Annotated in this window: 52 protein-coding genes and 1 other RNA gene (1 of these 53 running past the window's edge); 34 read left to right on the forward strand and 19 right to left on the reverse strand. The window is 62.3% G+C overall.

Translation table 11 applies throughout. From position 1 onward, the window contains the following. From ccoN to MFF34_RS25845, 12 genes are all read left to right on the forward strand, one after another. The coding region (ccoN, locus tag MFF34_RS25790) for a cytochrome-c oxidase, cbb3-type subunit I (protein ID WP_238217338.1) at positions 1 to 1,296 on the forward strand (1,296 nt) is incomplete at its 5' end. Beyond that, positions 1,296 to 1,904: a cytochrome-c oxidase, cbb3-type subunit II gene (gene ccoO, locus MFF34_RS25795; protein ID WP_003254286.1), complete on the forward strand. Its 609-nt coding sequence runs from the start codon at positions 1,296 to 1,298 to the stop codon at positions 1,902 to 1,904. The genes ccoN and ccoO, both read left to right, overlap by 1 nt. A gap of 5 nt (positions 1,905 to 1,909) precedes the next feature. Beyond that, positions 1,910 to 2,107, forward strand: coding sequence for a CcoQ/FixQ family Cbb3-type cytochrome c oxidase assembly chaperone (locus tag MFF34_RS25800; protein ID WP_033699345.1), 198 nt, complete (start codon positions 1,910 to 1,912; stop codon positions 2,105 to 2,107). After that, positions 2,104 to 3,084: a cytochrome-c oxidase, cbb3-type subunit III gene (ccoP, locus tag MFF34_RS25805; RefSeq protein ID WP_027592926.1), complete on the forward strand. Its 981-nt coding sequence runs from the start codon at positions 2,104 to 2,106 to the stop codon at positions 3,082 to 3,084. The genes MFF34_RS25800 and ccoP overlap by 4 nt, the downstream gene beginning before the upstream one ends. 308 nt (positions 3,085 to 3,392) lie before the next feature. Continuing rightward, positions 3,393 to 4,808 carry a cytochrome c oxidase accessory protein CcoG gene (gene ccoG / locus MFF34_RS25810; protein ID WP_027592927.1) on the forward strand — a complete coding sequence of 472 codons (1,416 nt, stop codon included), beginning with the start codon at positions 3,393 to 3,395 and terminating at the stop codon, positions 4,806 to 4,808. A gap of 15 nt (positions 4,809 to 4,823) precedes the next feature. Then, entirely contained in the window at positions 4,824 to 5,351 is a 528-nt protein-coding gene (locus MFF34_RS25815; protein WP_238217340.1) for a FixH family protein, read from the forward strand. A gap of 100 nt (positions 5,352 to 5,451) precedes the next feature. Continuing rightward, entirely contained in the window at positions 5,452 to 7,896 is a 2,445-nt protein-coding gene (locus tag MFF34_RS25820; protein WP_238217342.1) for a heavy metal translocating P-type ATPase, read from the forward strand. Positions 7,897 to 7,909: 13 nt separating this feature from the next. Further along, on the forward strand, positions 7,910 to 8,125 hold the full coding sequence (gene ccoS, locus MFF34_RS25825) for a cbb3-type cytochrome oxidase assembly protein CcoS (protein WP_027592930.1): 216 nt from the start codon (positions 7,910 to 7,912) through the stop codon (positions 8,123 to 8,125). Then, positions 8,118 to 8,801 (forward strand): sulfite exporter TauE/SafE family protein, encoded by a 684-nt coding sequence (locus MFF34_RS25830; protein WP_186704055.1) that lies wholly within the window; start codon positions 8,118 to 8,120, stop codon positions 8,799 to 8,801. Before ccoS ends, MFF34_RS25830 begins: the two co-directional genes overlap by 8 nt. Positions 8,802 to 8,907: 106 nt before the next feature. Further along, positions 8,908 to 10,290, forward strand: coding sequence for an oxygen-independent coproporphyrinogen III oxidase (gene hemN / locus MFF34_RS25835; RefSeq protein WP_238217344.1), 1,383 nt, complete (start codon positions 8,908 to 8,910; stop codon positions 10,288 to 10,290). Positions 10,291 to 10,476: 186 nt separating this feature from the next. Continuing rightward, positions 10,477 to 11,211: a Crp/Fnr family transcriptional regulator FnrA gene (gene fnrA, locus MFF34_RS25840; protein WP_027592933.1), complete on the forward strand. Its 735-nt coding sequence runs from the start codon at positions 10,477 to 10,479 to the stop codon at positions 11,209 to 11,211. A gap of 53 nt (positions 11,212 to 11,264) precedes the next feature. Next, entirely contained in the window at positions 11,265 to 11,813 is a 549-nt protein-coding gene (locus tag MFF34_RS25845) for an adenine phosphoribosyltransferase (protein ID WP_003254303.1), read from the forward strand. Positions 11,814 to 11,985: 172 nt separating this feature from the next. Here MFF34_RS25845 and recR read toward each other — a convergent pair whose 3' ends face one another. From recR to dnaX, 3 genes are all read right to left on the reverse strand, one after another. After that, entirely contained in the window at positions 11,986 to 12,588 is a 603-nt protein-coding gene (gene recR, locus MFF34_RS25850; protein WP_027592934.1) for a recombination mediator RecR, read from the reverse strand. 88 nt (positions 12,589 to 12,676) lie between these two features. Then, the gene (locus MFF34_RS25855) at positions 12,677 to 13,012 is read right to left on the reverse strand and encodes a YbaB/EbfC family nucleoid-associated protein (protein WP_008093501.1); all 336 of its coding nucleotides are present in this window, start codon (positions 13,010 to 13,012) and stop codon (positions 12,677 to 12,679) included. A gap of 64 nt (positions 13,013 to 13,076) precedes the next feature. Further along, positions 13,077 to 15,158, reverse strand: coding sequence for a DNA polymerase III subunit gamma/tau (dnaX, locus tag MFF34_RS25860; RefSeq protein ID WP_238217346.1), 2,082 nt, complete (start codon positions 15,156 to 15,158; stop codon positions 13,077 to 13,079). A gap of 123 nt (positions 15,159 to 15,281) precedes the next feature. Here dnaX and MFF34_RS25865 point away from each other — a divergent pair, with 123 nt between their 5' ends. Then, positions 15,282 to 16,049 carry an ABC transporter substrate-binding protein gene (locus tag MFF34_RS25865; protein ID WP_238217347.1) on the forward strand — a complete coding sequence of 256 codons (768 nt, stop codon included), beginning with the start codon at positions 15,282 to 15,284 and terminating at the stop codon, positions 16,047 to 16,049. Between the two features lie 53 nt (positions 16,050 to 16,102). Here the strand turns inward: MFF34_RS25865 and MFF34_RS25870 are convergent, their stop codons facing one another. Beyond that, positions 16,103 to 17,002 (reverse strand): EamA family transporter, encoded by a 900-nt coding sequence (locus MFF34_RS25870; protein ID WP_202883857.1) that lies wholly within the window; start codon positions 17,000 to 17,002, stop codon positions 16,103 to 16,105. 156 nt (positions 17,003 to 17,158) lie between these two features. Further along, positions 17,159 to 17,431, reverse strand: coding sequence for a hypothetical protein (locus tag MFF34_RS25875; RefSeq protein ID WP_027592939.1), 273 nt, complete (start codon positions 17,429 to 17,431; stop codon positions 17,159 to 17,161). Positions 17,432 to 18,067: 636 nt separating this feature from the next. Here MFF34_RS25875 and MFF34_RS25885 point away from each other — a divergent pair. Then, complete coding sequence (locus tag MFF34_RS25885) at positions 18,068 to 18,247, forward strand: hypothetical protein (RefSeq protein ID WP_085272538.1); 180 nt, start codon at positions 18,068 to 18,070, stop codon at positions 18,245 to 18,247. 15 nt (positions 18,248 to 18,262) lie between these two features. Here MFF34_RS25885 and MFF34_RS25890 read toward each other — a convergent pair whose 3' ends face one another. After that, positions 18,263 to 18,736: a DUF2938 domain-containing protein gene (locus MFF34_RS25890; protein WP_374707426.1), complete on the reverse strand. Its 474-nt coding sequence runs from the start codon at positions 18,734 to 18,736 to the stop codon at positions 18,263 to 18,265. Between the two features lie 93 nt (positions 18,737 to 18,829). Between MFF34_RS25890 and MFF34_RS25895 the strand changes: the two genes are divergently transcribed. Next, entirely contained in the window at positions 18,830 to 19,273 is a 444-nt protein-coding gene (locus MFF34_RS25895; protein ID WP_238217351.1) for a helix-turn-helix domain-containing protein, read from the forward strand. On the opposite strand, the gene MFF34_RS25900 is transcribed toward MFF34_RS25895, so the two are convergent. From MFF34_RS25900 to MFF34_RS25930, 7 genes are all read right to left on the reverse strand, one after another. Continuing rightward, positions 19,220 to 20,410, reverse strand: a complete 1,191-nt coding sequence (locus MFF34_RS25900; RefSeq protein WP_238217404.1) for an MFS transporter — start codon at positions 20,408 to 20,410, stop codon at positions 19,220 to 19,222. The genes MFF34_RS25895 and MFF34_RS25900 overlap by 54 nt on opposite strands. A gap of 94 nt (positions 20,411 to 20,504) precedes the next feature. Beyond that, positions 20,505 to 21,059: a GNAT family N-acetyltransferase gene (locus MFF34_RS25905; protein ID WP_099454879.1), complete on the reverse strand. Its 555-nt coding sequence runs from the start codon at positions 21,057 to 21,059 to the stop codon at positions 20,505 to 20,507. Between the two features lie 155 nt (positions 21,060 to 21,214). Beyond that, positions 21,215 to 21,311: signal recognition particle sRNA small type (ffs, locus tag MFF34_RS25910), an RNA gene on the reverse strand. Positions 21,312 to 21,432: 121 nt separating this feature from the next. Beyond that, on the reverse strand, positions 21,433 to 23,763 hold the full coding sequence (gene ligA, locus MFF34_RS25915) for an NAD-dependent DNA ligase LigA (RefSeq protein ID WP_238217353.1): 2,331 nt from the start codon (positions 23,761 to 23,763) through the stop codon (positions 21,433 to 21,435). A 238-nt stretch (positions 23,764 to 24,001) separates the two neighbouring features. Further along, on the reverse strand, positions 24,002 to 24,883 hold the full coding sequence (gene zipA / locus MFF34_RS25920; protein WP_085272534.1) for a cell division protein ZipA: 882 nt from the start codon (positions 24,881 to 24,883) through the stop codon (positions 24,002 to 24,004). 204 nt (positions 24,884 to 25,087) lie between these two features. After that, positions 25,088 to 28,576, reverse strand: a complete 3,489-nt coding sequence (gene smc / locus MFF34_RS25925) for a chromosome segregation protein SMC (RefSeq protein WP_238217356.1) — start codon at positions 28,574 to 28,576, stop codon at positions 25,088 to 25,090. 2 nt (positions 28,577 to 28,578) lie between these two features. Then, the gene (locus MFF34_RS25930) at positions 28,579 to 29,238 is read right to left on the reverse strand and encodes a GntR family transcriptional regulator (RefSeq protein ID WP_027592947.1); all 660 of its coding nucleotides are present in this window, start codon (positions 29,236 to 29,238) and stop codon (positions 28,579 to 28,581) included. A gap of 267 nt (positions 29,239 to 29,505) precedes the next feature. Here MFF34_RS25930 and xdhA point away from each other — a divergent pair, with 267 nt between their 5' ends. The 4 genes from xdhA to guaD all read left to right on the forward strand — a co-directional run bounded on the left by xdhA (position 29,506) and on the right by guaD (position 35,633). Continuing rightward, the gene (gene xdhA, locus MFF34_RS25935; RefSeq protein ID WP_238217358.1) at positions 29,506 to 30,960 is read left to right on the forward strand and encodes a xanthine dehydrogenase small subunit; all 1,455 of its coding nucleotides are present in this window, start codon (positions 29,506 to 29,508) and stop codon (positions 30,958 to 30,960) included. Continuing rightward, positions 30,953 to 33,352, forward strand: a complete 2,400-nt coding sequence (gene xdhB / locus MFF34_RS25940) for a xanthine dehydrogenase molybdopterin binding subunit (protein ID WP_099428686.1) — start codon at positions 30,953 to 30,955, stop codon at positions 33,350 to 33,352. Before xdhA ends, xdhB begins: the two co-directional genes overlap by 8 nt. A gap of 120 nt (positions 33,353 to 33,472) precedes the next feature. After that, positions 33,473 to 34,318, forward strand: coding sequence for a xanthine dehydrogenase accessory protein XdhC (gene xdhC / locus MFF34_RS25945; RefSeq protein ID WP_238217360.1), 846 nt, complete (start codon positions 33,473 to 33,475; stop codon positions 34,316 to 34,318). A 10-nt stretch (positions 34,319 to 34,328) separates the two neighbouring features. After that, a complete protein-coding gene (gene guaD / locus MFF34_RS25950) occupies positions 34,329 to 35,633 on the forward strand; it encodes a guanine deaminase (RefSeq protein WP_027592951.1) in 1,305 nt (434 codons plus the stop codon). Here guaD and aqpZ read toward each other — a convergent pair. Continuing rightward, on the reverse strand, positions 35,630 to 36,328 hold the full coding sequence (gene aqpZ, locus MFF34_RS25955) for an aquaporin Z (RefSeq protein WP_238217362.1): 699 nt from the start codon (positions 36,326 to 36,328) through the stop codon (positions 35,630 to 35,632). The genes guaD and aqpZ overlap by 4 nt on opposite strands. Before the next feature lie 149 nt (positions 36,329 to 36,477). Further along, complete coding sequence (locus MFF34_RS25960) at positions 36,478 to 37,233, reverse strand: GntR family transcriptional regulator (protein ID WP_027592953.1); 756 nt, start codon at positions 37,231 to 37,233, stop codon at positions 36,478 to 36,480. 281 nt (positions 37,234 to 37,514) lie between these two features. On the opposite strand from MFF34_RS25960, the gene MFF34_RS25965 reads away from it, so the two are divergent. Continuing rightward, entirely contained in the window at positions 37,515 to 38,864 is a 1,350-nt protein-coding gene (locus MFF34_RS25965) for an NCS2 family permease (RefSeq protein WP_099428685.1), read from the forward strand. Between the two features lie 238 nt (positions 38,865 to 39,102). On the opposite strand, the gene uraH is transcribed toward MFF34_RS25965, so the two are convergent. Further along, the gene (uraH, locus tag MFF34_RS25970; RefSeq protein ID WP_027592955.1) at positions 39,103 to 39,456 is read right to left on the reverse strand and encodes a hydroxyisourate hydrolase; all 354 of its coding nucleotides are present in this window, start codon (positions 39,454 to 39,456) and stop codon (positions 39,103 to 39,105) included. Between the two features lie 375 nt (positions 39,457 to 39,831). On the opposite strand from uraH, the gene puuE reads away from it, so the two are divergent. From puuE to MFF34_RS26005, 7 genes are all read left to right on the forward strand, one after another. After that, on the forward strand, positions 39,832 to 40,758 hold the full coding sequence (puuE, locus tag MFF34_RS25975; protein ID WP_027592956.1) for an allantoinase PuuE: 927 nt from the start codon (positions 39,832 to 39,834) through the stop codon (positions 40,756 to 40,758). Next, complete coding sequence (gene uraD / locus MFF34_RS25980) at positions 40,758 to 41,273, forward strand: 2-oxo-4-hydroxy-4-carboxy-5-ureidoimidazoline decarboxylase (RefSeq protein ID WP_238217364.1); 516 nt, start codon at positions 40,758 to 40,760, stop codon at positions 41,271 to 41,273. The genes puuE and uraD overlap by 1 nt, the downstream gene beginning before the upstream one ends. A 49-nt stretch (positions 41,274 to 41,322) precedes the next feature. After that, the gene (locus MFF34_RS25985; protein ID WP_027592958.1) at positions 41,323 to 41,826 is read left to right on the forward strand and encodes an ureidoglycolate lyase; all 504 of its coding nucleotides are present in this window, start codon (positions 41,323 to 41,325) and stop codon (positions 41,824 to 41,826) included. 43 nt (positions 41,827 to 41,869) lie between these two features. Further along, entirely contained in the window at positions 41,870 to 43,186 is a 1,317-nt protein-coding gene (locus MFF34_RS25990; RefSeq protein WP_099428683.1) for a urate hydroxylase PuuD, read from the forward strand. A 163-nt stretch (positions 43,187 to 43,349) separates the two neighbouring features. Continuing rightward, a complete protein-coding gene (locus MFF34_RS25995; protein WP_027592960.1) occupies positions 43,350 to 44,705 on the forward strand; it encodes a nucleobase:cation symporter-2 family protein in 1,356 nt (451 codons plus the stop codon). Positions 44,706 to 44,848: 143 nt separating this feature from the next. After that, the gene (locus MFF34_RS26000; RefSeq protein ID WP_085272528.1) at positions 44,849 to 45,634 is read left to right on the forward strand and encodes an outer membrane protein OmpK; all 786 of its coding nucleotides are present in this window, start codon (positions 44,849 to 44,851) and stop codon (positions 45,632 to 45,634) included. Between the two features lie 353 nt (positions 45,635 to 45,987). After that, entirely contained in the window at positions 45,988 to 46,770 is a 783-nt protein-coding gene (locus MFF34_RS26005; RefSeq protein WP_027592962.1) for an outer membrane protein OmpK, read from the forward strand. Positions 46,771 to 46,835: 65 nt separating this feature from the next. On the opposite strand, the gene MFF34_RS26010 is transcribed toward MFF34_RS26005, so the two are convergent. Further along, entirely contained in the window at positions 46,836 to 47,150 is a 315-nt protein-coding gene (locus MFF34_RS26010) for a hypothetical protein (RefSeq protein ID WP_238217366.1), read from the reverse strand. A gap of 151 nt (positions 47,151 to 47,301) precedes the next feature. Here MFF34_RS26010 and MFF34_RS26015 point away from each other — a divergent pair, with 151 nt between their 5' ends. Then, positions 47,302 to 49,245: an LTA synthase family protein gene (locus tag MFF34_RS26015; RefSeq protein WP_238217368.1), complete on the forward strand. Its 1,944-nt coding sequence runs from the start codon at positions 47,302 to 47,304 to the stop codon at positions 49,243 to 49,245. Here the strand turns inward: MFF34_RS26015 and MFF34_RS26020 are convergent. Continuing rightward, complete coding sequence (locus MFF34_RS26020; RefSeq protein ID WP_238217370.1) at positions 49,235 to 50,143, reverse strand: DUF808 domain-containing protein; 909 nt, start codon at positions 50,141 to 50,143, stop codon at positions 49,235 to 49,237. The genes MFF34_RS26015 and MFF34_RS26020 overlap by 11 nt on opposite strands. 130 nt (positions 50,144 to 50,273) lie before the next feature. On the opposite strand from MFF34_RS26020, the gene MFF34_RS26025 reads away from it, so the two are divergent. Further along, positions 50,274 to 50,885: a TetR/AcrR family transcriptional regulator gene (locus tag MFF34_RS26025; RefSeq protein ID WP_099428678.1), complete on the forward strand. Its 612-nt coding sequence runs from the start codon at positions 50,274 to 50,276 to the stop codon at positions 50,883 to 50,885. A 135-nt stretch (positions 50,886 to 51,020) separates the two neighbouring features. Here MFF34_RS26025 and MFF34_RS26030 read toward each other — a convergent pair whose 3' ends face one another. Next, positions 51,021 to 51,461 (reverse strand): heme-binding protein, encoded by a 441-nt coding sequence (locus tag MFF34_RS26030; protein ID WP_027592967.1) that lies wholly within the window; start codon positions 51,459 to 51,461, stop codon positions 51,021 to 51,023. Positions 51,462 to 51,718: 257 nt separating this feature from the next. Between MFF34_RS26030 and gcl the strand changes: the two genes are divergently transcribed. From gcl to pyk, 5 genes are all read left to right on the forward strand, one after another. Further along, positions 51,719 to 53,494, forward strand: coding sequence for a glyoxylate carboligase (gene gcl / locus MFF34_RS26035; RefSeq protein ID WP_238217372.1), 1,776 nt, complete (start codon positions 51,719 to 51,721; stop codon positions 53,492 to 53,494). Between the two features lie 54 nt (positions 53,495 to 53,548). Beyond that, entirely contained in the window at positions 53,549 to 54,331 is a 783-nt protein-coding gene (gene hyi / locus MFF34_RS26040; protein WP_238217374.1) for a hydroxypyruvate isomerase, read from the forward strand. 166 nt (positions 54,332 to 54,497) lie between these two features. Next, entirely contained in the window at positions 54,498 to 55,391 is an 894-nt protein-coding gene (locus tag MFF34_RS26045) for a 2-hydroxy-3-oxopropionate reductase (protein WP_099428674.1), read from the forward strand. 137 nt (positions 55,392 to 55,528) lie between these two features. Then, positions 55,529 to 56,803, forward strand: a complete 1,275-nt coding sequence (locus MFF34_RS26050; RefSeq protein WP_099428673.1) for a glycerate kinase — start codon at positions 55,529 to 55,531, stop codon at positions 56,801 to 56,803. Beyond that, on the forward strand, positions 56,800 to 57,671 hold the 5' portion of the coding sequence (gene pyk / locus MFF34_RS26055) for a pyruvate kinase (protein WP_238217376.1). The gene runs 544 nt beyond the window's last position; the window shows 872 of its 1,416 coding nt (coding positions 1–872); its start codon is at positions 56,800 to 56,802; its stop codon lies off the right edge, out of view. The genes MFF34_RS26050 and pyk overlap by 4 nt, the downstream gene beginning before the upstream one ends.

Raw genomic sequence — 57,671 nt, forward strand, 5'->3', positions numbered from 1 at the left:
CCCTGGACCAGCTTCGGCCGCCTGCGCCCGTTGCACACCAACCTGGTGATCTTCGCCTTCGGCGGCTGTGCGTTGTTCGGCACCAGCTACTACGTGGTGCAGCGCACCTGCCAGACCCGGCTGATCTCCGATAGCATGGCGGCCTTCACCTTCTGGGGTTGGCAAGCGGTGATCGTCGGCGCACTGATCACCCTGCCGATGGGCTACACCACCACCAAGGAATACGCCGAGCTGGAATGGCCGCTGGCGATCCTGCTGGCCATTGTCTGGGTGACCTACGGGCTGGTGTTCTTCGGCACCATCGTCAAGCGCAAGACCAAGCACATCTACGTCGGCAACTGGTTCTACGGCGCATTCATCGTGGTCACCGCGATGCTGCACATCGTCAACCACATCTCGCTGCCGGTCAGCCTGTTCAAGTCGTACTCGGCCTACTCCGGCGCCACTGACGCCATGATCCAGTGGTGGTACGGCCACAACGCCGTGGGTTTCTTCCTCACCACCGGCTTCCTGGGGATGATGTACTACTTCGTGCCCAAGCAGGCCGAGCGGCCGATCTACTCGTATCGCCTGTCGATCGTGCACTTCTGGGCGCTGATCACCCTGTACATCTGGGCCGGCCCGCACCACCTGCACTACACCGCCCTGCCCGACTGGGCACAGTCGCTGGGCATGGTGATGTCGATCATCCTGCTGGCGCCAAGCTGGGGTGGCATGATCAACGGCATGATGACCCTGTCCGGTGCCTGGCATAAATTGCGCACCGACCCGATCCTGCGCTTCCTCGTGGTATCGCTGGCGTTCTACGGCATGTCCACCTTCGAAGGCCCGATGATGGCCATCAAGACCGTGAACTCGCTGTCGCACTACACCGACTGGACCATCGGCCATGTCCACGCTGGCGCCCTTGGTTGGGTAGCGATGATCTCGATCGGCGCGGTTTATCACATGATTCCCAAGCTGTATGGCCGGGCGCAGATGCACAGCGTCGGCTTGATCAACGCGCACTTCTGGCTGGCGACCATCGGCACCGTGCTGTACATCGCCTCAATGTGGGTCAACGGCATCACCCAGGGCCTGATGTGGCGCGCCATCAACGATGACGGCACGCTCACCTACTCCTTCGTCGAAGCCTTGCAGGCCAGCCACCCGGGCTACATCGTCCGCGCGCTGGGCGGTGCATTCTTTGCCTCGGGCATGTTGCTGATGGCTTACAACGTGTTCCGCACCGTACGCGCGGCCAACCCGGTTGAAGCAGATGAAGCCGCCAAGATCGTCGTCGTGGGAGCGCACTGATGAAGCATGAAGCCGTCGAGAAGAACATAGGCCTGCTGGCCTTCTTCATGGTCATCGCCGTCAGCGTCGGTGGCCTGACCCAGATCGTCCCGCTGTTTTTCCAGGATGTCACCAACAAACCCGTTGAAGGCATGAAGCCGCGCACCGCACTGGAGCTTGAAGGCCGCGACATCTACATCCGCGAAGGCTGCGTGGGCTGCCACTCGCAGATGATCCGCCCGTTCCGCGCCGAGACCGAGCGCTACGGCCATTACTCGGTCGCCGGTGAAAGCGTGTGGGACCACCCCTTCCTGTGGGGCTCCAAGCGCACCGGCCCGGACCTGGCCCGCGTGGGCGGCCGCTACTCCGATGACTGGCACCGTGCGCACCTGTACAACCCGCGCAACGTGGTGCCCGAATCGAAGATGCCGTCCTACCCATGGCTGGTCGAGAACAAACTCGACGGCAAGGACACCGCGAAGAAGATGGAAGTCCTGCGGACCCTCGGCACGCCGTACACCGACGCCGACATTGCCGGCGCGCGGGACGCGGTCAAGGGCAAGACCGAGATGGACGCCATCGTCGCGTACCTGCAGGGTCTTGGCACCATCATCAAAAGCAAACGGTGACGCTGATGGATATCGGGATGATTCGCGGCCTGGGCACCGTCGTGGTGATGGTGGCCTTCGTAGGCCTGGCGCTGTGGGTGTTCAACCCACGGCGCAAGCAGGAGTTCGACGAGGCGACCCGGTTGCCCTTCGCGGATGATCCCGAAGCCACCCGGCACGTCGAGCAAGCGCAAGCAAAAGCTTCTGGGAGCAAAAAACAATGACAACCTTCTGGAGTCTGTACGTCACCGTCCTGACCCTGGGCACCATCTTCTCACTGACCTGGCTGCTGCTGTCGACCCGCAAGGGCCAGCGCGAAGAGGTCACCGACGAGACTGTCGGGCATGCCTTCGATGGCATCGAGGAATATGACAACCCGCTGCCCAAATGGTGGTTCTGGCTGTTCGTCGGCACCATCATCTTCGCCCTCGGCTACCTGGTGCTGTACCCAGGCCTGGGTAACTGGAAAGGTATGCTGCCGGGCTATTCGTACCTGGACACCGACAAGCAGACCGAGTTCGCCAACGGCCAGCCGGGCTGGACCGGCGTGCACGAGTGGGAAAAGGAAATGGCCAAGGCCGATGCCCGCTTCGGGCCGATCTTCGCCAAGTTCGCGGCGATGCCCATCGAGGAAGTCGCCAAAGACCCGCAGGCCCTGAAAATGGGCGCACGGCTGTTCGCTTCCAACTGCTCGGTGTGCCACGGCTCCGACGCCAAGGGCGCCTACGGTTTCCCCAACCTGACCGACAACGACTGGCGTTGGGGCGGTGAGCCGGAAACCATCAAGACCACCATCATGGGCGGTCGCCACGGCGTGATGCCGGCCTGGTCCGAGGTGATCGGCGAGCAAGGCGTTGCCGATGTGGCAGCCTTTGTGGTCAGCAAGCTCGATGGCCGCACCCTGCCGGAAGGCGCCAAGGCCGATGCCGAAAACGGGCAGAAGATCTTCGCCGCCAACTGCGTGGCCTGCCACGGGCCAGAGGGCAAGGGTACGCCGGCCATGGGTGCACCAAACCTGACCCATCCACAGGCGTTCATCTACGGCTCGAGCTTTGCCCAGCTTCAGCAGACCATTCGCTACGGCCGCCAGGGGCAGATGCCGGCGCAGGAGCAGCTGCAGGGCAATGACAAGGTGCACCTGCTGGCAGCTTATGTGTACAGCCTGTCGCATCAGGAGCAGGAGCCTCAAAAGGCTGAGTAAGCAGGTCCGGCCTCTTCGCGAGTAAACCCGCTCCCACAGGTATCTCGCCGAGCCTGAGGGCAGCGGGGTCCCTGTGGGAGCGGGTTTACCCGCGAAGAGTCCAGTGAATGCAACACAAGATGACCTGGATCAATTGACACCCGCCATATCACGATTCATACCACGAACCCAACGCGACTAAAGGTCGCAGTGCAACCCCTGGGTGCCATCACAGGCGTATCATGGGTCGCAGAGCGCTAGCAGATTGCGCGAGACTGCGGCCGGCATGCACTGGCCGCGGCATTTCTCCACTGCCGTGGGACTTGATGATGAGCAAGCAAATTCCGGTACATGACGTCACCCCGCCTGCCAACAAAGGGAAGGATTCCGTCGACCTCTACGCCTCCCGCGAGAAAATCTACACCCGCGCCTTCACAGGCGTGTTCCGCCGCCTGCGCATGGTCGGCGGTGCAGTGCTGTTCCTGCTCTACTTCGGCACCGTGTGGCTGAACTGGGGCGGTCACCAGGCCGTTTGGTGGAACCTGCCCGAGCGCAAGTTCTACATCTTCGGCGCCACCATCTGGCCCCAGGACTTCATCCTCCTGTCAGGCATTCTCATCGTCGCCGCGTTCGGCCTGTTCTTCGTCACCGTGTATGCCGGCCGGGTGTGGTGCGGCTATACCTGCCCGCAAAGCGTGTGGACGTGGATTTTCATGTGGTGCGAAAAAGTCACCGAGGGTGACCGCAACCAGCGCATGAAGCTCGACCGCGCCCCCATGAGCGGCAACAAGTTCCTGCGCAAATTCGCCAAGCACAGCCTGTGGCTGCTGATCGGTTTCGTCACCGGCATGACCTTTGTCGGTTACTTCTCGCCGATCCGTGAGCTGGCCATCGAATTCTTCACCGGCCAAGCCGATGGCTGGGCCTACTTCTGGGTTGGTTTCTTCACCCTCGCCACCTACGGCAACGCCGGTTGGCTGCGCGAGCAGGTGTGCGTGTACATGTGCCCCTATGCGCGCTTCCAGAGCGTGATGTTCGACAAGGACACGCTGATCGTGTCCTACGACCCGCGCCGTGGCGAAACCCGTGGCCCGCGCAAAAAAGACATCGACTACAAGGCCCAAGGCCTGGGCGACTGCATTGACTGCACCATGTGCGTGCAGGTCTGCCCCACCGGCATCGACATTCGCGACGGCCTGCAGATCGAGTGTATCGGCTGCGCCGCGTGCATCGACGCCTGCGACACCATCATGGACAAGATGAACTACCCAAAAGGGCTGATCAGCTACACCACCGAGCACAACCTGTCCGGGCAGAAAACCCACATGCTGCGCCCTCGGCTGATCGGCTATGCGCTGGTACTGCTGGTCATGATCGGCGCCCTGGCCACCGCCTTCGCCACCCGCTCGCTGGTCGGCTTCGACGTCAGCAAGGACCGCGTGCTGTACCGCGAAAACGCCCAGGGCCGGATCGAAAACGTCTACAGCCTCAAGGTCATGAACAAAGACCAACGCGACCACGTCTACGTGCTCGATGCCGCCGGCCTGCCGGACCTCAAGCTCGAAGGCCAGCGCGAGATCCGCGTGGCCGCCGGTGACATCGTCAGCCTGCCCGTGCAGCTGTCGATAGCGCCCGAGAAACTGCCATCGACCACCAACGAAATCACCTTCATCCTCAAGAGCGCCGATGACAGCGACGCCCAGGTTGAAGCCAAGAGCCGCTTCATCGGCCCACAGATCCGCTGAGAGAGATTATCGACAATGCCTGCCGCCACCGCCGCCAGCCCCTGGTACAAGCACCTCTGGCCCTGGATCATCATCGGCATCCTCACCACCTCGGTGTGCCTGAGCCTGACCATGGTCAGCATTGCCGTGCGCAACCCGGACAACCTGGTCAACGACAACTACTACGAGGCTGGCAAAGGCATCAACCGCTCGCTGGACCGTGAGCTGCTGGCCCAGACCTTGAACCTCAAGGCCAGCGTGCATTTGGATGAGCTGACCGGCGAAGTCGACCTGCGCCTGACGGGCGACAGCGACCCGCAAACGCTGGAACTGAACCTGATCTCGCCCACCCAGCCGGACAAGGACCGCAAAGTGGCGCTAACCCGTGCCGAGGCTGGACGCTATGTCGGGCAACTGGACGACAAGGTCGAAGGGCGGCGCTTCGTCGAGTTGCTGGGCAACCAGCAAGGGCAGGTGTGGCGTTTGTTCGAGGAGGAGAAGGTAGAGCATGGTGTGACCCTGCAGCTGGGCGATGAAGCGTTGCTAGGCGCAGAACACAAATAATCGCGACACTTTCTCTACCTGTGGGAGCGGGCTTGCCCCGCGAATGGGCCAAGCCTGCTCCCACAGGACCCGTCCCTGACAGTCAATGCGTGCTCGCCTTATGACCCAACCCACCCCCTGCTACCACTGCGCCCTGCCCGTCCCCGCCGGCAACCGCTTCACCGCCGTGGTCCTCGGCGAGCCACGGCAGTTCTGCTGCCCAGGCTGCCAGGCAGTGGCCGAGTCCATCGTCGCCGGGGGCCTGGAGCACTATTACCAGCACCGCAGTGACACCAGCGCCAACCCCGAAGCCTTGCCCAGGCAACTGCAGGATGAACTGGCGCTCTACGACCGCAGCGACGTGCAACAAACCTTCGTCCGCCACGCCGGCGAACTGGCCGAAGCCACCTTGCTGGTCGAGGGCATCAGTTGCGCCGCCTGCGGCTGGCTGATCGAAAAGCACCTGCGCAACCTGCCCGGGGTCGCCGAAGCACGCCTGAACCTGTCCAATCACCGCCTGCTGCTGGCCTGGGACGACCACCAGCTGCCCCTCTCGCGCCTGCTCGCCGAGCTGCGCCAGATCGGCTACGCCGCCCACCCCTACCAACCCGACCAGGCCGCCGAACAGCTGGCCCGGGAGAACCGCAGCGCCTTACGGCGCCTGGGTGTCGCTGGGCTGCTGTGGTTCCAGGCGATGATGGCAACCATGGCCACCTGGCCCGAATTCAACATCGACCTGTCGCCCGAGCTGCACACCATCCTGCGCTGGGTCGCGCTGTTTCTGACCATCCCGATCGTGTTCTACAGCTGCGCGCCGTTCTTCAAAGGCGCAGCGCGCGACCTGCGCACCCGCCACCTGACCATGGACGTCTCGGTATCGCTGGCCATTGCCCTGGCGTTCGGCGCCGGGATCTGGACCGCGATCAGCGGCAGCGGCGAGCTGTATTTCGATACCGTCGGCATGTTCGCCCTGTTCCTGCTGACCGGTCGCTACCTTGAGCGACGCGCCCGCGAACGCACCGCGGCGGCCACCGCGCAACTGGTCAACCTGCTGCCCGCCTCGTGCCTGCGCCTGGACGTTATCGGCCGTGCCGAGCGCATCCTGCTCAGCGAACTGCAGCGCGGCGACACGGTGCAAGTCCTGCCCGGCGCGGTAATCCCCGCCGATGGGCGCATCGTCGAAGGCCGCTCCAGCGTCGACGAGTCACTGCTGACCGGCGAATACCTGCCGCAACCGCGTCGCGTCGGCGATCGGGTCACCGGTGGCACCCTGAACGTCGAGAGCACCCTGAACGTGGAAGTCGAAGCCCTCGGCCACGACTCGCGGCTGTCGGCCATCGTCCGCCTGCTGGAACGCGCGCAGACCGAAAAACCGCGCCTGGCCGAGATCGCCGACCGCGCTTCGCAGTGGTTCTTGCTGTTTACCTTGATAGCCGCCGTGGCCATCGGCCTGTGGTGGTGGCACCTGGCCCCGGATCGCGCCTTCTGGATCGTGCTGGCCATGCTGGTGGCGACCTGCCCTTGCGCCTTGTCCCTGGCCACGCCCACGGCCCTTACCGCCGCCACCGGCACCCTGCACAAACTCGGCCTGCTGGTGACCCGCGGCCACGTGCTCGAAGGCCTCAACCAGATCGACACGGTCATCTTCGACAAGACCGGCACGCTCACCGAAGGCCGCCTGACCTTGCGCAGCATTCGCCCGCTGGGCGACCTGGCCGCCGACCGTTGCCTGGCCCTGGCCGCCGCCCTGGAAAACCGCTCCGAACACCCCATCGCACGCGCTTTCGGCCGCACCGCCGCGCCCGCGGACGAAGTGCAGACCGTGCCAGGCCTGGGCCTGGAGGGGCTGGTTGATGGCCAGCGCCTGCGTATCGGCCAGGCCACGTTCGTGTGCGCCCTGAGTGGCGCAGAAATCCCCGGCGTGCCCGAGCCACGCGGCCAATGGCTGCTGCTGGGTGATCGCCAAGGGCCGCTGGCCTGGTTTGGCCTCGATGACCGCCTGCGCGATGATGCCCCGGCCCTGCTCGCCGCCTGCAAGGCGCGGGGCTGGCGGACGCTGCTGCTGTCGGGTGACAGCTCGCCGATGGTCGCCGAAGTGGCGGCGCAACTGGATATCGACCAGGCCATCGGCGGTCTGCGCCCGGACGACAAGCTGGACCGGCTCAAGGCGCTGCAAGCCGCTGGCCGCAAGGTGCTGATGCTGGGTGATGGGGTGAACGACGTGCCGGTGCTGGCGGCCGCCGACATCAGCATCGCCATGGGCAGCGCCACTGACCTGGCCAAGACCAGCGCCGATGCGGTGCTGCTGTCCAACCGCCTGCAGGCGCTGGTACAGGCCTTCGACCTGGCCCGCCGCACGCGCCGCAACATCCTCGAGAACCTGCTGTGGGCGACCCTGTATAATGGCCTCATGTTGCCGTTTGCCGCGCTCGGCTGGATCACCCCCGTGTGGGCGGCCATCGGCATGTCGGTGAGCTCGCTGATCGTGGTCCTCAACGCCCTGCGCCTGACCCGGCTGCCAGGCGTGGCGGCCACCAGCAGCCACCCGCAACCCGCCACCGCCTGATCAGGAGCCGCCCATGCCAGCCCTCTATGTCATGATCCCGGCCGCCCTGCTGCTTGTCGGCGTCGCCGTGTACATCTTCTTCTGGGCGGTGGACAGCGGCCAGTACGACGACCTCGAAGGCCCTGCCCACAGCATCTTGTTCGACGACCAGGACCCGCGCCACCAGGCTGCGGTCAAGCCGGACGACAGCCTGGCCGAAGACGACAAGGAACCCCCACCCCGTGCCTGACCTGCTGCCCCTGCTCGGCTCGGCGCTGATCCTTGGCCTGCTCGGTGGCGGCCACTGCCTGGGCATGTGCGGCGGCCTGATGGGCGCGCTGACCCTGGCCATCCCACCCGAGCAACGCGGCCGACGCTTGCAACTGCTGTTGGCGTACAACATCGGGCGCATTCTCAGCTATACCTGCGCCGGCCTGCTGGTGGGCCTGGCTGGCTGGGCCGTGGCCAGCAGCCCGGCCGCCCTGGCGCTGCGGGTGGTAGCCGCATTGCTATTGATTGCCATGGGGCTGTACCTGGCCGGCTGGTGGAGCGGGTTGACCCGCATCGAGGCCCTGGGCCGAGGGCTGTGGCGGCATATCCAGCCAGTCGCCTCGCGCTTGCTGCCGGTGTCGAGCCTGCCGCGCGCCCTGTTGCTGGGGGCCTTGTGGGGCTGGTTGCCGTGCGGGCTGGTGTACAGCACGTTATTGTGGGCTGCGAGCCAGGGGAATGCGGGGTACAGCGCGGCGTTAATGTTGGCCTTCGGGCTGGGCACCTGGCCGGTATTGCTGGCCACGGGCTTGGCGGCGGAGCGGGTCAGCAGCCTGTTGCGACGGCGCAGCGTGCGCATGGCGGGCGGGTTGCTGGTCATCCTGTTTGGCCTGTGGACGCTGCCTGGGCCACACCAGCATTGGCTGATGGGACACTGAAGCGGGCTGCTGTACAGCCCCAATGGCTCTTGATACAAATCAACACAGATTCCTACAGACGGCCATAGACTCCGGACACTGCTCGCTCTATCCGGGGACCGCCCACATGCTCGACGACCTACGTTGGGACACCGACCTGATCCGCCGCTACGACCTGGCCGGACCACGCTACACCTCCTACCCGACCGCCGTGCAACTGCACAGCGAAGTGGGCTCGTTCGACCTGCTCCACGCCCTGCGCGAGAGCCGCCGGGCGGTGCGCCCGTTGTCGCTGTACGTGCACGTGCCGTTCTGCGCCAACATCTGCTACTACTGCGCCTGCAACAAAGTCATCACCAAGGACCGTGGCCGCGCTGCGCCCTACCTGCAACGCCTGGAGCAGGAAATCCAGCTGATCGCCTGCCACCTGGACCCCAAGCAACGGGTCGAGCAACTGCACTTCGGCGGCGGCACGCCCACCTTCCTCAGCCCCGTGGAACTGCGCCAGCTGATGGCCACCCTGCGTCAGCACTTCAACCTGCTGGACGATGATTCCGGCGACTACGGCATCGAAATCGACCCACGCGAAGCCGACTGGTCGACCATGGGCCTGCTCCGCGAGCTGGGCTTCAACCGTGTCAGCCTGGGCGTGCAGGACCTGGACCCGGCCGTGCAGCGGGCGGTCAACCGCCTGCAGAGCCTGGAGCAGACCCGCACCCTGATCGAGGCAGCGCGTACCCTGCAATTCCGCTCGATCAACCTGGACTTGATCTACGGCCTGCCCAAGCAGACCCCGGAAGGCTTTGCCCGCACGGTCGAAGAGGTGATCCGCCTGCAACCCGACCGCTTGTCGGTGTTCAACTACGCCCACTTGCCCGAGCGTTTCATGCCTCAGCGACGCATCGACAACAATGACCTGCCGAGCCCGTCAGCCAAGCTCGAAATGCTGCATGCCACCATCGACCAGCTGACCGCCGCCGGTTACCGCTACATCGGCATGGACCACTTCGCCCTGCCCGACGATGAGCTGGCCATGGCCCAGGAAGAAGGCACCCTGCAGCGCAACTTCCAGGGCTACACCACCCACGGCCATTGCGACCTGGTCGGCCTGGGGGTGTCTGCCATCAGCCAGATCGGCGACCTCTATTGCCAGAACAGCAGCGACCTCAACACCTACCAGGACAGCCTCTCCAACGCCCAACTGGCCACCCAGCGCGGCCTGCTGTGCAACCACGACGATCGCCTGCGCCGGGCAGTGATCCAGCAGTTGATCTGCCATTTCGAGCTGGACTACGAGCCGATCGAACAGGCCTTTACCATCGATTTTCGCGGCTACTTCAACAACCTTTGGCCAGAACTGCTGACCTTGCAGCGTGATGGCCTGATCAGCCTGGACGACAAGGGCATCCGCATCCTGCCCGCCGGCCGCCTGTTGGCGCGCTCGGTGTGCATGGTGTTCGACGCCTACCTGGCGATGCAAAACCGCCAGCGCTTCTCACGGGTCATCTGAAAAGCGAGTCGTTCGACCGCATGGACAAGTGGGCTTGTGCGGCACACTATGGGTACACGAAAGGCCTCGGCGCGCACCCGCCGAGGCTTCGCCAGCACGCACCACAATAGCGCACGCTGGCCTACAACCTACGCCGTGAGTTACCCTTACGTCTTATGTGTGCTTTCCCACAAGGATCGATTGAAAATGTCCGAGCCAGTTAAACTGCGCCCACATACCCAGGCCCATTGCAAGGATTGCAGCCTGGCCCCCCTGTGCCTGCCTCTTTCGCTGAACTTGGAAGACATGGAAGCACTGGATGAAATCGTCAAACGTGGACGGCCGCTGAAAAAAGGCGAGTTCCTGTTCCGCCAGGGTGACAATTTCGGCTCGGTCTACGCCGTACGTTCCGGCGCCCTCAAAACCTTCAGCCTCAGCGACAGCGGCGAAGAGCAGATCACCGGCTTCCACCTGCCCAGCGAACTGGTCGGCCTGTCCGGCATGGACACCGAAGCCTACCCGGTGTCGGCCCAGGCCCAAGAGACCACGTCGGTGTGCGAAATCCCCTTCGAACGCCTCGACGAACTCTCGGTGCAATTGCCGCAGTTGCGTCGTCAGCTGATGCGTGTGATGAGCCGCGAGATCCGCGACGACCAGCAAATGATGCTGCTGTTATCGAAGAAAACCGCCGACGAACGCATTGCCACCTTCCTGGTCAACCTGTCCGCACGCTTCCGCGCACGTGGCTACTCGGCCAACCAGTTCCGCCTGAGCATGTCGCGCAACGAAATCGGCAATTACCTGGGCCTGGCGGTGGAAACCGTGTCGCGGGTCTTCACCCGCTTCCAGCAAAACGGCCTGATTCGCGCCGAAGGCAAGGAAGTGCATATCCTCGACCCGATTCAGTTGTGCGCGCTGGCCGGCGGTGCAATAGAGGCCTGAGCTTTTGTTAACGGGTATACTGGCGCCATCGTTTTTCCAGGATACCCGCAACAATGCATAGCGAAGCCTTCGACCTCAAAGCCCTGATCCGCCCGGTAGTGGACTTCCCCAAACCGGGTGTGATCTTTCGCGACATCACCCCGTTGTTCCAATCCCCACGCGGGCTGCGCTATGTCGCCGACCAGTTCATCGAGCGTTATGTCGAGGCTGAGTTCAGCCACATCGGCGCCATGGACGCGCGCGGCTTCCTGATCGGCTCGATCATCGCCCACCAGCTGAACAAGCCGCTGATCCTGTTCCGCAAACAGGGCAAGCTGCCGGCTGACGTGCTGAGCGAGGGTTATCAGACCGAGTACGGCGAGGCCTTCCTCGAAGTGCATGCCGACAGCCTGTGCGAAGGCGACTCGGTGTTGATTTTCGATGACCTGATTGCCACTGGCGGCACCCTGCTGGCGGCAGCCAACCTGGTGCGTCGTACCGGGGCTCAGGTATTTGAAGCGGCAGCGATCATTGACCTGCCGGAGCTGGACGGTTCGCGCCGGCTGCAGGCTGCGGGTGTGCCGACCTTCTGCCTGACCGAGTTTTCCCTCAGCGAATACTGAGTCGTATTCAGGGGCGGCGTTGCCCCCCATTCGCGGGACAAGCCCGCTCCCACAGGTGCTGCGGCACCTCACAGGCCTTCACAATGCCTGTGGGACCTCAAAGGCCTTCACAATACCTGTGGGAGCGGGCTTGTCCCGCGAATGGGCCGCACAGCGGCCCCACTATTTCGAATCACAGCGAAATCGGCCTGCGCCCCGCAAAGGCATGGGCCAATGTCCCGCCATCCACCAGCTCCAGCTCGCCACCCAGCGGCACACCATGGGCAATGCGCGACGCCACCAGGCCTTTCTCGTTCAGCAACTGCGCGATGTAATGCGCCGTCGCCTCCCCTTCCACCGTCGGGTTGGTCGCCAGGATTACCTCGGTAAAGGTGCCCTGCTCCTCGATTCGCGCCATCAGCTGCGGCACGCCAATCGCCTCAGGCCCCAGGCCATCGAGCGGCGACAGATGCCCCTTGAGCACGAAATAGCGGCCGCGGTAGCCGGTCTGCTCCACCGCATACACATCCACCGGCCCCTCGACCACACACAACTGCGTGTCGTCACGGCGCGGGTCGGCGCACTGCGGGCACAGTTCCTGCTCGGTCAGGGTGCGGCACTGACGGCAATGGCCAACCCCTTCCATGGCCTGGGTCAACGCCTGAGCCAACCGCAGGCCGCCGCTGCGGTCACGCTCAAGCAGCTGCAGGGCCATGCGCTGGGCGGTTTTCTGGCCGACACCCGGCAGGGTGCGCAAGGCATCGATCAGTTGGCGGATCAGGGGGCTGAAGCTCATGTAGGCAGGCCTGCAAGTCGGGGGAACAGAATGAACAAGGGAGCAACGGCCCCAAGGCCGTTGCTCCCCATTTGACGCAAAAGGTGAATCAGAACGGCATTTTGAAGCCTGGCGGCAACTGCATGCCAGCGGTCATGCCGCCCATTTTTTCCTGGCTGCTCTGCTCGACCTTACGGACCGCATCGTTCAGTGCGGCAGCGATCAGGTCTTCGAGCACTTCCTTGTCGTCTTCATCGGTCGACATCAGGCTTTGATCGATGCTGACGCGCTTTACGTCGTGACGACCGGTCATCACCACGCTCACCAGGCCGCCACCGGATTGACCGGTCACTTCGGCGTTGGCCAGTTCTTCTTGCATCTTGGCCATTTTTTCCTGCATCTGCTGGGCCTGCTTCATCAGGCCGGCCATGCCACCTTTCATCATGGGGGTATACCTCGATTGGGTCATGTGATGCGGCCCGGCACCGGGCCAGCCGCATGGTTATCCGTTACTGGCCCTGATTGGCCAGGGCCTCTACAGGCTCAATAGTATCCTGTCGCACCTTGGCACCGAACTGCTTGATCATCTGCTGGATCAACGGATCCTGCTCGATCGACACCACGGCGTCTTGCTGGCGCTCGGCACGCTTGCGCGAAGCGGCCTGGGCCGGCGTCTCCTGCTCAGGGCGTATCAGCTCGATACGCAGGTTCAGGGTGCGCCCCAGGTGCTGATTGAGCGCGTCGTTCAAGCGCCGCTGCTGGGTGGCGTTGAACAGTGCGCCCTGGCCTGGGTCCAGGTGCAACAGCCAGTCGTCGCCGTCGGCGGCAATCAGCGTACAGTTTGCGGCGATGTTGCCTGTCATACCGGAGACAGGCAACTGTGGGAATAATTCCAGCCATTGCAGGGCCAGGCCGGTAGCCGGCTGGGCGGCCGGCAGCGGTTCGGCAGCAGGTTTGGGCTGCTCTTCCTGGACGTGCTCGGCCAGTTCATCGAGGTAACTGAACCCGACGGGGTCGCTATCACCTACGTAGTAATCTTCGTCCGCTGGCGGTTCGTCGTCGCGGTCCATGCCCGCTGCCGCATAGGCCGACGGGTCAAACGGCGGCTCGTCGTAGGCCGGCTGTTCGCGTTGCGGCTCGGCCATGGCTGGCTGGGGCGCAGGTGTTGGCTCAGGTGTTGGCGCAGGCTCAGCCACAGGCACCGGCGAGGCGGCAACCGGCACGGGGGGCGCTACAGGCGCTTCCCAAGGCAGGTCGATGACATCCTCGACAGGTTCGGGTGCCGGCGCAGCAGGTTCAACTGGCGCTGGCTGGGTAACGGCAGGCGTCGGCTCTACGGCCGGTACTACAGGGGGCGGCACCTCCACCGCTTGCGCGACAACCGGCGCCACGGGCGCTGCGGCTGGCTGATGGGCCACTCCCGCAGCTGCCACCGGTGTTGCAGGATCAGCTGTGGCTTGGCTGATCCCCACCGGCTTTAGCACCGGCTTCGGCGCGTCATCGGTGTCGGCCGGGCGGAACGCCAGCATGCGCAACAGGACCATCTCGAAGCCACCCCGCGGGTCCGGCGCCAAGGGCAGGTCGCGGCGGCCAATCAGGCCCATCTGGTAATAGAACTGCACGTCCTCGGCCGGCAATGCCGAGGCCAGCGCCAACACGCGATCGCGGTCGCCCTGGCCGTTGTCCACCGCCTCCGGCAGAGCCTGGGCAATGGCGACACGGTGCAGCACGTTGAGCATTTCGGCCAGCACGCCACTCCAGTCCGGCCCTTGCTCGGCAAGGTTGCGCACAGCCTCCAGCAGCGCGCGGGCATCGCCTTCTAGCAGCGCCTGCAGCACGCCATAAACCTGGCCATGGTCGAGGCTGCCGAGCATGGCCCGCACATCGGCCGCCAGCACCTTGCCTTCACCAAACGCGATGGCCTGGTCAGTCAAGCTCATGGCATCGCGCATCGAACCGTCGGCGGCGCGGCCCAGCAGCCATAGGGCATCTGGCTCGAACGGCACGTTTTCCGCGGTCAGCACATGGCTGAGGTGCTCGACTACTCGCTCCGGGCTCATGTTCTTCAGCGAGAACTGCAGGCAGCGCGACAGGATGGTCGCTGGCAGCTTCTGCGGGTCGGTGGTGGCGAGGATGAACTTGACGTAGGGCGGCGGCTCTTCCAGCGTCTTGAGCAAGGCGTTGAACGAGTGGGTCGAGAGCATGTGCACTTCGTCGATCAAATAGACCTTGAAGCGCCCACGGCTCGGGGCATATTGCACGTTATCCAACAGCTCGCGAGTGTCTTCGACCTTGGTGCGGCTGGCGGCGTCGATCTCGATCAGGTCGACGAAGCGGCCCTCGTCGATTTCCCGGCACACTGAACAGGTGCCGCAGGGCGTCGAGGTGATGCCGGTTTCGCAGTTCAGGCATTTGGCAATAATGCGGGCGATGGTAGTCTTGCCCACACCGCGGGTGCCGGTAAACAGGTAGGCATGGTGCAGGCGCTGGTTGTCCAAGGCATTGATCAAGGCCTTGAGCACATGGGCCTGGCCGACCATTTCGCGGAACGAGCGCGGACGCCATTTTCGTGCAAGAACCTGATAACTCATCGAAAAACCATCGTAGCCTGATCGAGCGGAAGATCGCTAATGCTAGCGGAGCGGGGCCGAAATTGCACCCTGCGCGACTGGTCTAAGCTATGAAACTGGCGCGCTATCCAGGGAGGATGTGCCTTGCGAAGACTGTTGCCCCTGCTATTGCTGTGGACCACCCACAGCCTGGCCGACCCACCCGTGCTGCGTTTTTCCGTCGCCGAGAGCTGGAGCATGCCGCTGATGCGCGTCGAAGGTGATCAACCGGTGGAAGGTTTGCTGTTCGACCTGATGCAGGCTATTGCCCGGGAAGTGGGTGTACGACCGGAGTATCACGTACTGGCACGCCTGCGCCTGCAGGAGGCCATGGAAAGCGGCGATATCGACGTGCGCTGCTATGTCAGCACCCAGTGGTTTCAGGATCGGCCGGGCAATTTTGTCTGGAGCATCCCCGTGATCCACCAGCGCGACGTATTGGTTGGCGGCGCTGATGCAAGCAACCCTACCCGCCCAGAGCAACTGGCGCCGCAAGCCATCGGCACTGTACTGGGTTATGCCTATGGCACCTTGCAACCCTTGTTCGAACAGGGCCGACTGCACCGCGAAGACAGCCGCAGCCAACTGCTGGCCCTGCAGAAGCTGCACGCGGGGCGGTATCTGCATGCGGTGAGCAACGAGTTGTCGTTGCAGTGGTTCAACCAAGGCTTGCCGGCGGGGCAACAGCTGCAAACGCTGGCAGTGCTGGAAGAGCAGGACTTGGGATGCATGGTGCGCACTGACCCGGAGGTACCGACGCAAGGGGTGCTCAGGGCACTGGTGCGCATGAAGCAGTCCGGGGAGATTGAGCGGATCAGCCAGCGGTATGGGGGTGCGGGGTATGCTGGGAATGCCGCGGCGCGGACGCCTTGAATAGCGCACACTCGTGGGAGCAGGCGTGTGCTGCGAAGAGGGCGTGCACTGCGCTATTCCGTCAAGCCTCTGCCCCTCATGATCCGCTGCAGGTTGTGGGCGTTGACGAAGATCAAGATGCCCAGCAAGACGAAGCCAATCGCAATCGCTTTGGCAATGCTCATCTGCTCGCCAAAAAACAGGTAGGAAGCAACCAGCCCCGATATAGGCACGAGCAGCGAGAGCGGTGCGACCTGGGCAGCCGGGTATTTCTTCATCAAGTTGTTCCATACCAGGTAGCCTAGGATGGTTGTGATGTAGCTCTGGAACAGCACAGAGAACAAGGCTTCCCACGCTATACCACCGGCAAGCACTGCGAATGAGGCCCAGCCATTGGCTGCGACTGTCAAAACGAATATCGCCGGGACCGAAAAAAGGCTCGACCAGATAATGAACGCGACCATGTCGGCCGGGCGTTTGAGCTTGACCACCAGGTTGCACAGCGACCAGGCCAGGGCAGCGATAAGTACGAGTAGAACACCGGTAACCGTCGACGACTCACCGCCTAATGCCAAGATCATTATCAGACCGCAGGCGGCTGAGGCCATGCCGCACAGATGGATTCCACTGACTCGCTCGCCCAGAAGGAGGCTGCTGAGGAGGATAGTGAAAAAGGCACTGAACTGCAGAAACACCGAAGACATGCCGGGGGACAAGCCTTGGAACATTGCGAAGTTGACCACCCACCACAAGCCGGCGCCGAACATCACACCGTATAGGGCCAGCACCCCATATGAAATGCCTGCCGGGCGCTTGACGAAGAACACCAGAGGCATAGCGCAGAACACGAAACGCAACAGCGTCAGAAGGTAAGGATCCAGGCTTCTCAAGCCTAGTTCGATGACAGAGAAGTTACAGCCCCATAGGACTGTCACCAGAACACCGGCGACCAAATCCCGCTTGCTCATTTTCATGCCTGCTCTCCCTTGTTGCGGCATGCATTACTGTAATGACATTGATTGCGCCTGGATGCAGGAGGCGTCCTACCGACACGTGGGGCTGCTCTGAGAAATTTCGCCTGCATTAAACATCGCTGTTTAAAGCAGCCCGCTGACTGTGGGCAGACCCCGCTACTTCTGGCGTTCGACAGCCAATGTCACGGCATCAGCCTGGCCCCAGGCGATTTGCATGGCGCGCAGGCCATGCTCCAGTAGCTGTCGCGTTTCTTCGTCTTGGATGCGCTCAAGTGCTCGACGGCTGTCGCTGTAGGCGAACATTAGGTAGTGGGAGACATTCATCAGCGCGAACTCTATTGGCACGACGCCTTCGCTGATGGCGCGGGAAAGGGATTTGCCGGGGGGAAGGTCGAAGGTATGGGGTGGGTCGGGGACGATTTTTTTCATTACATATCCGTACTGATTAGGCTGCCTCCTTCCGTTTCCACACATTAGGGTGGCAGCTGTAAGCGGGGTGGAAATCCGGGCGTACGGTAAACCCGGTAGGTACGAATACCTCCCGCTACAGCTGCCATAACTGACAGATGTCCCGCACAACTCAGGTTTCCACACCCGATCGCTGAACCGACAGCGACCGCAAAAGCCTATTGGGTGGGGTTTCCAAGGACAATCAGACGGGAGTCGACGGGATGCGTAGGATATTTCTGCAAGCCTTACAAATGCAGCAGGAAACCGCCTATATGAGAGTAGGATCCTTCCTTGTTGGCAATTGGACTACGAAATCTGGTGTATAGAGCGATTCCGACCTCTCGCCTGGTGGCGCATAATTTTCGCCACCCCTCAAAAAGACACCTCCCGAGGCTCCAAGATGATCGAGACAATCTCGAACTCGAGAGACTACAGATCGAGAATCGCAAGCTAGCTGCAGAAGCACTCAAATTCATGGCTGAAGAGCGCAAGCTTAGACAAGAGGCGTTCTGGCACCCCTTCGCAACCGGCTCGGTCATACTGACTGCCATTGCGGGTATCATGGCCCTGCTGGTTAAACTCTAAGCACGCTCGTTTATGGCAAGAGGAAAGATCATGCCCCGTTCCACTCAAGATAGGGTTGAACAATCCCATCGCGAAGTTGAGGCCCTGGCCGAAGAAATGCGCAAGGCAAGAGCCTTTTCTCCTTGGTCAGCGCTTTTGCCGTTCAGCCTAGGTGCGGGCTTTGCTTTGGCGTTACTTCTCGCCGGCCTCTTGATCTTGAGACTGCTGTAATCCCGAGCGCTGTCTTCAACCTGACGCAATCAAACCGGCACTCAAGAACATCCCAACCCCAAACACCGTATGGGTCACCAGACTCTTCAGGCAGTTACGCCCAGGTGTCGGCGTCCGCGAGGCAAAGAACCCCGCCCCCATCACCGGCTGCATGAAGCACAGCGGCGCCGCCACCGTCGCCACGCCCCAAACCAGCGCAGGCCACAGCGTCGGGGCACTCAGCCAGCCCTCCCCGACCATCCCCACCAGCATCACGGCAAACAACACACCGATCACGTAGTGGATAACCCACCCCAAGGCCAGTTCGTTCGCAACCGGTTCGGCCTTGGCGATAGCATCGTGGCGCACCCGCCCCTTCATCACATGGCCCGCCCAGCGCCCCACCATGGCGAAATTCAAGGTAGGGATGCCCAAGCGCCGCAGCAACACCCCCCACAGATCCATGATCACGGTGGCCCCAATCCCGATCAGCAAAGCGGCTTTTAGCATGGCAAGCGTCATCGATTCAGCCCTCTAAGATTGACGTTCAGCAACATGCCGCGCAGCATAGAAGTTGAAGTCAACTTCAAGTCAAGGCCCAGAATGGACATTGCCGATGTCGCCAAGCGCACAGGCGTACCCGCATCAACGCTGCGCTATTACGAAAAGATAGGCTTGCTCAAGTCCCTCGCCGGCCGCGGCCAGCGGCGGCAGTTTGCTGCCGACGTGGCGGACCGGCTGGCACTGATTGCCCTAGGCCAGGCCGCAGGCTTTTCCCTGGATGAAGTGGGCGCGATGCTGGTGGACCTGCAGGTCGATCGGCAAATGCTGATAGCCAAAGCGGACGAAATCGATGCACGGGTCAAGCGCTTGCAAGCAATGAGCAAGGGGCTGCGGCATGCAGCGCAGTGCCCGGAGGACGATCACCTGGCCTGTCCGAAATTTCAGCGCTTGATGAAGCTTTCAGCCGCCGGGGCGTTGGGGGAAAAGCACCTACACCAGGGCGGGCCTGGAAAAACGCGAAGCCAGCCACCTCGCCGTACTTAGCCCTACAACCAAAAGCGCAACGCCCTCAATGCTCAACATCATCGCACTGATGCCTAGCTGCGTGATCAATTGACTGGCTACGAAGGGGAACCCGAACACACCGATGAAATACGACAGGCTGAACAGCAGCAGTGCTTGCGCGGTAAGGCCCGCTGGCGCCTCATTGGCAGCCAGCCCGTTGATTACCGAGTAGTTCAAGCCATAACCCACGCCCAACAACATGGCCATCGCCAGATAGCGTTCGGCGCTGTGCACCCATTGATCAAAGCCCACTACGGCAGTGGCCATGATCAAGGTTAAAAACCACGAAGTCGCCAGCGGCGGTTGCTTCACAACCCAGCCGGCCAGCAAGAGCCTGCAGGCGATCGCAGCGCCCATGAAGCCAATGAAGAAGATCGAGTAATCAAGCCCGAGTCGATCGGCATAGCTGGTCTGGAAACTGCCCATCGTGCCGAAAATCGCCCCACCCAGCCCTACCATCAAAATCGACAAGCCCGAACGCGAACGCATCACGTTGAGCGCGGACACCAAACCGATCTGCACCTTCTCAGCCGGTCGTTGCCCCAGCGAAGTCGAACCAAGCCAAGCAAAGTACAACCCCGCCAAACCTGCAGCACACGCCGCCACCCAAAAAGCGAGCTGGGTAGGCAGCGCCACGAAGGCCGCGAACTTGCCCAGTAATGGCCCGGTACCTATGCCAGTCAACATGCTGCCGGAGAGCAATGCAAAACAGTGCGTGCGGCGTGATGGCTCGACCATTTGAGCAACCATGATCGGCCCTACCGTGTAGAAGAGCCCCCAACCAACCCCAAGCATCAAGCCACACGCCAACAACGCGCCGCCCAGGCCGGGCACCACGGCAAAACCCACTGACGCCACGACCAGGCAGAACGCCCCGACAGCGATAGCGCGAGCAGCGCCAACGCGCTGCAACAGATGCCCCGAGCCCACCACAGACAGCAGCGTACTGAGCATCGCGACTGCAAATACCCGCCCTGCATCGCTCGCAGTGCCGCCCAACGCCTGCACCAGCATAGAGAGCAGAAACGTCGTGCCATAGCTGATGGACAGTAGGAAACAGGCGATGCAGAACACGGTAAAGTGCTTAAACCGTGGCGGGGGTACAGACGACTTCATGTAAGCAGTCCTTGCTGAAAGGTACTGCTTTCTATCACGGCACGGCACTGGCAAAGGCATGCATTTGCTGACGTTGAGATCGTCACTTCAGTACCTAAACGACCGCCGCCCTTTGACGCCACTGATCGCGGCTCAACTCCCAGATCTCTTTGAGCACGGCGCCACAGACGAAATGCCCCGGCTCAGTCCCGACCAGGCGCATGCCTTCGTGCAGGGAAACACTGCGCGACCTGTCATTGCTCGCCGCCTTGGGCACCTGCATGACGCAACGCCCAAGCGTCTCGAACCAATAGTCGTTGATGACCACACAGGCCTCGCGGATGTAGCCGTTTTTTTGCCATGCAGGTGCGAGCCAGAAGCCACGGTTGTTACCCGGCTGGTCATAGAGGCTGATGCTGCCGATGACCTGCGTTGGCGCGGTTTTCAGGCGGATCATCCAGTGCCATTCGCAGCCAGCGTTCATGGCAGGCAATGCGATGTCTCGCACGTAGACGAGTGCGCCGTCTTCGGGATAGGGCCATGGCACGCGGCTGTCCAGGTAGCGAACAATGTCCCAGTGCGGGAACAATTGCTGAATAGCGGGTGCGTCGCCAAGCTGCAGCGGCGTGAGTATCAGGCGCGAGGTTTCGAGGGTTGGAAGGCTGTCCATGGCGCAGCGTCCGTTCTGGAGGCGGTATGGCCTTCTGGCATTCTCACAGAGCAGAGGTTGAAACGTCGAGACGTCATGCGCTTTCGCACATTGACTAAGAGGTATTTTTGAACGAGAGATCCTTGAGAGCTCAAGGATTTAAAGAATGGAGGCAGCCCCACCAGCCACACCCCGGCACTCGATGTTCCCGCTATGGCTGCTCCCTTCCGGGCCTGACCAGGTTAACGGGTAATCAATGCGGGGGGACCGATGGGGCCACCACTGACGCAACTCGCTAAGCAGCGAGCCGCGCCATTGTACCGGTCTGAGGCGAAGTTACAACCTCTGCGGGGAGAAAAAGTCATCATTTCTCAATGACTTGTTTAAAGGTGGGTCAGATTGCGATGCCCTGCTTCGCCAGGAAGGCGATGAACGCGTCTTCGTCCAGCACCTTCACACCCAGCTCACTGGCCTTGGCCAGCTTGGAGCCCGCGCCAGGGCCGGCGACCACGCAGTGGGTCTTGCCGGAAACGGAACCTGCCACCTTGGCGCCTAGGCTTTCCAGTTTGTCTTTGGCAATGTCGCGGCTCATGCGCTCCAGGGTGCCGGTCAACACCCAGGTCTGCCCGGCCAAAGGCAGGCCTTCGGCGACTTTCTTCTCGCTGTTCCAGTGCATGCCGAACGTCAGCAACTGGGCTTCGATGTCCCGCGCCAGCTTCTGATTCGCTTCGTCCTTGAAGAACTCGCGCACGGCCTCGGCCTGCTTGGCGGCCAGGGCCTGGCGCAGGTCGATACCGTCGGCGGCGATGATCTTGTCCAGGCTGTCGAGCTTGGCCACCAGCTTCTCAGCGCCGGTCGGGCCGACCGAGGCGATGTCGAGCTTGGCAATCATCCCAGCCAGGGTGGTGCTGGCGGCGAACTCGGCGGCCAAGTCGCCTTCGTCCTGCAACTGCATGCCGCAGGCGAGCAGTTGCTCGATGACTTTGCGGTTGTGCTCGTCTTCGAAGAAGTTGTGGATTTCATATGCCACTTCAAGCCCGATGTCTGGCAGGTAGGTCAGCACCTGTGGCAGCGCCTGCTGCACCCGCGCCAAGCTGCCCAGCGAGCGAGCCAGGACCTTCGCGGTTTCCTCACCCACATCCGGAATGCCCAGGGCGTAGATGAAGCGCGCCAGGCTCGGCCGCTTGCTGGCTTCGATGGCATCCAGCAGCTTCTTGCTGGACACTTCGGCAAACCCTTCCAGCCCTACGATCTGGTCGAACTGAAGCTTGTACAGGTCTGCTGGCGAGCCGATCAGCCCTTCGTCCACCAACTGCTCGACGCTCTTTTCGCCCAGGCCGTCGATATCCATCGCGCGGCGCGAAACGTAGTGGATGATCGCCTGTTTGAGTTGGGCGCCACAGGCCAGGCGACCGACGCACCGGTACACCGCGCCTTCACTGGTGGTTTCCTTACCTTTGCTGCGCTTGACCAGTTGCGTGCGCTCGACTTGCGAGCCACACACCGGGCATGCGCTCGGCACTTCAACCGGGCGGGCATCTTCAGGGCGGCGCTCGAGCACCACTTGCATGACTTGCGGGATCACGTCGCCGGCACGGCGGATGATCACCGTGTCGCCAATGCGCAGGCCGAGGCGGGCGATTTCGTCCATGTTGTGCAGGGTGGCGTTGGACACGGTCACACCGGCCACTTTGACCGGCTTCAGGCGTGCCACAGGCGTCACCGCCCCGGTACGCCCCACCTGGAATTCCACATCCAGCACCTCGGTCAGCTCTTCCATGGCCGGGAACTTGTGGGCAATCGCCCAGCGCGGCTCGCGGGCGCGGAAGCCCAGTTCACGCTGAGACGCCAGGCTGTTGACCTTGAACACCACGCCGTCGATCTCATACGGCAGGCTGTTACGGCGCTCGCCGATGTCGCGGTAATACGCCAGGCACTCTTCGATGCCGGCGGCATGCCGTAGCTCACGGCTGATCGGCAGACCCCAGGCCTTGAGTTGCTCAAGGATGCCAATGTGGCTGTCGCCGATGCTTGCGGACACCTGCCCTACGCCATAGCAGCAGAACTCCAGCGGGCGGCTGGCGGTGATTTTCGAATCCAATTGGCGCAGGCTGCCGGCGGCGGCGTTGCGCGGGTTGGCGAAGGTTTTGCCACCCGCTTCTGCCTGGGCGGCATTGAGCCGATCGAAACCGGCCTTGCTCATGTACACCTCGCCACGCACCTCCAGCACCGCGGGCCAACCTTCGCCCTGCAGCTTGAGCGGGATGTTGCGCACGGTGCGCACGTTGGCACTGATGTCTTCGCCGGTGGTGCCATCGCCACGGGTGGCGCCTTGCACCAATTGGCCGTCGCGGTACAGCAGGCTTACCGCCAGGCCATCGAGTTTGGGTTCGCAGCTGTAGTCGACCGCACCCGGCTGATCGAGGCCATCTACCACACGGCGGCCGAATTCACGCAGGTCAGCTTCTTCGAAGGCGTTACCCAGGCTGAGCATGGGCACTTCGTGGCGCACCTGGCTGAATGCAGCCAGGGCCTGGCCGCCGACGCGCTGGGTTGGCGAGTCAGGCGTTACCAGGTGCGGGTGTTCGGCTTCCAGCGCCTTGAGCTCATTGAACAGGCGGTCGTATTCAGCATCGGGCACGCTGGGCTCATCGAGCACGTAGTAGCGGTAGTTATGCTGGTCGAGCTCGGCGCGCAGGGCGTGGATTCGGGATTCGGCGGTCATTCGTTTGTCTTCTCTTGCAAAGCAAAAGAGCAGCCAGGGGGACGTTGCCTGGGGCCCTGATCCTTTATCCCTGGTCTGGCCCCTTCGCGGGTAAACCCGCTCCCACAGGCACGCCACTGGGTTCAAAAACAGTGGGGTACCTGTGGGAGCGGGTTTACCCGCGAAGGGGCCAGATCAGACAACCTAGGAGCCCGAACCGGCCAGCACGCCCCGCAGGCTGCTCTTTCGTCTGGATCTATCAGCGCTTCTGGGTCAGCGCGCGGCGCTCGAACTCGACGATGCGCTGGCGGTAATGCTCGATGGTCTGGGCGGTCAGCACGCTGCGCTGGTCGTCCTTGAGTTCGCCATTGAGCTCATGGGCCAATTTGCGCGCCGCCGCGACCATCACGTCGAAGGCCTGCTTAGGGTGACGCGGGCCTGGTAGCCCCAGGAAGAAGCTCACCGCACGGGTGCTGAAGTGGTCGATGTCGTCCAGGTCGAAAATACCGGGCTTCACGGCGTTGGCCATGGAGAACAGCACTTCGCCGTGGCCGGCCATGCTCTCGTGGCGGTGGAAGATGTCCATCTCGCCAAAACGCAGGCCGCTCTCGAGAATGTTCTGCAGCAGTGCCGGGCCCTTGAAACCACCCTCGTCACGGGAGATGACGCTGATCACCAGCACCTCTTCAGCGGGAGGCAGTTCCTTGACCGTGTTGTTGCTGGACGACGCACCGCTGTTGCGGTTGTTGTCGGCGGCAAAATCATCATCGGCATCGGCGAACAGATCAGGCTCGCGCGCCTCTGCGACCAGGTTCAGGTCACCTTGCGGCACTTCTGCGGCGCGCTTGCCACGCTTGCTGGCCTTGACTGGCTTGGGCTCGCGTTCGCGATCGCGCGACGACGCACTGAGCGAGGGCAGGTCGCTCTCGTCCAGCTCTGGCTCCTTGTGGTTATCCAATACCCGCGATGGGCCGAGCACTTCGGCGCCGCCCTCTTCGTCGGGGACATTGGAATAACTGCGGTCCAGACGGAATTTCAACTTGCCTTTCCCGCCGCGCATGCGGCGCCAGCCGTCGAAAAGAATACCGGCAATGACAATGATGCCGATGAGGATCAGCCACTCGCGCAGACCGATTTCCATGTAATCCCGTGCCTCTATAAAAATATGCTTGAAAACAAAGGGTTCAAAGCCCTTTAACACGTGGCGCCAACTCTATGTTCTGACAGGCGTTTTACCCACGCAAAAAACGAGTGACATTAAGCTAGCACGACCAAAGACAACTTTACACCGTCTGTCGCACATGGCGGGGCCATTTCGCTACAGAATGTGCCCTATCTTCGCGCATCAGGCGTCGACCATGGCCATCGCCTCCTCCACATCCACTGCAACGAGGCGTGAGCAGCCCGGCTCGTGCATCGTCACCCCCATCAATTGATCCGCCATCTCCATGGCAATCTTGTTATGGGTGATGTAGATGAACTGCACGCTTTCACTCATTTCCTTCACCAGCCGGGCGTAACGCCCGACGTTGGCATCGTCCAGCGGCGCATCGACTTCGTCGAGCATGCAGAACGGTGCGGGGTTCAACTTGAAAATGGCGAACACCAGCGCCAGGGCGGTCAGTGCCTTCTCGCCACCGGACAGCAGATGGATGGTGCTGTTCTTCTTGCCCGGGGGTCGCGCCATGATCGTTACCCCTGTATCGAGTAGATCTTCGCCCGTCAGTTCCAGATAAGCGCTGCCACCACCGAAAACTTTTGGAAAAAGTGCCTGTAATCCGGCATTTATCTGATCAAAGGTATCTTTGAAGCGGTTGCGCGTTTCCTTGTCGATCTTGCGGATGACGTTTTCCAGCGTCTCCAGCGCTTCGACCAGGTCAGCATTCTGGGCGTCCAGGTAGCGCTTGCGCTCGGACTGCTGCTCGTACTCTTCGATGGCCGCCAGGTTGATCGCGCCCAGGCGCTGGATACGCGCCTCGGTCTGCTCCAGCGCCTGTTCGGTGCTCTGTTCGGTGGCGTCCGCTTCAAGGGTGGCAAGCACGCCTTGCAGGTCGTAGCCGTCGGCCAGCAGTTGTTCCTGCAGGGTCTTGCGCCGCACATCCAGGCCCTGGCACTCCAGGCGTAGCTGCTCCAGCTGGCCACGCAGCAGTTGGGCTTGCTGCTCGGCTTGGGTGCGGCGTTTTTCGGCGTCGCGCAGGGCGCGGTCGGCTTCGTCCATGTGCAGGCGCGCCTGGCGCATTTCTTCGTCGACGCTCATGCGCCGCTCCAGCAGCTCTTCGAGCTTGAGGCGCAGCTCTTCGAGGGGCGCTGCGCCCTCCTCCAGGTTCAGGCTCAGTTGCTCCTGGCGCTCGGTCAGGCGTGCTGCCTGCTGCTCCAGGCGCTCCAGGGCCTGATGGGTGGAGTCGTGCTGGGCACGCAGCGAGCCTAGGCGCACGGCCAACTGGTGGGCGTGGTCCTTGTGCTGACGGGCCTCCTGACGGATGCGGTCAAGGCCTTCGCGCAGGGTATCGCGGCGAGCCATCAACTGTTCGCGCTGCTCGGTGTCCTGGGCCATCAGGTCCAGGGCTTCTTGCAGCACCAGACGCGCCTCACCCAGTTGCTCGTGCTCCAGGGCGCGCTGTTCTTGCAGCTCGGTCAGCTCTTCGTGCAGACGGCGGCGACGCAATTCGACTTGCTCGGCACGAGCCCGGCTGGCCGACAGGCTGGCCTTGAGCTCGCCGTGCTGGCGGCTTTCTTCCTGGGTGCGACGGCGCAGTTGCTCGCGCTGTTCTTCCAGGCCCAGTTGCTGCTCGCGCAAATTTTGAAGCTGTTGCTCAAGGTGCTCCAGGGCGGCTTCCTGCTCCAGCTGTTGCTGGCCCAGGCGCTCGATCTCCTGACCACGGGCCAACACCCCACCTTCGGCCTCGCCGCCTCGGCTGACCCGCAAAAAATGCCGGCCAACCCAATAACCATCGCGGCTAACCAGGCTTTGCCCTTCAGCCAGGGTCGCACGCAGTGCCAGCGCCTGGGCCAGGTCATCGACCGGCTTGACCTGCCCCAGCCAGGGGGTCAGGTCGGTACGCCCTTCGACTTTGTCCAGCAAGCTGCCCGCCAGCCGCGCACCCTCGCCGCTTGCCAGCAGCAAGCGCAACTCGCCTTGCTCCAGGTCGGCAAAAGCCAGGTTGTTGAAATCATCAACCAGCACGGCCTGCAGATCGGCGCCAAGCACCGTCTCCACGGCCAGCTCCCAGCCCGGCTCGACCCGCAGCCCTTCGGCCAGGCGCGGGCGCTGTGCCAGGCCCTGCTCGCGCAACCAGTCTGCGGCACCCACGCCAGGCTCTAACGCGGCCTGCTGCAAGGCCTCCAGCGATGCCAGCCGCCCACCCAGGCGCTGCAGGTCACCCTGCGCCTGTTGTTGCGCCTGGGTGGCCTGCTGCAATTGCTCGCGCGTGCCTTCGAGTTGCTCGACCACTTGCTCTTCGGACAGTTGCAACGTTTCGAGCAGCACCTCGCTGCTGGCCAACTGCTCGGACAGCTCAACCAGGGCCGCATCCTGCGGCTCGGCACCTAACAGGTCGCGTTCTTCACCCAGCTTGCGCTGGCGCTCCGACAAGCGTTCCAGGCTGGCTTCAAGCTGCTGCAAGCGGGACTGTTGCACTTCAGCCTGACGGCGGGGCTCGGCGGAGCGGGTGTTGAAGGTGTCCCATTGTTCTTGCCAGCCGTGCATGCCCAGCTCGGCTTCTTCGAGCGTGGCAGCGGCTTCTTCGGCGGCCGCCAGGGTCATTTCCTGTTCGGGCTCGAGCATGGCCAGCTCTTCGCCGAGGGTGGCCAGCAAGGTGCGGTCATGGCCCAGGTGGGACTCGGTCTCCAAGCGCGTGCGCTCAGCTTCCTTGAAGTCGTCCTGCAACTGGCGAAGGCGCTGCTGGCCGTGCTGGATGCTCTGCTCAACCCGGGCAATATCGCCCGCTACTGAATAGAAGCGGCCCTGCACCTGATTGAAGCGCTCGGACAATTCGTGGTGGCCATCGCGCAGGCGCTCGATACTCGCGTCGGCGTTGCGCTGTTCGGCCACCAAGGCCTCGTGGGACACGTCCTGATCACCGATCACTGCCTCGCGCTGGCGTACGCGTTCGTCCAGGTCGCGCCAGCGCAGGGCCGACAAGCGGGCTTTCAGCTGGCGCTCCTGGGCCTTGTACTCACGGTACTTTTCGGCTGCCTGGGCCTGACGGTGCAAGCGTTCGAGCTGGCGTTCGAGCTCGTCACGCAAGTCGGTCAGGCGCGCCAGGTTTTCCTGGGTGCGGCGGATGCGGTTCTCGGTCTCGCGGCGGCGCTCCTTGTACTTGGAGATACCCGCCGCTTCTTCGATGAAGTTGCGCAGCTCTTCGGGCTTGGCTTCGATCAGTTTGGAGATCATGCCCTGCTCGATGATCGAGTAGCTGCGCGGCCCAAGGCCGGTGCCGAGGAAAATATCGGTGATATCCCGGCGACGGCATTTTGCGCCGTTGAGGTAATAGCTGTTCTGCGCGTCGCGGGTCACCTTGCGGCGGATGGAGATTTCAGCGTAAGCCGCGTACTCCCCGACCAAGGTGTTGTCGCTGTTGTCGAACACCAGCTCGATACTGGCCTGGCTGACCGGTTTGCGGCTGGTAGAGCCGTTGAAGATGACGTCGGTCATCGACTCGCCACGCAGGTTCTTCGCCGAACTCTCGCCCATCACCCAGCGCACCGCGTCGATGATGTTGGATTTGCCGCAACCGTTGGGGCCTACCACGGCCGCCATGTTGCTGGGGAAGTTGACCGTGGTGGGGTCGACGAACGACTTGAACCCGGCCAGGCGAATGCACTTGAGGCGCATCGTCAGGCCCGGGCCAACGCCGCCAGCACCAGCTCACAGCTGCGCTGGCAATAGGCGGTGAGCACCTCGCGAATGCGCGGCAGGTCGCGGGCGACCACGGCCTCGAGCAGGCGCGCGAACAGCTCCAGGTAGTCGTCCGTGCTGGCCTGGCGTTGGTCCAGGGCCAGGTAGTAGGCGCGGCTCATGGCCGGCTGCAGGTTTTCGACGGTCTCCTGCAGGTACGGGTTGTCGGCGAACGGGTAGGCAGCCCGCATGACGGCGAAGCTTTCGGCGACGAAGGCCTTGATGTCTTGCTGGTCGCGGGCATGCTGCAAGCGCTGCTGGATCTCCAGAAACGGGCGCAAGTCGGCCTCCAGGCGCCATTTTTGTGCAACGGCGTTGCCCAGCAGGATGTAGAACTCACCCATCAAGTTGCACAGGCTGCGCACACTGCGCTCGTCCAGCTTGGTCACATGCGCACCGCGACGCGGCAAGATCGCTACCAAATGCCGACGTTCGAGGATCAACAGCGCTTCACGCACCGAGCCGCGGCTGACATTCAGCGCCTGGGTGACCTTCTGCTCCTGAATGCGCTCGCCCGGCGCCAGCTCGCCGCGAATAATGCGTTCGGCCAGGTAATCGGCAATCTGCTCGGAGAGGCTGTCCGGGGCCTTGAACGTCATGGTTTTCCTTCAAAATCATTGAACTGGGCACAAGGGGCGGATTGTAGCGTACTTGACCCGCACTCGCGCAGAGGGGCCTTGCGCTTTATTTGGCCTGCCAGGCAGCTGCCTGTACGGCGCGATCTATGCTTGTGATATGGGCAATGTGTTCGGCCGGGTGTAGACATACGCATTTTCCTGACCTTTGAGTCAGAAAAATATTGACCAGTTCGTCAGGTCTGCTTATTGTCCGCCCAACAACAATAAAACCATTGCGAGGCCATCCCCGTGATCCAGTTTCTCGTCAACCAGGAGCTGCGTAATGAGCACGCCCTGGACCCGAACATGACGGTGCTGCAATACCTGCGCGTGCACCTGGGCAAACCCGGCACCAAGGAAGGCTGCGCCAGCGGTGACTGCGGTGCGTGTACCGTGGTGGTCGGTGAATTGACCCAGGACGACCAAGGCCAGGATACCCTGCGCTACCGTAGCCTCAACTCCTGCCTGACGTTCGTTTCGTCACTGCACGGCAAGCAGTTGATCAGCGTCGAAGGCCTCAAGCACCAGGGTGAACTGCACAGCGTGCAAAAAGCCATGGCCGACTGCCATGGCTCGCAATGCGGCTTCTGCACCCCAGGCTTTGTCATGTCGCTGTTCGCCCTGCAGAAAAACAGCCAAAGCGCCGACGTGCATCAGGCCCAGGAAGCCTTGGCCGGCAACCTGTGCCGCTGCACCGGCTACCGGCCGATCCTCGATGCCGCCGAGCAAAGCTGCCGCCAGCCTTGCCGCGATCAGTTCGACGCCCAGCAAGCCCAAACCATCAGCCGCCTCAAGGCCATTGCGCCAACCCAGACCGGCGAGCTCAACAGCGGCGACAAACGCTGCCTGGTGCCGCTGACCGTGGCCGACCTGGCCGACCTGTACAGCTCGCACCCCGAAGCACGTCTGCTGGCCGGTGGTACCGACCTGGCGCTGGAAGTGACCCAGTTCCACAAGACCCTGCCGGTGATGATCTATGTCGGCCATGTGGCCGAGCTCAAGCGCATCGACAAAACCGCCAGCCACCTGGAAATCGGCGCAGCCACCCCGCTCACTGACTGCTATGAGGCGCTCAACGCCGAGTACCCTGATTTCGGCGACCTGCTGCACCGCTTCGCCTCGCTGCAGATCCGCAACCAGGGCACCCTGGGCGGCAATATCGGCAACGCGTCGCCGATTGGTGACTCGCCGCCCCTGCTGATCGCCCTGGATGCCCAGGTGGTGCTGCGCCAAGGCGAACGCCAGCGCACCCTGGCGCTGGAGGACTACTTCATCGACTACCGCATCACCGCGCGCCAGGACAGCGAGTTCATCGAGAAGATCATCGTGCCGCGCGCCAGTGTGGATTGGGCCTTCCGCGCCTATAAAGTGTCCAAGCGCCTGGATGACGACATCTCTGCCGTGTGCGCAGCGTTCAACCTGAGCATCGAGAACGGCGTGGTCAGCGGTGTGCGTATCGCCTTCGGTGGCATGGCCGCGATACCCAAACGCGCCCGCGCCTGCGAAGCAGCCCTGCGCGGCAAGCCATGGAACCAGGCCAGCATCGAGCGCGCCTGCCAGGCCCTGGCCGAAGACTTCACCCCGCTCAGCGACTTCCGCGCCAGCAAGGAATACCGCCTGCTGACGGCGCAGAACCTGCTGCGCAAGTACTTCATCGAACAGCAAACGCCGTACATCGAAACCCGGGTGACCGCTTATGTCTAACCATCACGTAGCCAAGAGCCAGGCCGAGATGGCCGAACTGTTCAGCCAGGACCTGACCACCGGGGTCGGCCGCAGCGTCAAGCACGACAGCGCCGACAAGCACGTGGCCGGCGAAGCGGTGTACATCGATGACCGCCTCGAATTCCCCAACCAGTTGCACGTCTATGCGCGCACCGCCGACCGCGCCCATGCGCGCATCCTGCGCATCGACACCACGCCGTGCTATGCCTTCGAAGGCGTGCGCATCGCCATCACCCACGAAGACATCCCGGGGCTCAAGGACATCGGCCCAGTCGTAGCCGGTGACCCGCTGCTGGCCATCGACAAGGTCGAGTTCTTTGGTCAACCGGTGCTCGCCGTGGCCGCCCGTGACCTGGAAACCGCCCGCCGCGCCGCCATGGCGGCCATCGTCGAGTACGAAGACCTGGAGCCGGTACTGGATGTGGTCGAAGCGTTGCGCAAGAAGCACTTCGTGCTCGACAGCCACACCCACCAACGCGGCGACTCGGCCGCGGCCTTGGCCAGTGCTCCGCATCGCCTGCAAGGCACCTTGCACATCGGCGGCCAGGAGCACTTCTACCTGGAGACGCAGATTTCTTCGGTGATGCCCACCGAGGACGGCGGCATGATCGTCTACTGCTCCACGCAAAACCCCACCGAGGTGCAGAAGCTGGTGGCCGAGGTGCTGGACGTGCCGATGAACAAGGTCGTCCTCGACATGCGCCGCATGGGTGGTGGTTTCGGCGGCAAGGAAACCCAGGCCGCCAGCCCGGCCTGCCTGTGCGCGGTAATTGCGCGCCTGACCGGCCAGCCGACCAAGATGCGCCTGCCGCGCGTCGAAGACATGACCATGACCGGCAAGCGTCACCCGTTTTATGTCGAGTACGACGTCGGCTTCGATGACAACGGCCGCCTGCACGGCATCAACTTCGACCTGGCCGGCAACTGCGGCTACTCGCCCGACCTGTCCGGCTCGATCGTCGACCGCGCCATGTTCCACTCCGACAACGCCTATTACCTGGGCGATGCCACCGTGCATGGCCACCGCTGCAAGACCAACACCGCCTCCAACACCGCCTACCGCGGCTTCGGCGGCCCACAGGGCATGGTCGCCATCGAACAGGTGATGGACCACATCGCCCGCCACCTGGGCCGTGACCCGCTGGCCGTGCGCAAAGCCAACTATTACGGCAAGACCGAGCGCAACGTCACCCACTACTACCAGACCGTCGAGCACAACATGCTCGACGAGATGACCGCCGACCTGGAAGCCAGCAGCGATTACGCCGAACGCCGTGAGTCGATCCGCCGGTTCAATGCCAACAGCCCGATCCTCAAGAAGGGCCTGGCGCTGACCCCGGTCAAGTTCGGCATCTCGTTCACCGCCACCTTCCTCAACCAGGCGGGGGCGCTGATCCACATCTACACCGACGGCAGCATCCACCTGAACCACGGCGGCACCGAGATGGGCCAGGGCCTGAATACCAAAGTCGCCCAGGTGGTCGCGCAGATCTTCCAAGTCGATTTCGACCGTATCCAGATCACCGCCACCAACACCGACAAGGTGCCCAACACCTCGCCTACCGCGGCCTCCAGCGGCGCCGACCTGAACGGCAAGGCAGCGCAAAACGCCGCCGAGATCCTCAAGAAGCGCCTGACCGAATTCGCCGCGCGGCACTATCAGGTGACCGAGGAGGACGTCGAGTTCCGCAATGGCCATGTACGCGTGCGCGACCAGATCGTCAGCTTCGAGCAACTGGTGCAGCAGGCGTACTTCGCCCAGGTGTCGCTGTCGAGCACCGGCTTCTACCGCACGCCGAAAATCTTCTACGACCGCAGCCAGGCCCGCGGCCGGCCGTTCTACTACTTCGCCTTTGGCGCGGCCTGCGTGGAAGTGATCGTCGACACGCTGACCGGCGAGTACAAGATGCTGCGCGCCGACATCCTGCATGACGTGGGCGACTCGCTAAACCCGGCCATCGACATCGGCCAGGTCGAAGGCGGCTTCATCCAGGGCATGGGGTGGCTGACCACCGAGGAATTGGTGTGGAATGCCAAGGGCAAACTGATGACCAACGGCCCGGCCAGCTACAAGATCCCGGCGGTGGCCGACATGCCGCTGGACATGCGCGTGAAGCTGGTGGAAAACCGCAAGAACCCGGAGGACACGGTGTTCCATTCCAAGGCCGTGGGCGAGCCGCCATTCATGCTCGGCATCGCCGCCTGGTGTGCGATCAAGGACGCCGTGGCGAGCCTGGCCGACTACCGCGTGCAGCCGAACATCGACGCACCGGCGACCCCGGAGCGGGTGTTGTGGGGCTGTGAGCAGATGCGTAAGGAAGTGGCTCAGCAGCAATCTGCCGAACAAGAACTGGAAACCGTGACTCACTGACATCGCGTAACCCTGTGGGAGCGGGCTTGCCCCGCGAATACGAGGGTGTGGCCACTGCCGCATTCGCGGGGCAAGCCCGCTCCCACAAGGACAATGTCAGCCTTCAAGAGAGGTTGAATCATGCACCAATGGATCAACGCCCTCGCCGACCACCAGTCCCGTGGCGAACCCTGCGTACTGGTCACCATCATCGAGGAACGCGGCTCTACCCCGCGCAACGCCGGCTCGAAAATGGTCGTCAGTGCCACCGCGCTGTTCGACACCATCGGCGGCGGCCACCTGGAATACAAGGCCCTGCACATCGCGCGGCAGATGCTCGAAGCACAACGCACCACCCCGCACCTGGAGCGCTTCAGCCTCGGCGCCAGCCTCGGCCAGTGCTGCGGCGGCGTCACCGTGCTGCTGTTCGAACCGATGGCCGCAGTGCAGGCGCAGATCGCGGTGTTCGGTGCGGGCCATGTCGGCCGTGCTCTGGTACCCTTGCTCGCCGCGCTGCCCTGCCGGGTGCGCTGGATCGATTCGCGCGATCAGGAATTCCCCGAGCTCATCCCCCCTGGGGTGACCAAGGTGGTCAACGAGGAGCCGGTCGATGAAGTGGCCGAGCTGCCAGCCGGTTGCTATTGCATCGTCATGACCCATAACCACCAGCTCGACCTGGAACTGACCGCCGCCATTCTCAAGCGCAACGATTTCACCTGGTTCGGCCTGATCGGCTCGAAGACCAAACGGGCCAAGTTCGAGCACCGCCTGCGCGAGCGCGGCTACGACGCTGACGTCATGGCCCGCATGCGCTGCCCGATGGGCATTGCCGAGGTCAAGGGCAAGCTGCCGATCGAGATCGCCGTGTCCATCGCCGCGGAAATCATTGCCACCTACAACGCCTGCTTCGGCCAGCATGACGCTGCCGCCAACGCCGGCCCCATTGCCCAGTTGCTGCCGCCCTCCCGGCGCAGCCAAGCCATTTGACGAGCGCTTTATGACCGCAACCCGCAAAGCCTACCGTGCCGCCATCCTGCACAGCATCGCCGACCCGGCCGAGGTCGGCCTGGAGGCCTCCCATGAATACTACGAAGACGGCCTGCTGGTGGTCGACGATGGCCGCATCAGCGCCATCGGCCACGCCAGCGAACTGCTGCCGACCCTGGATGCCGGTATCGACGTGGTGCATTACCAGGATGCCCTGATCACCCCGGGCTTCATCGATACCCATATTCACTTCCCACAGACCGGCATGATCGGCTCCTATGGCGAACAGCTGCTGGACTGGCTCAACACCTACACCTTCCCGTGCGAGAAACAGTTCGCCGACAAGGGCCACGCCGACCAGGTCGCGAAAATCTTCCTCAAGGAACTGCTGCGCAACGGCACCACCACCGCTCTGGTATTCGGCAGCGTGCACCCGGAGTCAGTCAACGCCCTGTTCGAAGAAGCCGAACGCCTCGACCTGCGGATGATCGCCGGCAAGGTGATGATGGACCGCAATGCCCCTGATTACCTGACCGACACGGCCGAGTCTGGTTACACCGAAAGCAAGGCACTGATCGAGCGCTGGCACGGCAAGGGCCGCCTGCACTATGCGGTCACCCCGCGCTTCGCACCGACCAGCACCCCAGCGCAACTGACCTTGGCCGGCCAACTGCTCAAGGAGCACCCGGGCGTGTACCTGCACACGCACCTGTCGGAGAACCTCAAGGAAATCGACTGGGTCAAGTCGCTGTTCCCCGAGCAGAAAGGCTACCTGGACGTCTATGACCACTTCGAGCTGCTGGGTGAGCGCTCGGTGTTCGCCCACGGCGTGCACCTGTGCGACGACGAGTGCCAGCGCCTGGCCGAAACCGGCTCGGCCGTGGCCTTCTGCCCGACCTCCAACCTGTTCCTGGGCAGCGGTTTGTTCAACCTGCCGCAGGCCGAGCGCTTCAAGGTCAACGTTGGCCTGGGCACCGACGTGGGCGCCGGCACCAGCTTCTCGCTGCTCAACACGCTGAACGAGGCGTACAAGGTCATGCAACTGCAGGGCGCACGCCTGCACCCGTACAAGTCGCTGTACCTGGCCACCCTCGGCGGCGCCCGCGCACTGCGCTTGGACGACCGCATTGGTAGCCTGCGCGCCGGCAACGATGCCGACTTCGTGGTGCTCGACTACAAGGCCACGCCGCTGTTGGACTACCGTATTCAGCAGTCCAACAGCATCGAAGAGACCTTGTTCGTGCTCACCACCCTGGGCGATGACCGCACCGTGCGCGAAACCTACGCCGCGGGGCGTTGCGTGCACCAGCGCTAAGGCTCTTTCGCCAGGCCCCGGTACAACGCGCCGCCGATCGCTGCCCCGATCAGCGGCGCCAGCCAGAACAGCCACAGCTGCTGCAGGGCCCAACCACCGACGAACAGTGCCGGCCCCGTGCTACGCGCGGGGTTGACCGAGGTATTGGTCACCGGGATCGAGATCAGGTGGATCAGGGTCAAGGCCAGGCCGATGGCAATCGGCGCAAAGCCTGCCGGGGCGCGGGCATCGGTGGCCCCCATGATCACCACCAGGAACATCGCCGTCATCACCACCTCACTGACAAACCCCGCCCCCAGCGAATAGCCGCCGGGCGAGTGATCGCCGTAGCCGTTCGACGCCAACCCTGACGACAACTCGAAACCGGCCTTGCCGCTGGCGATGAAATAGATCACCGCTGCCGCAAGGACGGCGCCGATCACCTGGGCGATGACGTAGGGCAGCAGTTCCTTGGCGGGGAAGCGCCCGCCCACCACCAGCCCGAACGACACGGCGGGGTTGAGATGACAGCCAGAGATGTGACCGATGGCGAACGCCATGGTCAGGACAGTGAGGCCGAACGCGAAGGCGACACCGAGAACGCCGATGCCAAGCGGGGAACTGGCTGCGATTACCGCACTGCCGCAGCCACCGAGGACCAGCCAGAAGGTGCCGATCAGTTCGGCCCCCATGCGTGTACCGAGGGACATGCTCATGAATCCTTTCCTCAAGAAGTTGAACGCAACGAATGCGCAAGCCCAACTGCTTGATGAAGGTTTGCTCACAAGAATTTAGCAGACGTTTGGTTTATGGCCAGTAATGACCAGGGGCCGCAAAGCGGCCCCTAGTTCATACAAGCAAACGATCAACCCTTGGCAGCAACCTTGGGCTTTTTCAGCAGATGCGAAAACACCGCATGCAGATCGTCCGAAGCACTTTCTTCGTCCAGGTTCAGCTTGCTGTCGATGTGGTCCATGTGATGCATCATCAGGCTCACCGCCTGCTCGGCGTCACGCGCTTCGATGGCATCGATCAGCTGCATGTGCTCGTCGTACGAGCAATGCGAGCGGTTGCCGCTTTCGTACTGGGCAATGATCAGCGAGGTCTGCGACACCAGGCTGCGCTGGAAACTGACCAACGGCGCATTACCCGCCGCCTCGGCCAGCTTCAAGTGGAATTCGCCAGACAGGCGGATGCCCGCGCCGCGGTCACCACGGGAGAAGCTGTCACGCTCCTCACGCACCATCTGACGCAGCTCGTTGAGCTGTTCGAGGGTAGCGTGCTGCACGGCCAGTTCGGTGATGGCGCGTTCGACCATGCGCCGCGAGAAGAATACTTGGCGTGCCTCTTCCACCGTCGGGCTGGCCACCACCGCACCGCGGTTGGGCCGCAGCAGCACCACGCTTTCGTGGGCCAGGCGCGACAGGGCGCGACGAATGATGGTGCGGCTGACGCCAAAGATCTCGCCCAGCGCTTCCTCGCTCAACTTGGTGCCCGGCGCCAGACGCTGTTCGAGGATCGCCTCGAAAATATGCGCGTAGACGATGTCGTCCTGGGTACCGCTGCGCCCGGCCTTGCCAGCGCGCACAGGTTTTTTCAGAGGTTGCAGCTGTTCGTTCATGGGCTCTCGAGGCACGAAGGAAAGTATGGCGCCATTGTACACAGGCTGAGCCGTTTCTGCAGGTGGCCTTTTACCTATATAGCCGTTGTACGACGCATTGCGCACACAAAAGATAAAACATTATTTGCTTTCTTTGTACACAAAAGCATAATCCACCGTGCAACTTCCTGACCAATAAGTCAACAAAACGGTCAGGCGTCTGCCTTCCCTCGCGGAGCCGCCAAGTGCAAGCGCAGGACAATGGCTCCAAAACAACAAGAAAGACTTGAGGAGTACCCGCTGTGGAAAGCCGCAAATCCGAAGCCCCTACGCTGGATCTCGCCCCACCGCTCGAAACGAGCTGGCTGGAGCGGATTTTCAAACTCAAGCAACATGGCAGCACCGTCAAAACCGAAATGATCGCCGGGGTGACCACCTTCATCACCATGGCGTACATCATCTTCGTCAACCCCAACATCATGGCTGACGCCGGCATCGACCACGGCGCGGCGTTCGTCGCCACCTGCATTGCCGCCGCGCTGGGCTGCCTGCTGATGGGCCTGTACGCCAACTGGCCGGTGGGCCTGGCGCCCGGCATGGGCCTGAATGCCTTCTTCACCTACACCGTGGTCGGCACCATGGGCTACAACTGGGAAACGGCACTGGGCGCGGTGTTCGTGTCGGGTGTGCTGTTCATGTTCCTGACCTTGTCAAAAGTGCGCGAGTGGCTGCTCAACAGCATCCCGCTGAGCCTGCGCCATGCAATGGGGGCCGGCGTCGGATTGTTTCTCGGGCTGATCGGCCTCAAGACTGCAGGCATCATCGTCGACAGCCCGGCGACGCTGATCAAGCTCGGTTCGCTGCATGAACCCGGCCCACTGCTGGCGGCGCTGTGCTTCCTGTCGATTGCCATCCTCAGCTACAAGCGGGTGTTCGGCGCGATCCTGATCAGCATCATCGGCGTCACCCTGGCCGGCTGGGGCCTGGGCCTGGTGAAATTTGGCGGGGTGATGTCGATGCCGCCAAGCCTGGCGCCCACCTGGATGGCCATGGATGTGGCCGGCGTGTTCAACGTCAGCATGATCAGCGTGGTGCTGGCGTTCCTCTTCGTGCACATGTTCGACACCGCCGGCACCCTGATGGGCGTGGCGCAGCGTGCCAACCTGGTGGCCGCGGATGGTCGCATCGAAAACCTGTCACGGGCGTTGAAGGCCGACAGTGCTTCTAGCGTGTTCGGTGCCGTGGTCGGCGTACCGCCAGTGACCAGCTATGTAGAAAGTGCTGCGGGGGTTGCGGCGGGTGGCCGTACGGGCCTGACTGCCGTCGTGGTCGGCCTGCTGTTCGTCGCCGCGATGTTCTTCGCGCCGCTGGCGGGGATGATTCCTGCCTATGCCACTGCCGGTGCGCTGATCTATGTAGCGATGCTGATGATGGGCAGCATGGCCCACATCCACTGGGACGAAGCCACTGACAGCATTCCGGCGATCGTCACGGTGATCATGATGCCGCTGACCTTCTCGGTCGCGGACGGTATTGCCCTGGGGTTCATCACCTATGTGGCGCTGAAGGCGGGGACTGGCAAGTACAAGGAAATCTCGGCCAGCCTGTGGGTGCTGTGTGCGATTTTCATTGCCAAGTTTGTGTTCCTCTGACACCCACTTGCACTCACAAAGGGCGCCTCGGCGCCCTTTTTTGGTGCCTCAACTGGCCTCTTCGCGGGCAAGCCCGCACACAGGTGTCCTCCACTGCCCGGCAGAGCGACGCGATCTCTGTGGGAGCGGGCTCGCCCGCGAAGAGGCCAGTTGAGGCAACACAAAAACACCAGACGAAAAAAAGCCCGCCAGTGTGAGAGCGGGCCAAAGGACCTACGAAGATTCTTCTAGCGACCAACTAGCTTCCGCGATAGGTCGAATAGCTGTACGGCGAGATCAGCAGCGGCACGTGGTAATGCTCCTGTTTCTCGTCGATGCCAAAGCGCAGCACGACAACATCCAAAAACGCCTGGGCCGGCAGTTGCACACCGCGAGCGCGGTAGTAATCGCCAGCGCTGAACTGCAACTGGTAAACGCCCGTGCGGTAATCGTCACCCTGCAGCAACGGCGCATCAACACGGCCATCGCTGTTGGTCAGGGCGGTGTTCACCAGCTCCAGCTGTTGGCCTTCGACACGGTACAACTCGACCTTGATCGAGCTGCCCGGGCAGCCATGCGCGGCATCCAGTACGTGTGTGGTCAAACGTCCCATTGCTTGTCGCCTCTTGTTCAATCTGTGGGCAAAAAATACACGGCCATCATCACGCCAACCGGCCTGCGATGTGCGGGAATGACGTTATTAAGACATTCCACCGCAAAATTGTACACAATTTTTTAAACCCATCCGTCGCGGCCCAGGCAAACCCGCCAACAGTCGCAAATACAGGCACCGTGCCGAGGCCAACGTCATTAGCTGACCAATCAGGCAGGTTTATTGCAAGGGATTCTCAGGCGACAAAAGGGAAGAAATGCGGAAAAACAGGCTTACAAAAGATTTCAGAAGTTGTATACAATCAGCCCATCCGGTGGTGCGACATACCGACGCGGCCCGCCCACCCCGCACTAACACACAAGAAGGAAGACTGCAGTGAGCGCTGACTATCCTCGCGACCTGATCGGTTACGGCAACAACCCACCTCACCCGCAATGGCCGGGCAACGCCCGCATTGCCCTGTCTTTCGTCCTCAATTACGAAGAAGGTGGCGAGCGCAACATCCTGCACGGTGACAAAGAGTCCGAAGCCTTCCTGTCCGAGATGGTCGCCGCCCAGCCGTTGCAGGGCCAACGCAACATGAGCATGGAGTCGCTGTACGAGTACGGCAGCCGTGCCGGCGTGTGGCGCCTGCTTAAGCTGTTCAAGGACAGCGGCGTACCGCTGACCGTGTTCGCCGTGGCCATGGCCGCCCAGCGCCACCCGGATGTGATCCGCGCCATGGTCGAAGCCGGCCACGAGATCTGCAGCCACGGCTACCGCTGGATCGACTACCAGAACATGGACGAGGCCCAAGAGCGCGAGCACATGCTCGAAGCCATCCGCATCCTCACCGAACTGACCGGCGAGCGCCCTGTGGGCTGGTACACCGGCCGCACCGGCCCGAATACCCGCCGCCTGGTGATGGAGGAAGGTGGCTTCCTCTATGACAGCGACACCTACGACGACGACCTGCCCTACTGGGAGCCGAACAACCCCACCGGCAAGCCGCACCTGGTGATCCCCTACACCCTGGACACCAACGACATGCGCTTCACCCAGGTACAAGGCTTCAACTGCGGCGAGCAGTTCTTCCAGTACCTCAAGGACGCCTTCGATGTGCTGTACGCCGAAGGCGCCGAAGCGCCGAAGATGCTCTCCATCGGCCTGCACTGCCGGCTGGTCGGCCGCCCGGCGCGCCTGGCCGCGCTCAAGCGTTTCGTCGACTACGCCAAGAGCCATGACCAGGTCTGGTTCGCCCGTCGCGCGGACATCGCCCGCCACTGGCACACCACCCACCCGTACAAGAAAGAGAACGCCTGATGACCGCTTTCAAGACCCTCACGCCATCGACCCTGGGCCGCGACGCCTTCGTCGCCGCCTTCGCCGACATCTACGAGCACTCGCCGTGGGTCGCTGAAAAAGCCTATGGCCTGGGCAACCTGAGCGAGCTGGACGAGATCGAAGTGCTGCACCAGCGCATGAGCGACATCCTGCTCAGCGCCAACCACGCCGACCAGCTGGCGCTGATCAACGCTCACCCGGACCTGGCCGGCAAAGCCGCCATCCAGGGCGAGCTGACCGAATCGAGCACCAACGAGCAGGCCGGCGCCGGTATCCACCAGTGCACCGCCGAAGAGTTCGCCCGTTTCACCGAACTCAACGACGCCTACAAGGGCAAGTTCCAGTTCCCCTTCATCATGGCCGTGAAGGGCAGCAACCGGCACCAGATCCTCGCCGCTTTCGAAAAACGCATCCACAACGACACGGATGCCGAATTCAAGGAAGCCCTGGCGCAGATCAACCTGATCGCCCTGTTCCGTCTGCTGCAGCTGTAAGCAACAGCCGAACCTCATTCAGAAAACGAACAATAGAAGAGATAACCGCATGCGCACCCTGATGATCGAGCCCCTGACCAAAGAAGCCTTCGCCCCCTTCGGTGACGTGATCGAAACCGATGGCAGCGACCACTTCATGATCAACAACGGCTCGACCATGCGCTTTCACAAGCTCGCCACGGTCGAAACCGCCGAGCCTGAAGACAAAGCGATCATCAGCATCTTCCGCGCCGACGCGCTGGACATGCCGCTGACCGTACGCATGCTGGAACGCCATCCGCTGGGCAGCCAGGCTTTCATCCCGCTGCTCGGCAACCCCTTTCTGATCGTGGTCGCGCCCGTTGGCGATGCACCTGTATCAGGCTTGGTCCGCGCCTTCCGCAGTAACGGCAGGCAGGGCATCAATTACCATCGCGGCGTTTGGCACCACCCGGTGCTTACGATCGAAAAGCGGGATGATTTCCTGGTGGTTGATCGCAGTGGTTCTGGCAACAACTGCGATGAGCATTACTTCACCGAGGAACAGATGCTGATCCTCAATCCCCACCAATAAGAAAAGGTCGATCATCGTAAGGTGATCGGCAGAGGTACATACTGTGGAAGCACACCTTCACGAATGGCTGAACCTGAGCATTCGCTGGGTTCACATGATCACCGGTGTCGCCTGGATCGGTGCATCGTTCTACTTCGTCTGGCTGGAAAACAACCTGAACCGGAGCAATCCGCGTGACGGGCTGTCGGGTGACCTTTGGGCCATCCACGGCGGTGGTATCTACCACCTTGAAAAGTACAAGCTGGCACCCCCGAAAATGCCCGAGAACCTGCACTGGTTCAAATGGGAAGCCTACTTCACCTGGATGTCCGGTATCGCCTTGCTGTGCGTGGTGTTCTACTGGAACCCGACCCTGTACCTGCTGGCCCCTGGCAGCACCCTGAGCGGTGCCGAGGGCGTGGCCATTGGTATCGGTTCGCTGGTGGCCGGCTGGTTCATCTACGACCTGCTCTGCGACTCGCCGCTGGGCAAGCGCCCAGCATTGCTGGGTGGCGTGCTGTTCGTGCTGATCATCGCTGCGTGCTGGGGCTTCAGCCTGGTATTCAGCGGCCGTGGCGCATACCTGCACACCGGCGCGATCATCGGCACCATCATGGTCGGCAACGTGTTCCGCATCATCATGCCGGCCCAGCGCCAGCTGGTGGCTGCAATCGAGAACAACACCACGCCTGACCCACGCCTGCCGGCCAAAGGCCTGCTGCGTTCGCGTCACAACAACTACTTCACCCTGCCGGTGCTGTTCATCATGATCAGCAACCACTTCCCGAGCACCTACGGTAGCCAGTACAACTGGCTGATCCTGGCCGGCATTGCAGTGGCGGCGGTATTGATCCGTCACTACTTCAACACCCGTCACGACAGCAGCAAGTACGCCTGGACCCTGCCCGTCGGCGCCCTGGCGATGATCTGCCTGGCCTACGTCACCGGCCCCAAGCCAATGGCCGTCAGCCCTGAGCAAGCAGCCGCGAAGATCGAGTACCAACCGCTGCCCGCCACCGCCGTCGGCGGCAAGACGGCTGCCGAGCTGCGCGCCGAGGAGGCCAGCAAGCCCGCCGAAGCCCCTGCTGCACCGGCGCAAGCCACTGCTCAGGCAAGCGGCGACAGCTTCGACAAGATCCACAATGTCATCCAGGAACGCTGCACCGTGTGCCACTCGTCCAAGCCGACCAGCCCACTGTTCAGCGCCGCCCCTGCCGGCGTGATGTTCGACACCCCGCAGCAGATCCAGGCCCAAGCCGCGCGCATCCAGGCGCAAGCGGTCGCCAGCCAGATCATGCCGCTGGGCAACATCACCCAGATGACCACCGAAGAGCGCAAGCTCGTCGGTGACTGGATCGCCAAAGGCGCCCCGGTCAACTGACCCATCGGGCACACACCGCTCCCGGTGGGAGCGGGTTTACCCGCGAAGAGGCCGGCCTGTCCGGCCTCTGTTTCAAGGCAATACGCAACTAGCAAGCATCGAGCGCCCAGGCCTGCAGCCTGGCGCTTGGATCCGAGAATAAAAACAAAACTCGAGGTGCTGCATGTCCGAGTCACGCAAGGCGTACATTCCCGTTGCGCCGCCGCGTCAGCCTCTGCCCCTGTTCCAACTGATCCTGGTAGGCCTGCAACATGTGCTGTTGATGTACGGAGGCGCGATTGCCGTGCCTTTGATCATTGGCCAAGCCGCCGGATTGTCCCGTGAAGAAGTCGCCTTCCTGATCAACGCCGACCTGCTGGTCGCGGGCGTCGCCACCATCATCCAGTCGTTCGGTATCGGCCCGGTGGGCATCCGCATGCCCGTGATGATGGGCGCCAGCTTCGCCGCCGTCGGCAGCATGGTGGCCATGGCCGGCATGCCCGGCGTCGGCCTGCAGGGGATCTTCGGCGCGACCATCGCAGCCGGGTTCTTCGGCATGCTGATCGCGCCGTTCATGTCCAAGGTCGTACGCTTCTTCCCGCCCCTGGTTACCGGTACCGTGATCACCTCGATCGGCCTGTCGCTGTTCCCGGTCGCGGTCAACTGGGCCGGTGGCGGCCATGAGGCAGAAGCCTTCGGCTCGCCCATCTACCTGATGGTCGCAGGCCTGGTACTGGCCGTGATCCTGCTCATCAACCGCTTCATGCGTGGCTTTTGGGTCAACGTTTCGGTGTTGGTGGGCATGGGCCTGGGTTACATCCTGGCAGGCTCCATCGGCATGGTCGACCTGACCGGCCTGAAAGACGCACCGTGGCTGCAAGTGGTCACCCCACTGCACTTCGGCATGCCGACCTTCAGCCTGGCACCGATCCTGTCGATGTGCCTGGTGGTGGTGATCATCTTCGTCGAGTCCACGGGCATGTTCCTCGCCCTGGGCAAGGTGACCGATCGTGAAGTCACGCCTGGCATGCTGCGTCGCGGCCTGCTGTGCGATGCCGGCGCGTCGTTTGTCGCGGGCTTCTTCAACACCTTCACCCACTCCTCGTTCGCCCAGAACATCGGCCTGGTGCAGATGACCGGGGTACGCTGCCGCTACGTCACCGTGGTGGCCGGTGCGCTGTTGATCCTGCTCAGCCTGCTGCCCAAGGCGGCCTTCCTGATTGCTTCGATCCCGCCTGCGGTACTGGGCGGCGCGTCCATCGCCATGTTCGGCATGGTCACCGCCACCGGGATCAAGATCCTTCAGGAAGCAGACATCGGCGACCGTCGCAACCAACTGCTGGTTGCGGTGAGTGTCGGTTTCGGGCTGATCCCCGTCGTACGCCCGGAGTTCTTCGCACAAATGCCGCAGTGGATGGAACCGATCACCCACAGTGGCATCGCCATGGCCACGGTCAGCGCCCTGGTGTTGAACGTGCTGTTCAACATCCTCGGGGGTGCCGACCGCGCGGCGCATAACGACGCCTGTCACCAGCACTGAGCCAGAGGGGGCGGTGCAATGGCCGCCCCTGACTCACACCCGCAGTAACCGCTACACCGTCGGCCCGCCGGAATGGGCCGCTCGGGGCGCCCCTGCGCGCTAAAAAAACCGCCAACAAAAACAATAAGTCCGGGAATCACGACATGAAGCGCATCACCACGTCCCTGTTATTGGGCAGCAGCCTGCTGGCCACCCTCCCCTCGCATGCAGGCGAATGGCTGCAATGGCACGGCGAAAGCCTGAGCTACCTGTACGGCAAGGACTTCAAGGTCAACCCTGATATTCAGCAGACCATCACGTTCGAGCACGCCAACAAATGGAAGTACGGCGACACCTTCATGTTCGTCGATAAGATTTTCTACAACGGCAAGGCCGACCGCAGCAAAGGCGTGACCACCTACTACGGTGAGTTCAGCCCACGCCTGTCGCTTGGCAAGATGACCGGCCATAAATTCGAATTCGGCCCGATCAAAGACGTGCTCATCGCCATGACCTACGAGCGTGGCGAAGGCGACAACGAGGCTTACCTGATCGGCCCCGGCTTCGACCTGGCCGTCCCCGGCTTCAACTACTTCACCTTGAACTTCTACGTGCGCAACACCGAGGGCAGCCGCCCCGGCGACAACGTCTGGCAGATCACCCCGGCCTGGTCGTACACCATTCCCGTGGGCAGGTCCGACATCCTCATCGACGGCTACATGGACTGGGTCGTGGACAACGACCAGACCCGCCGTGGCACCTACCACGCCAACCTGCAGTTCAACCCGCAGGTCAAATACGACCTGGGCAAGGCCCTGAACCTGGGTGCCAAGCAGTTGTACGTGGGCTTTGAATACAGCTACTGGAAGGACAAATACGGCATCGACAGCCGCGGCAATGTGGACAGCAACCAGAGCGTTGCAAGCGCCCTGATCAAAGTCCATTTCTAATAACCTGACCAAACGCACAAGTTTGATTCACACCGCTCCAGGACGGAGCACTTGAGGACCGGCGCGCAAGCCAGTAATCTGCGCGCCCCCTCGATCAGGGCAGAACGGATTCTGCCTGCGTTTACTGACCGCTCAGTCAATGAATACGGGCGGTTGGCCAACGTGTTGCCAGCCTGAAAGACCCTTTTCATCCGTTCAGAACGAAGTCGAGCAGGAAGGTTGTGCCAGCCCGGAAAAGTTGGCTCAGCTCTTGCCAAACAGCTGTGGCCTATCGAAAAAAGCTGACTCAAAAGACAAAAACAGCGCCAACACCGAGCGCTGACAACAGATCAATCAAGGGAGCGACACTCGCAATGCGTACCATCAACAGCCTGATCCTCGCCGGCGGCCTGCTGGCCTGCGGCACCACCTTCGGCGGCGACCTGCTGCAGTGGCAGAACAACAGCCTCACCTACCTGTGGGGCAAGAACTTCAAGGTCAACCCCGAGATCCAGCAAACCGTGACCTTCGAGCACGCCGATGGCTGGAAGTACGGCGACAACTTCATTTTCGTCGACAAGATCTTCTACCAAGGCAAGAAAGACGCGGGTAACGGCCCCAACACCTACTACGGTGAAATCAGCCCACGCCTGTCGTTTGGCAAGATCTTCGACCAGAAGCTGGCGTTTGGCCCGGTCAAGGACGTGCTGCTGGCGATGACCTACGAGTTCGGCGAGGGTGATACCGAGTCCTACCTGATCGGCCCGGGCTTCGACCTGGACATCCCAGGCTTCGACTACTTCCAGCTGAACTTCTACCAGCGCACCACCGACGGCAGCCGCGCGGGTGACAACGTCTGGCAGATTACCCCGGTCTGGTCCTACACCATTCCTGTGGGCTCGTCCGACATCCTCATCGACGGCTTCATGGACTGGGTCGTGGACAACGACGAGAACCGTCGCGGCACCTACCAAGCCAACCTGCACTTCAACCCACAGGTCAAATATGACCTGGGCAAAGCATTACATCTGGGTGAGAAGCAGCTGTATGTAGGTTTTGAATACGATTACTGGAAGAACAAATACGGCATCAAGGACTCCGATGCCTTTACCACTGACCAAAACACAGCGAGCTTCTTGGTAAAAGTACACTTCTAAGCCGCTGAAACGTGACAGCGTTGCTAACCGGTGACGCTGTCACGCATTAAGTTGTAAGAAAGTTCTTACAAGCTTTTAGGAGAAAACCTACCTAACAAATAACTTGCCTTGTAGGTCAAAACAACCCCAGCCGGCAGAATAATACCCACTATCACCAATGCCATCTCCACCTGATGGTGCTCAAGCATCTGCAGGATATCCACCACCAGCATCACCACACTGATGGTCAGCGCCACGCCGAACATCGCGCAGCCCTTGTAGAGCGCCTGCACGTCTATCCCGCTCAGCAGGAAGCCAAAGCCCAGGCTCACCCAGGCAATCGCCGTGATCAGATACAACGCCAAGTGATAGGCGTCGTAGGTCAATACATTGCCGAACATGTGCACACCTCCCCATCAAGTCTGTAAGCGACAGTGCCTAACTATAATTCTGACTTTCTCTGTGCGCACCGCAAAATTTTGACATTTTTTTTGCAAACGCTGATCTAACCTGCCGCCCTCTGCACAACTAAAAAGACAACAGGGCTATTTGATGCGCACTACCCTCGCCGCCCCTTGGCGCTACTTGGTACTACTTTGCTCACTCTGGTTCGGCATTTTCTTACTGACGCGGTTGGTATTGCTGGTAACCCACCTGGATGAAGTCAGTGGTAATTACTTCTCATTGTTTTTTGACGGGGCAATCTACGACCTGAGTTTTCTTGTCTATGCTGCCCTGCCGATCGGCGTATGCCTGGCGCTTTGCCCGACCTCGCTGTGGCGTACGCGCGCCCATCGTGGGCTGCTGACCGGGCTGCTGGTGGTCAGCCTGTTCGTGATGCTGTTCGTCGCAGTGTCGGAATGGCTGTTCTGGGACGAATTCGGTGTGCGCTTCAACTTCATCGCCGTCGACTACCTGGTCTACTCCAAGGAAGTACTGGACAACATCCGCGAATCCTACCCCTTGCCCACGCTGCTCAGCGCTATCGCGTTGGTCGCAGTGGTGCTGGCGGTGCTGCTGCGCAAACCGCTGGCCCAGGCCCTGGCCGCCCCCACCGCGAGCGTGCGTCAACGCGTACTGGGCATTGCCCTGCTGGCGGCGCTGGCTGGCCTGAATGGCGTGGTAATCGATCAGCAGTTTCCGCGCGGCCAAGGCGGCAACGCCTACCAGCGCGAGCTGGCCAGCAACGGCCCGTATCAGTTCTTCGCCGCCTTCCGTAACAATGAACTGGACTACACACAGTTCTATGCCAGCCTCGACGCAGCTGACGTCGGCGCGCACATGCATCAGGAACTGGCCGAACCCGACGTCCGTTTCCAGGGCCAGGAGCCACAGGACATTCGCCGCCACATCAGCGCCCATGGCCCACAGCGCACCCCGAACATCATCCTGGTGACCATCGAAAGCTTCAGCGCCAAATACATGGGCAGCAACGGCGACGCGCGCAACCTCACGCCCAACCTCGACGCCTTGCGCCGCGAGAGCCTGTACTTCAACAATTTCTACGCCACCGGCACCCGCACCGACCGCGGCCTGGAAGCCATCACCCTGTCGATTCCGCCAACCCCGGGGCGCTCGATCGTCAAGCGCATCGGCCGCGAAAGCGGCTATGCCAGCCTCGGCCAGCAGTTGACGGCCAGGGGCTACGATGCCGTGTTCGTCTACGGTGGGCGCGGCTATTTCGACAACATGAATGCGTTCTTCAGTGGCAATGGCTATCGCATCGTCGACCAGAGCAGCATCGATGAAAGCGAAATCAGCTTCAAGAACGCCTGGGGCATGGCCGATGAAGACCTGTATCGGCAAACCCTGAAGCTGGCCGACGCTGACCATGCCAAGCAGCAGCCGTTCTTCCTGCAACTGATGACCACGTCCAACCATCGCCCCTACACCTACCCGGAAGGCCGCATCGACATTCCATCCGGTGATGGCCGTGAAGGTGCGGTGAAGTACACCGACCATGCCATCGCGCAGTTCCTGCAGGCGGCCAAGCACAAGCCGTGGTTCGACAACACGCTGTTCATCTTCGTCGCCGACCACACCGCTGGCAGCGCTGGCGTGGAAGACCTGCCGGTGAGCAATTACCAGATCCCGTTGTGGATCTATGCACCCAAGCTCATCGCGCCCCGAGAGGACGCCAAGCTGGCCAGCCAGATCGACCTGGCGCCGACCGTGCTCGGCCTGCTCAACGTTGACTACACCTCGACCTTTTTCGGCCGCGACCTGCTCAAGGAAGATGCACTGCCACCTCGCGTACTGATCGGCAACTACCAGCACCTGGGCCTGTTCGACGGCAAAAACCTGGCCATCCTCAGCCCACGCGGTGGCATGCGCGTGCATGAAGACGCCTTGGGCAACAGCCATGAAACCACCGTGGGCAACGACAACCCGTTGGTACGCCGGGCCATTGCCTACTACCAGAGCGCCGCCTACGGCTTCAGCAAGGGCCTGCTGGCCTGGAAGCCGGAGGAGAGCGGTGTGGTCGTCAGCCCCTGACGGCGCGCCACACCTTCGTTACACCGCTGACCACCGCCAGCACCACGGCCCCGGCCACGACACCGGCCACGCCGTTGAGCAAGGCCACGGTCAGCCCACCACCGCGCCCCACGCTGAAGGCCTCGATGGCATGATGCAGGGGCGCGATGCCATGCACCAAAATCCCGCCGCCGACCAAGAACATCGCCGCCGTCCCGATTACCGACAGGCTCTTCATCATGTACGGCGCGGCGCGCAGGATGCCGTTACCGACCGCCTGGGATAATTTGGATGCTTTCTGGGTCATCCACAGGCCCAGGTCATCGAGTTTGACGATGCCGCCCACCAGCCCGTAAACGCCAACCGTCATGACGACGGCGATGCCCGACAGCACGATGATCTGCTGGGGCAGCGGCGAATCCGCCACGATCCCCAAGGTGATGGCAATGATCTCGGCCGACAGGATGAAGTCGGTGCGCACCGCACCCTTGATCTTGGCCTTCTCGTAGGCGACCAGGTCGACACTGGCGTCGGCCACGGCCTCCTTGCGGGCCTCATGCTGCGCGCTGTCCTCTTCCTTGCTGTGCAAGAACTTGTGCGCCAGCTTCTCGAACCCCTCGTAGCACAGGTATGCGCCACCGATCATCAGCAACGGCGTCACCGCCCACGGGATGAAGGCGCTGATCAGCAACGCCGCCGGCACCAGGATCGCCTTGTTGACGAACGAGCCCTTGGCCACCGCCCAGACCACCGGGATCTCGCGCTCGGCGCGCACGCCGGTCACCTGCTGGGCATTGAGCGCCAAATCGTCCCCCAGCACGCCGGCCGTCTTTTTCGCCGCGACCTTGGTCATCAACGACACGTCGTCGAGTACCGTGGCGATATCGTCGATCAGTACCAGTAGACTGCTTCCTGCCATGTGCCTGTTTCCCGTGAAATGAATGTGCCGGAGTCTAGCCGAAAGTCGCTGCCTTGAGCGCCCTTCAGCCGCGGTGCTAACATGCCCGATCCCTCTTAGAGGTGGCCAGACACGAGGAAGATCCCTGACAATGAGCACCATTCGCGAGCGCAACAAGGAACTGATCCTGCGCGCGGCCAGCGAGGAATTCGCCGACAAGGGCTTCGCCGCCACCAAGACCAGCGATATCGCGGCCAAGGCCGGCCTGCCCAAGCCGAACGTGTATTACTACTTCAAATCCAAGGACAACCTCTACCGCGAGGTCTTGGAGAGCATCATCGCGCCGATCATGCAGGCCTCGACGCCGTTCAATGCTGACGGTGACCCTAAAGAAGTGCTGAGTGCCTACATTCGCTCGAAAATCCGCATTTCCCGCGATTTGCCGCATGCCTCCAAGGTGTTTGCCAGTGAGATCATGCACGGTGCGCCGCATTTGTCGCCCAACCAGGTCGAGCAGCTCAACGAGCAGGCACGGCACAATATCGAGTGCATCCAGGGTTGGATCGAGCGCGGGCAGATCGCCAATGTGGATGCGCATCACCTGATGTTCAGCATCTGGGCGGCGACCCAGACCTATGCCGATTTCGATTGGCAGATTTCGGCGGTGACGGGCAAGGCCAAGCTGGCCGAGAGTGATTATGACGCGGCGGCCGAGACCATCATTCGGCTGGTGCTCAAAGGCTGTGAGCCTGAGGCGGCCTGATAGGGCCAGTGGGGCTGCTCTGCAGCCCTATCGCCGGCAAGCCGGCTCCCACCCGAACTGTGTAGCCTCAAAGGCTATCGCCGCACGTGTGGGAGCCGGCTTGCCGGCGATGAGGCCAGTACAACCAATAGAGTTTTAGGCAGCCACCCCCGCATCCGCCTTCAACCCAACCGCCTCGATCGCACTGATTGCGCATTGCTCGTCGATATCCGACGTATCCCCGCTGATCCCCACCGCACCCAGCACCTTGCCGTCCTGATCACGAATCAGCACACCCCCCGGTGCCGGCACCACCGGCCGCTCCCCCAGCCCATTCAACGCGGCAAAAAACGCCGGCCGTTGCTGCGCATCCAGCGCCAACAAGCGTGAGCCCTTGCCCAGGGCAATAGCCCCCCAGGCCTTACCGGTGGCCACTTCCGGCCGAATCAGGCTAGCGCCATCCTCACGCTGCAGCGCCAGCAAGTGCCCGCCCGCATCCAACACCGCCACAGTCAACGGCGCAGCGTTGATCTGGCGGCCTGCCGCCAGCGCAGCATTGACCAGGCTTACCGCGACTTTCAGGTTCAGAACGTTCATGAAAAGGTCCTCTTCTTGTTGTGAGAAGCCCTAAGGGCAGTTGAAAACCAATAGCGCAAATAGAACACAACAGAAGATATTTTTGTATACAATATTTTAAAACGATCGTACTCGATCCGACAGAACGCCGTTTTCACGGGCGGTCCGACGAAAGCCATTCTCCCCGATGAAAATCCATTGACCTAAGCAGGCAGGCGTGAATACACTCTGCCGCACAGCAAGTTGTATACAATTACAAAATCGATGAGGCACAACCCATGAGCAAAATGAGAGCAATCGATGCAGCCGTTCTGGTCATGCGCCGTGAAGGTGTAGATACCGCGTTCGGCATCCCAGGGGCTGCCATCAACCCGCTGTACTCGGCCCTGAAAAAAGTCGGTGGCATCGATCACGTCCTCGCTCGCCACGTTGAAGGTGCCTCGCACATGGCCGAGGGCTACACCCGTGCCAACCCAGGCAACATCGGCGTGTGCATCGGCACTTCCGGCCCTGCCGGCACCGACATGGTCACCGGCCTGTACAGTGCGTCGGCCGACTCCATCCCAATTCTCTGCATCACTGGCCAGGCCCCGCGTGCACGCCTGCACAAAGAAGACTTCCAGGCCGTCGACATCACCAGCATCGTCAAGCCGGTGACCAAGTGGGCGACCACCGTGCTGGAGCCAGGCCAAGTGCCTTACGCGTTCCAGAAGGCCTTCTATGAAATGCGCACCGGCCGCCCAGGCCCTGTGCTGATCGACCTGCCGTTCGACGTGCAGATGGCTGAAATCGAATTCGACATCGACGCCTACGAGCCGCTGGCCGTCAACAAGCCATCCGCCACCCGTGTTCAGGCCGAAAAAGCCCTGGCAATGCTCAATGACGCCGAGCGCCCACTGCTGGTGGCAGGCGGCGGCATCATCAACGCCGACGCCAGCGACAAGCTGGTCGAGTTCGCTGAGCTGACCGGTGTACCGGTCATCCCGACCCTGATGGGCTGGGGCACCATCCCGGACGACCACGCCCTGATGGTCGGCATGGTCGGCCTGCAGACGTCGCACCGCTACGGCAACGCCACCCTGCTCAAATCCGACCTGGTGTTCGGCATCGGTAACCGTTGGGCCAACCGCCACACCGGCTCCGTCGACGTCTACACCGAAGGCCGCAAGTTCGTGCACGTGGACATCGAACCGACCCAGATCGGCCGCGTATTCACCCCAGACCTGGGTATCGTGTCGGACGCTGGCAAGGCGCTGGATGTGTTCCTCGACGTGGCCCGCGAGTGGAAAGCCGCTGGCAAGCTCAAGTGCCGCAAGGCCTGGCTGGAAGACTGCCAGGAGCGCAAGGCCACCCTGCAGCGCAAGACCCACTTCGACAACGTGCCGGTCAAGCCGCAGCGCGTGTACGAAGAGATGAACCAGGTGTTCGGCAAGGACACCACCTACGTCAGCACCATCGGCCTGTCGCAGATCGCCGGCGCGCAGTTCCTGCACGTGTACAAGCCACGTCACTGGATCAACTGCGGCCAGGCTGGCCCGCTGGGCTGGACCATCCCTGCCGCACTGGGTGTGGTCAAGGCCGACCCATCGCGCAAAGTGGTCGCCCTGTCGGGTGACTATGACTTCCAGTTCATGATCGAAGAGCTGGCAGTCGGCGCGCAGTTCAACCTGCCGTACGTCCACGTGCTGGTGAACAACGCCTACCTCGGCCTGATCCGCCAGGCGCAGCGTGGCTTCGACATGGATTACTGTGTACAACTGGCGTTCGAGAACATCAACTCCAGCGACGCCGCCAGCTACGGTGTCGATCACGTCGCCGTGGTCGAAGGCCTGGGCTGCAAGGCCATCCGCGTATTCGAGCCAGGCGAAATCGCCCCTGCCCTGCTCAAGGCGCAGAAGATGGCCGAAGAGTTCCGCGTGCCGGTGGTGGTTGAAGTGATTCTCGAGCGAGTGACCAACATTTCCATGGGCACCGAGATCAACGCGGTCAACGAGTTCGAAGACCTGGCCTTGGTCGGTAACGACGCGCCAACCGCCATCTCGATGCTGGACTGATCGCCTGACGCCCCCAGGCATGCCCTGGGGGCCTTCATCGCAAGGAGACAACTCATGCCTCGCTTCGCTGCCAACCTGTCCATGCTGTTCACCGAACAGGACTTCCTGGCCCGCTTCAAGGCCGCCGCCGATGCTGGTTTCAGCGGCGTCGAATACCTCTTCCCGTACGATTTCAGCGCCGCCGAAATCAAGCAGCAGCTCGATGCGCACGGCCTGACCCAGGTGCTGTTCAACCTGCCGGCCGGCGACTGGGCCAAAGGCGAGCGTGGCATCACCTGCCACCCCGACCGCGTTGAAGAGTTCCGCGCCGGTGTCGACAAGGCCATCGAATACGCCAAGGTCCTGGGCAACACCCAGGTCAACGCCCTGGCCGGCATCCGCCCGCAAGGCCTGCAATGCGCCGAGGTGCGCAAGACCTTCGTCGACAACCTGAAGTTTGCCGCCGACAAACTGAAAGCCGCCGGGATCCGCCTGGTCATGGAAATGATCAACACCCGCGACATCCCAGGCTTCTACCTGAATACCACGAAGCAAGCCCTGGAAATCCAGGCCGAAGTCGGCAGCGACAACCTGTTCCTGCAGTACGACATCTACCACATGCAGATCATGGAAGGTGACCTGGCTCGCACGATGGAAGCCAACCTGAACCTGATCAACCACATCCAGCTGGCCGACAACCCAGGCCGCAACGAGCCAGGCACCGGCGAGATCAACTACCGCTTCCTGTTCGAGCACCTGGACCGCATCGGCTACCAGGGTTGGGTGGGCGCAGAGTACAAGCCGCTGACCACCACTGAAGCGGGCCTGGGCTGGCTGAAGACCCACAACGCAATTTAAGGGCGCATACGCACTGTGTAGGAGCAGCCTTGTGCTGCGAAGAGGCCATCGCTGCGCTAGAAGATCTGCCTGTCATACCGGCCTCATCGCAGCACAAGGCTGCTCCTACAAGGGCCTGCGTTGCCTGCTCCATCGAGATTCAACAAATACAACGAGGTAATCTCTCATGGCTAAAATCGGCTTTATCGGCACCGGCATCATGGGCAAGCCCATGGCTCAGAACCTGCAAAAAGCAGGTCACAGCCTGTTCGTTTCCACCCACCACGACGCCGCCCCGGCCGACCTGATCGCCGCTGGCGCGGTGGCCCTGGCCAACCCGAAAGAAGTGGCCCAGGAAGCTGAATTCATCATCGTCATGGTCCCCGACACCCCGCAGGTGGAAGCCGTCCTGTTCGGTGAGAACGGCGTGGCCGAAGGTGTCGGCCCGAACAAGGTCGTGATCGACATGAGCTCGATCTCGCCGACCGCTACCAAAGCCTTCGCCGAGAAGATCAAGGCCACCGGTGCCGCCTACCTGGACGCCCCAGTGTCCGGCGGTGAAGTCGGCGCCAAGGCCGCGACCCTGAGCATCATGGTCGGTGGCTGCCCGAAAGCCTTCGAGCGCGCCCTGCCGCTGTTCGAAGCCATGGGCAAGAACATCACCCGCGTGGGTGGCAACGGCGACGGCCAGACCGCCAAGGTGGCCAACCAGATCATCGTTGCGCTGAACATCCAGGCGGTTGCCGAAGCCCTGCTGTTCGCCGCCAAGAACGGCGCCGACCCAGCCAAGGTGCGTGAAGCACTGATGGGCGGCTTCGCTTCGTCGAAAATCCTCGAAGTGCACGCCGAGCGCATGATCAAAGGCACCTTCGACCCAGGCTTCCGCATCAACCTGCACCAGAAGGACCTGAACCTGGCCCTGCAAGGCGCCAAGGAGCTGGGCATCAACCTGCCCAACACCTCCAACGCCCAGCAAGTGTTCAACACCTGCCAGGCCCTGGGTGGCGGCAACTGGGACCACTCGGCGCTGATCAAAGGCCTGGAGCACATGGCCAACTTCTCGATCCGCGACGACAAGTAAGCATCCATTGGCCCCTTCGCGGGCTTGCCCGCGAAGAAGCCAACACCGAGCAACACCCGCCCCTGGTTCGGCCTGCACGGAGGCAGTTCCAGGGGCGTTTTCGATTCTGCAGAACAACAATAATTTGGGAGCCTGCCATGTCGGTCGATCCGCAAAAAATTCTTCGCGAGCTGTTCGACACAGCCATCGCCGCCGCCCACCCGCGCCAAGTCCTCGAACCCTACCTGCCCGCCGACCGTAGCGGCCGGGTCATCGTCATCGGCGCCGGCAAGGCCGCAGCCGCCATGGCTGAAGTGGTCGAGAAAAGCTGGCAGGGCGAAGTGTCCGGCCTCGTCGTCACCCGTTACGGCCACGGCGCCAACTGCCAGAAAATCGAGGTGGTCGAGGCCGCTCACCCGGTCCCCGATGCCGCCGGCCTGGCCGTGGCCAAGCGCGTGCTGGAGCTGGTCAGCAACCTGAACGAAGACGACCGTGTCATCTTCCTGCTCTCTGGCGGTGGTTCGGCACTGCTGGCACTGCCCGCCGAGGGCCTGACCCTGGCCGACAAGCAACACATCAACAAGGCGCTGCTCAAGTCCGGCGCCACCATCGGCGAGATGAACTGCGTGCGCAAGCACCTCTCGGCGATCAAGGGCGGCCGCCTGGCCAAGGCCTGCTGGCCGGCCACGGTCTACACCTATGCCATTTCCGATGTACCGGGCGACCTGGCCACGGTCATCGCCTCCGGCCCCACCGTCGCCGACCCAAGCACCAGCGCCGACGCCTTGGCCATCCTCAAGCGGTACAACATCGAAGCGCCCAAGGCCGTCATCGACTGGCTCAACAACCCAGCCTCGGAAACCGTCAAGGCCGATGACCCGGCGCTGGCCCGCAGCCATTTCCAACTGATCGCCAAGCCCCAGCAGTCGTTGGAAGCCGCCGCCGTCAAAGCGCGCCAGGCTGGCTTCAGCCCGCTGATTCTGGGCGACCTCGAAGGCGAGTCGCGTGAAGTGGCGAAGGTGCATGCTGGCATTGCCCGGCAGATCGTTCTGCACGGCCAGCCGCTCAAGGCACCCTGCGTGATCCTGTCGGGTGGCGAAACCACCGTCACCGTACGCGGCAACGGCCGCGGCGGGCGCAACGCCGAGTTCCTGCTCAGCCTCACCGAAAACCTCAAGGGCCTGCCGGGCGTGTACGCGCTGGCCGGTGACACCGACGGCATCGATGGCTCCGAAGAAAACGCCGGCGCCTTCATGACCCCTTGCAGTTATGCCCGCGCCGAAGCCTTGGGCCTGTCGGCCAGTGACGAGCTGGACAACAACAACGGCTACGGCTACTTCGCCGCGCTCGATGCGTTGATCGTCACCGAGCCGACACGCACCAACGTCAACGACTTCCGCGCCATTCTGATCCTCGAGACTCCGCAATCATGACGCCTGATAAAAAAGTCAAAATCCTCGCCACCCTCGGCCCTGCGATCAACGGCATCGACGACATCCGCCAACTGGTCGAAGCCGGGGTGAACATCTTCCGCCTCAACTTCAGCCACGGCGAGCACGCCGACCATGCCCTGCGCTATCAGTGGATCCGCGAAGTCGAGCAGCAATTGAACTACCCGCTGGGCATCCTCATGGACCTGCAAGGGCCAAAGCTGCGCGTGGGCCGTTTTGCTGAAGGCAAGGTGCAACTGCAACGTGGCCAGGCACTGCGCCTGGACTTGGACAAGGCACCGGGCGATAGCCGCCGGGTCAACCTGCCGCACCCAGAGATCATCGCTGCGCTGGAACCCGGCATGGACCTGCTGCTCGATGACGGCAAGTTGCGCCTGCGCGTGACCGCCAAGCACAGTGACGCCATCGACACCGAAGTGCTGAACGGTGGCGAACTGTCCGACCGCAAGGGCGTCAACGTGCCGCAAGCGGTGCTCGACCTCTCCCCGCTCACCGAAAAAGACCGCCGCGACCTGGCCTTCGGCCTGGAGCTGGGTGTTGACTGGGTGGCCCTGTCGTTCGTGCAGCGCCCTGAAGACATCGTCGAGGCGCGCCAGCTGATTGGCGACCGTGCCTACCTGATGGCCAAGATCGAGAAGCCCTCGGCGGTCGAACAGCTGCAGGCTATCGCCGAACTGGCAGACGCGATCATGGTGGCCCGCGGTGACCTGGGCGTGGAAGTACCCGCCGAAAGCGTGCCGCAGATCCAGAAGCGCATCATCGGCACCTGCCGCCAGCTGGGTAAACCGGTGGTGGTGGCCACGCAAATGCTCGAATCCATGCGCTTCTCGCCTGCGCCCACCCGCGCCGA

Source organism: Pseudomonas sp. PAGU 2196 (assembly GCF_022179005.1).
GTDB lineage: Bacteria > Pseudomonadota > Gammaproteobacteria > Pseudomonadales > Pseudomonadaceae > Aquipseudomonas > Aquipseudomonas kermanshahensis.

Bases quoted from the DNA above. Each gene is read 5' to 3' on its own strand.
- dnaX (WP_238217346.1), bottom strand. From the start codon at position 15,158: ATGAGTTATCAGGTTCTTGCACGAAAATGGCGTCCGCGCTCGTTCCGC.
- smc (WP_238217356.1), bottom strand. From the start codon at position 28,576: ATGCGCCTCAAGTGCATTCGCCTGGCCGGGTTCAAGTCGTTCGTCGAC.
- hyi (WP_238217374.1), top strand. From the start codon at position 53,549: ATGCCTCGCTTCGCTGCCAACCTGTCCATGCTGTTCACCGAACAGGAC.
- MFF34_RS26005 (WP_027592962.1), top strand. From the start codon at position 45,988: ATGCGTACCATCAACAGCCTGATCCTCGCCGGCGGCCTGCTGGCCTGC.
- ccoO (WP_003254286.1), top strand. From the start codon at position 1,296: ATGAAGCATGAAGCCGTCGAGAAGAACATAGGCCTGCTGGCCTTCTTC.
- ccoG (WP_027592927.1), top strand. From the start codon at position 3,393: ATGAGCAAGCAAATTCCGGTACATGACGTCACCCCGCCTGCCAACAAA.
- MFF34_RS25870 (WP_202883857.1), bottom strand. From the start codon at position 17,002: ATGAAAATGAGCAAGCGGGATTTGGTCGCCGGTGTTCTGGTGACAGTC.
- MFF34_RS26020 (WP_238217370.1), bottom strand. From the start codon at position 50,143: ATGGCAGGAAGCAGTCTACTGGTACTGATCGACGATATCGCCACGGTA.
- MFF34_RS25875 (WP_027592939.1), bottom strand. From the start codon at position 17,431: ATGAAAAAAATCGTCCCCGACCCACCCCATACCTTCGACCTTCCCCCC.
- MFF34_RS25885 (WP_085272538.1), top strand. From the start codon at position 18,068: ATGCCCCGTTCCACTCAAGATAGGGTTGAACAATCCCATCGCGAAGTT.
- fnrA (WP_027592933.1), top strand. From the start codon at position 10,477: ATGTCCGAGCCAGTTAAACTGCGCCCACATACCCAGGCCCATTGCAAG.
- hemN (WP_238217344.1), top strand. From the start codon at position 8,908: ATGCTCGACGACCTACGTTGGGACACCGACCTGATCCGCCGCTACGAC.
- MFF34_RS26045 (WP_099428674.1), top strand. From the start codon at position 54,498: ATGGCTAAAATCGGCTTTATCGGCACCGGCATCATGGGCAAGCCCATG.
- MFF34_RS26030 (WP_027592967.1), bottom strand. From the start codon at position 51,461: ATGAACGTTCTGAACCTGAAAGTCGCGGTAAGCCTGGTCAATGCTGCG.
- MFF34_RS25930 (WP_027592947.1), bottom strand. From the start codon at position 29,238: ATGACGTTCAAGGCCCCGGACAGCCTCTCCGAGCAGATTGCCGATTAC.
- uraH (WP_027592955.1), bottom strand. From the start codon at position 39,456: ATGGGACGTTTGACCACACACGTACTGGATGCCGCGCATGGCTGCCCG.
- ccoP (WP_027592926.1), top strand. From the start codon at position 2,104: ATGACAACCTTCTGGAGTCTGTACGTCACCGTCCTGACCCTGGGCACC.
- uraD (WP_238217364.1), top strand. From the start codon at position 40,758: ATGACCGCTTTCAAGACCCTCACGCCATCGACCCTGGGCCGCGACGCC.
- MFF34_RS26000 (WP_085272528.1), top strand. From the start codon at position 44,849: ATGAAGCGCATCACCACGTCCCTGTTATTGGGCAGCAGCCTGCTGGCC.
- ccoS (WP_027592930.1), top strand. From the start codon at position 7,910: ATGCCAGCCCTCTATGTCATGATCCCGGCCGCCCTGCTGCTTGTCGGC.
- ligA (WP_238217353.1), bottom strand. From the start codon at position 23,763: ATGACCGCCGAATCCCGAATCCACGCCCTGCGCGCCGAGCTCGACCAG.
- aqpZ (WP_238217362.1), bottom strand. From the start codon at position 36,328: ATGAGCATGTCCCTCGGTACACGCATGGGGGCCGAACTGATCGGCACC.
- xdhC (WP_238217360.1), top strand. From the start codon at position 33,473: ATGCACCAATGGATCAACGCCCTCGCCGACCACCAGTCCCGTGGCGAA.
- MFF34_RS25845 (WP_003254303.1), top strand. From the start codon at position 11,265: ATGCATAGCGAAGCCTTCGACCTCAAAGCCCTGATCCGCCCGGTAGTG.
- MFF34_RS25895 (WP_238217351.1), top strand. From the start codon at position 18,830: ATGGACATTGCCGATGTCGCCAAGCGCACAGGCGTACCCGCATCAACG.
- MFF34_RS25815 (WP_238217340.1), top strand. From the start codon at position 4,824: ATGCCTGCCGCCACCGCCGCCAGCCCCTGGTACAAGCACCTCTGGCCC.
- MFF34_RS26010 (WP_238217366.1), bottom strand. From the start codon at position 47,150: ATGTTCGGCAATGTATTGACCTACGACGCCTATCACTTGGCGTTGTAT.
- MFF34_RS25985 (WP_027592958.1), top strand. From the start codon at position 41,323: ATGCGCACCCTGATGATCGAGCCCCTGACCAAAGAAGCCTTCGCCCCC.
- guaD (WP_027592951.1), top strand. From the start codon at position 34,329: ATGACCGCAACCCGCAAAGCCTACCGTGCCGCCATCCTGCACAGCATC.
- recR (WP_027592934.1), bottom strand. From the start codon at position 12,588: ATGAGCTTCAGCCCCCTGATCCGCCAACTGATCGATGCCTTGCGCACC.
- MFF34_RS25900 (WP_238217404.1), bottom strand. From the start codon at position 20,410: ATGAAGTCGTCTGTACCCCCGCCACGGTTTAAGCACTTTACCGTGTTC.
- xdhB (WP_099428686.1), top strand. From the start codon at position 30,953: ATGTCTAACCATCACGTAGCCAAGAGCCAGGCCGAGATGGCCGAACTG.
- MFF34_RS26050 (WP_099428673.1), top strand. From the start codon at position 55,529: ATGTCGGTCGATCCGCAAAAAATTCTTCGCGAGCTGTTCGACACAGCC.
- gcl (WP_238217372.1), top strand. From the start codon at position 51,719: ATGAGCAAAATGAGAGCAATCGATGCAGCCGTTCTGGTCATGCGCCGT.
- MFF34_RS25855 (WP_008093501.1), bottom strand. From the start codon at position 13,012: ATGATGAAAGGTGGCATGGCCGGCCTGATGAAGCAGGCCCAGCAGATG.
- zipA (WP_085272534.1), bottom strand. From the start codon at position 24,883: ATGGAAATCGGTCTGCGCGAGTGGCTGATCCTCATCGGCATCATTGTC.
- MFF34_RS25960 (WP_027592953.1), bottom strand. From the start codon at position 37,233: ATGAACGAACAGCTGCAACCTCTGAAAAAACCTGTGCGCGCTGGCAAG.
- MFF34_RS26015 (WP_238217368.1), top strand. From the start codon at position 47,302: ATGCGCACTACCCTCGCCGCCCCTTGGCGCTACTTGGTACTACTTTGC.
- MFF34_RS25820 (WP_238217342.1), top strand. From the start codon at position 5,452: ATGACCCAACCCACCCCCTGCTACCACTGCGCCCTGCCCGTCCCCGCC.
- MFF34_RS25800 (WP_033699345.1), top strand. From the start codon at position 1,910: ATGGATATCGGGATGATTCGCGGCCTGGGCACCGTCGTGGTGATGGTG.
- MFF34_RS25995 (WP_027592960.1), top strand. From the start codon at position 43,350: ATGTCCGAGTCACGCAAGGCGTACATTCCCGTTGCGCCGCCGCGTCAG.
- MFF34_RS25890 (WP_374707426.1), bottom strand. From the start codon at position 18,736: ATGCTAAAAGCCGCTTTGCTGATCGGGATTGGGGCCACCGTGATCATG.
- MFF34_RS25905 (WP_099454879.1), bottom strand. From the start codon at position 21,059: ATGGACAGCCTTCCAACCCTCGAAACCTCGCGCCTGATACTCACGCCG.
- MFF34_RS26025 (WP_099428678.1), top strand. From the start codon at position 50,274: ATGAGCACCATTCGCGAGCGCAACAAGGAACTGATCCTGCGCGCGGCC.